This is a genomic window from Weissella sp. MSCH1, from assembly GCF_045799135.1.
Classification (GTDB): domain Bacteria; phylum Bacillota; class Bacilli; order Lactobacillales; family Lactobacillaceae; genus Weissella.
Map to the genome: position 1 here is coordinate 1 of NZ_JBJMBA010000030.1, position 57671 is coordinate 57671.

The 57671-nt window shown below is 45.3% G+C and carries 44 protein-coding genes and 4 tRNA genes (1 of these 48 running past the window's edge); 7 read left to right on the plus strand and 41 right to left on the minus strand.

From position 1 onward, the window contains the following. Positions 1 to 481: 481 nt before the first annotated feature. The 21 genes from ACJ28U_RS02340 to ACJ28U_RS02440 all read right to left on the minus strand — a co-directional run bounded on the left by ACJ28U_RS02340 (position 482) and on the right by ACJ28U_RS02440 (position 26277). Positions 482 to 1411: an exopolyphosphatase gene (locus ACJ28U_RS02340; RefSeq protein WP_407618260.1), complete on the minus strand. Its 930-nt coding sequence runs from the start codon at positions 1409 to 1411 to the stop codon at positions 482 to 484. A gap of 36 nt (positions 1412 to 1447) precedes the next feature. Beyond that, entirely contained in the window at positions 1448 to 2467 is a 1020-nt protein-coding gene (gene trpS / locus ACJ28U_RS02345) for a tryptophan--tRNA ligase (protein WP_407618261.1), read from the minus strand. 107 nt (positions 2468 to 2574) lie between these two features. Further along, positions 2575 to 4875, minus strand: coding sequence for an RNA polymerase recycling motor HelD (helD, locus tag ACJ28U_RS02350; RefSeq protein ID WP_407618262.1), 2301 nt, complete (start codon positions 4873 to 4875; stop codon positions 2575 to 2577). A 961-nt stretch (positions 4876 to 5836) separates the two neighbouring features. Beyond that, entirely contained in the window at positions 5837 to 6685 is an 849-nt protein-coding gene (locus tag ACJ28U_RS02355) for an alpha/beta hydrolase (RefSeq protein ID WP_407618263.1), read from the minus strand. Further along, a complete protein-coding gene (locus ACJ28U_RS02360) occupies positions 6669 to 7808 on the minus strand; it encodes a hypothetical protein (RefSeq protein WP_407618264.1) in 1140 nt (379 codons plus the stop codon). Before ACJ28U_RS02360 ends, ACJ28U_RS02355 begins: the two co-directional genes overlap by 17 nt. An 11-nt stretch (positions 7809 to 7819) precedes the next feature. Continuing rightward, a complete protein-coding gene (locus ACJ28U_RS02365) occupies positions 7820 to 8893 on the minus strand; it encodes a serine hydrolase domain-containing protein (RefSeq protein ID WP_407618265.1) in 1074 nt (357 codons plus the stop codon). A 50-nt stretch (positions 8894 to 8943) separates the two neighbouring features. Then, a complete protein-coding gene (gene dltD, locus ACJ28U_RS02370; RefSeq protein ID WP_407618266.1) occupies positions 8944 to 10197 on the minus strand; it encodes a D-alanyl-lipoteichoic acid biosynthesis protein DltD in 1254 nt (417 codons plus the stop codon). After that, positions 10190 to 10429, minus strand: a complete 240-nt coding sequence (gene dltC, locus ACJ28U_RS02375; RefSeq protein WP_010372019.1) for a D-alanine--poly(phosphoribitol) ligase subunit DltC — start codon at positions 10427 to 10429, stop codon at positions 10190 to 10192. Before dltC ends, dltD begins: the two co-directional genes overlap by 8 nt. A gap of 21 nt (positions 10430 to 10450) precedes the next feature. Continuing rightward, positions 10451 to 11677, minus strand: a complete 1227-nt coding sequence (gene dltB / locus ACJ28U_RS02380) for a D-alanyl-lipoteichoic acid biosynthesis protein DltB (RefSeq protein ID WP_043708560.1) — start codon at positions 11675 to 11677, stop codon at positions 10451 to 10453. After that, complete coding sequence (gene dltA / locus ACJ28U_RS02385; protein ID WP_407618267.1) at positions 11674 to 13215, minus strand: D-alanine--poly(phosphoribitol) ligase subunit DltA; 1542 nt, start codon at positions 13213 to 13215, stop codon at positions 11674 to 11676. The genes dltB and dltA overlap by 4 nt, the downstream gene beginning before the upstream one ends. Positions 13216 to 13258: 43 nt before the next feature. Further along, on the minus strand, positions 13259 to 13408 hold the full coding sequence (locus tag ACJ28U_RS02390) for a teichoic acid D-Ala incorporation-associated protein DltX (protein ID WP_010372027.1): 150 nt from the start codon (positions 13406 to 13408) through the stop codon (positions 13259 to 13261). Positions 13409 to 13729: 321 nt separating this feature from the next. Continuing rightward, on the minus strand, positions 13730 to 15058 hold the full coding sequence (locus ACJ28U_RS02395) for a dihydrolipoyl dehydrogenase family protein (protein WP_407618268.1): 1329 nt from the start codon (positions 15056 to 15058) through the stop codon (positions 13730 to 13732). 72 nt (positions 15059 to 15130) lie between these two features. Next, the gene (locus tag ACJ28U_RS02400) at positions 15131 to 15493 is read right to left on the minus strand and encodes a type II toxin-antitoxin system PemK/MazF family toxin (protein ID WP_010372032.1); all 363 of its coding nucleotides are present in this window, start codon (positions 15491 to 15493) and stop codon (positions 15131 to 15133) included. Positions 15494 to 15502: 9 nt separating this feature from the next. Then, the gene (gene alr / locus ACJ28U_RS02405) at positions 15503 to 16987 is read right to left on the minus strand and encodes an alanine racemase (protein ID WP_407618269.1); all 1485 of its coding nucleotides are present in this window, start codon (positions 16985 to 16987) and stop codon (positions 15503 to 15505) included. A 145-nt stretch (positions 16988 to 17132) separates the two neighbouring features. After that, complete coding sequence (locus tag ACJ28U_RS02410; protein WP_099088702.1) at positions 17133 to 18701, minus strand: DEAD/DEAH box helicase; 1569 nt, start codon at positions 18699 to 18701, stop codon at positions 17133 to 17135. Positions 18702 to 18979: 278 nt separating this feature from the next. Further along, positions 18980 to 20242, minus strand: a complete 1263-nt coding sequence (locus ACJ28U_RS02415; protein WP_099088701.1) for a UDP-N-acetylglucosamine 1-carboxyvinyltransferase — start codon at positions 20240 to 20242, stop codon at positions 18980 to 18982. A gap of 322 nt (positions 20243 to 20564) precedes the next feature. After that, the gene (locus ACJ28U_RS02420; RefSeq protein ID WP_099088700.1) at positions 20565 to 22175 is read right to left on the minus strand and encodes a CTP synthase; all 1611 of its coding nucleotides are present in this window, start codon (positions 22173 to 22175) and stop codon (positions 20565 to 20567) included. A 187-nt stretch (positions 22176 to 22362) separates the two neighbouring features. Beyond that, the gene (pnuC, locus tag ACJ28U_RS02425; protein WP_407618270.1) at positions 22363 to 23157 is read right to left on the minus strand and encodes a nicotinamide riboside transporter PnuC; all 795 of its coding nucleotides are present in this window, start codon (positions 23155 to 23157) and stop codon (positions 22363 to 22365) included. A gap of 205 nt (positions 23158 to 23362) precedes the next feature. Beyond that, positions 23363 to 23956, minus strand: coding sequence for a DNA-directed RNA polymerase subunit delta (gene rpoE, locus ACJ28U_RS02430; RefSeq protein WP_010372050.1), 594 nt, complete (start codon positions 23954 to 23956; stop codon positions 23363 to 23365). Between the two features lie 80 nt (positions 23957 to 24036). Further along, the gene (gene yidA, locus ACJ28U_RS02435; RefSeq protein ID WP_407618271.1) at positions 24037 to 24873 is read right to left on the minus strand and encodes a sugar-phosphatase; all 837 of its coding nucleotides are present in this window, start codon (positions 24871 to 24873) and stop codon (positions 24037 to 24039) included. Positions 24874 to 24918: 45 nt separating this feature from the next. Continuing rightward, complete coding sequence (locus ACJ28U_RS02440) at positions 24919 to 26277, minus strand: HD domain-containing protein (protein ID WP_010372056.1); 1359 nt, start codon at positions 26275 to 26277, stop codon at positions 24919 to 24921. Positions 26278 to 26382: 105 nt separating this feature from the next. Here ACJ28U_RS02440 and ACJ28U_RS02445 point away from each other — a divergent pair, with 105 nt between their 5' ends. Then, entirely contained in the window at positions 26383 to 26820 is a 438-nt protein-coding gene (locus tag ACJ28U_RS02445; protein ID WP_407618272.1) for a DUF1934 domain-containing protein, read from the plus strand. Between the two features lie 337 nt (positions 26821 to 27157). Here the strand turns inward: ACJ28U_RS02445 and ACJ28U_RS02450 are convergent, their stop codons facing one another. The 6 genes from ACJ28U_RS02450 to yycF form a co-directional block, all read right to left on the minus strand. Next, complete coding sequence (locus ACJ28U_RS02450) at positions 27158 to 28420, minus strand: S1C family serine protease (RefSeq protein ID WP_407618281.1); 1263 nt, start codon at positions 28418 to 28420, stop codon at positions 27158 to 27160. 114 nt (positions 28421 to 28534) lie between these two features. Beyond that, positions 28535 to 29344: an MBL fold metallo-hydrolase gene (locus tag ACJ28U_RS02455; RefSeq protein WP_407618273.1), complete on the minus strand. Its 810-nt coding sequence runs from the start codon at positions 29342 to 29344 to the stop codon at positions 28535 to 28537. 92 nt (positions 29345 to 29436) lie between these two features. Further along, on the minus strand, positions 29437 to 30249 hold the full coding sequence (locus tag ACJ28U_RS02460) for a two-component system regulatory protein YycI (RefSeq protein WP_099088694.1): 813 nt from the start codon (positions 30247 to 30249) through the stop codon (positions 29437 to 29439). After that, positions 30249 to 31574 carry a two-component system activity regulator YycH gene (gene yycH, locus ACJ28U_RS02465; protein ID WP_407618274.1) on the minus strand — a complete coding sequence of 442 codons (1326 nt, stop codon included), beginning with the start codon at positions 31572 to 31574 and terminating at the stop codon, positions 30249 to 30251. Before yycH ends, ACJ28U_RS02460 begins: the two co-directional genes overlap by 1 nt. Continuing rightward, positions 31567 to 33456 carry a cell wall metabolism sensor histidine kinase WalK gene (gene walK / locus ACJ28U_RS02470; protein ID WP_010372072.1) on the minus strand — a complete coding sequence of 630 codons (1890 nt, stop codon included), beginning with the start codon at positions 33454 to 33456 and terminating at the stop codon, positions 31567 to 31569. The genes yycH and walK overlap by 8 nt, the downstream gene beginning before the upstream one ends. A 115-nt stretch (positions 33457 to 33571) precedes the next feature. Continuing rightward, the gene (yycF, locus tag ACJ28U_RS02475; RefSeq protein ID WP_010372075.1) at positions 33572 to 34273 is read right to left on the minus strand and encodes a response regulator YycF; all 702 of its coding nucleotides are present in this window, start codon (positions 34271 to 34273) and stop codon (positions 33572 to 33574) included. Between the two features lie 188 nt (positions 34274 to 34461). Between yycF and ACJ28U_RS02480 the strand changes: the two genes are divergently transcribed. The 4 genes from ACJ28U_RS02480 to ACJ28U_RS02495 all read left to right on the plus strand — a co-directional run bounded on the left by ACJ28U_RS02480 (position 34462) and on the right by ACJ28U_RS02495 (position 35391). Next, a tRNA-Lys gene (locus ACJ28U_RS02480) sits at positions 34462 to 34534 on the plus strand. 202 nt (positions 34535 to 34736) lie between these two features. Then, positions 34737 to 34809: transfer RNA gene (locus tag ACJ28U_RS02485), tRNA-Lys, on the plus strand. Between the two features lie 235 nt (positions 34810 to 35044). Further along, positions 35045 to 35117 (plus strand) — tRNA-Lys (locus ACJ28U_RS02490). A gap of 201 nt (positions 35118 to 35318) precedes the next feature. Continuing rightward, positions 35319 to 35391: transfer RNA gene (locus tag ACJ28U_RS02495), tRNA-Lys, on the plus strand. 85 nt (positions 35392 to 35476) lie between these two features. On the opposite strand, the gene ACJ28U_RS02500 is transcribed toward ACJ28U_RS02495, so the two are convergent. From ACJ28U_RS02500 to rpsF, 4 genes are all read right to left on the minus strand, one after another. Next, entirely contained in the window at positions 35477 to 35959 is a 483-nt protein-coding gene (locus tag ACJ28U_RS02500; protein ID WP_407618275.1) for a hypothetical protein, read from the minus strand. Between the two features lie 231 nt (positions 35960 to 36190). Continuing rightward, positions 36191 to 36433 (minus strand): 30S ribosomal protein S18, encoded by a 243-nt coding sequence (rpsR, locus tag ACJ28U_RS02505; protein WP_003608765.1) that lies wholly within the window; start codon positions 36431 to 36433, stop codon positions 36191 to 36193. A gap of 51 nt (positions 36434 to 36484) precedes the next feature. Then, complete coding sequence (gene ssb, locus ACJ28U_RS02510; protein WP_010375108.1) at positions 36485 to 37036, minus strand: single-stranded DNA-binding protein; 552 nt, start codon at positions 37034 to 37036, stop codon at positions 36485 to 36487. A gap of 76 nt (positions 37037 to 37112) precedes the next feature. Next, a complete protein-coding gene (gene rpsF, locus ACJ28U_RS02515; protein ID WP_003608769.1) occupies positions 37113 to 37412 on the minus strand; it encodes a 30S ribosomal protein S6 in 300 nt (99 codons plus the stop codon). A gap of 473 nt (positions 37413 to 37885) precedes the next feature. Between rpsF and ACJ28U_RS02520 the strand changes: the two genes are divergently transcribed. Continuing rightward, positions 37886 to 40675, plus strand: coding sequence for a MucBP domain-containing protein (locus tag ACJ28U_RS02520; RefSeq protein ID WP_407618276.1), 2790 nt, complete (start codon positions 37886 to 37888; stop codon positions 40673 to 40675). A 63-nt stretch (positions 40676 to 40738) separates the two neighbouring features. Here ACJ28U_RS02520 and ACJ28U_RS02525 read toward each other — a convergent pair whose 3' ends face one another. The 7 genes from ACJ28U_RS02525 to glpK all read right to left on the minus strand — a co-directional run bounded on the left by ACJ28U_RS02525 (position 40739) and on the right by glpK (position 49103). After that, a complete protein-coding gene (locus tag ACJ28U_RS02525; RefSeq protein WP_099088690.1) occupies positions 40739 to 41683 on the minus strand; it encodes a nucleoside hydrolase in 945 nt (314 codons plus the stop codon). Positions 41684 to 41757: 74 nt separating this feature from the next. Further along, positions 41758 to 42744 (minus strand): ribose-phosphate diphosphokinase, encoded by a 987-nt coding sequence (locus ACJ28U_RS02530; RefSeq protein ID WP_010370699.1) that lies wholly within the window; start codon positions 42742 to 42744, stop codon positions 41758 to 41760. Positions 42745 to 42938: 194 nt separating this feature from the next. Beyond that, on the minus strand, positions 42939 to 44378 hold the full coding sequence (glmU, locus tag ACJ28U_RS02535; protein ID WP_407618277.1) for a bifunctional UDP-N-acetylglucosamine diphosphorylase/glucosamine-1-phosphate N-acetyltransferase GlmU: 1440 nt from the start codon (positions 44376 to 44378) through the stop codon (positions 42939 to 42941). A 20-nt stretch (positions 44379 to 44398) separates the two neighbouring features. Beyond that, the gene (purR, locus tag ACJ28U_RS02540) at positions 44399 to 45253 is read right to left on the minus strand and encodes a pur operon repressor (protein WP_010370704.1); all 855 of its coding nucleotides are present in this window, start codon (positions 45251 to 45253) and stop codon (positions 44399 to 44401) included. Between the two features lie 169 nt (positions 45254 to 45422). Then, positions 45423 to 45896, minus strand: a complete 474-nt coding sequence (locus ACJ28U_RS02545) for an 8-oxo-dGTP diphosphatase (protein WP_099088688.1) — start codon at positions 45894 to 45896, stop codon at positions 45423 to 45425. Positions 45897 to 45974: 78 nt separating this feature from the next. Continuing rightward, the gene (zwf, locus tag ACJ28U_RS02550; protein ID WP_043708965.1) at positions 45975 to 47438 is read right to left on the minus strand and encodes a glucose-6-phosphate dehydrogenase; all 1464 of its coding nucleotides are present in this window, start codon (positions 47436 to 47438) and stop codon (positions 45975 to 45977) included. A 150-nt stretch (positions 47439 to 47588) separates the two neighbouring features. Then, positions 47589 to 49103, minus strand: coding sequence for a glycerol kinase GlpK (gene glpK / locus ACJ28U_RS02555; protein ID WP_099088686.1), 1515 nt, complete (start codon positions 49101 to 49103; stop codon positions 47589 to 47591). Between the two features lie 204 nt (positions 49104 to 49307). Here glpK and ACJ28U_RS02560 point away from each other — a divergent pair, with 204 nt between their 5' ends. Continuing rightward, entirely contained in the window at positions 49308 to 50528 is a 1221-nt protein-coding gene (locus ACJ28U_RS02560) for an MFS transporter (protein WP_099088685.1), read from the plus strand. A 165-nt stretch (positions 50529 to 50693) separates the two neighbouring features. Here ACJ28U_RS02560 and adhP read toward each other — a convergent pair whose 3' ends face one another. From adhP to ACJ28U_RS02575, 3 genes are all read right to left on the minus strand, one after another. After that, on the minus strand, positions 50694 to 51740 hold the full coding sequence (gene adhP / locus ACJ28U_RS02565) for an alcohol dehydrogenase AdhP (protein WP_010370721.1): 1047 nt from the start codon (positions 51738 to 51740) through the stop codon (positions 50694 to 50696). Between the two features lie 182 nt (positions 51741 to 51922). Beyond that, the gene (gene addA / locus ACJ28U_RS02570; protein WP_407618278.1) at positions 51923 to 55708 is read right to left on the minus strand and encodes a helicase-exonuclease AddAB subunit AddA; all 3786 of its coding nucleotides are present in this window, start codon (positions 55706 to 55708) and stop codon (positions 51923 to 51925) included. Between the two features lie 3 nt (positions 55709 to 55711). Beyond that, positions 55712 to 57671, minus strand: partial view of a PD-(D/E)XK nuclease family protein gene (locus ACJ28U_RS02575; protein ID WP_407618279.1) — the 3' portion only. The gene runs 1589 nt beyond the window's last position; the window shows 1960 of its 3549 coding nt (coding positions 1590-3549); its start codon lies beyond the right edge, outside the window; its stop codon occupies positions 55712 to 55714.

Below are 57671 nucleotides of genomic sequence, written 5' to 3' on the forward strand. Positions count from 1 at the left end.
CTTTGTTGAAAAACTCAGCAACTGACTAACGGGGAAAACGAAGAAGACTTCAGCTGGCGTAAACTTCCGGCCTCTCTTAGTCAGAATGATCTGGTAATTCTCTAACGATTAAGGATTCAAAGCAAACCTAATTCTGTCCTGGTAAATCACATACGAATCTAACTTAAGGATGACAACCAAATCATGATAGATACATCTCGGCTGCCGGCATGGTGGTTGGGGCGTGACGTAGCGATTTGTCTGGGTGAACTCACAAGTTCGGCCGACCGCCGGTTAGATAAGGCGCTGGGAGCTAGACCCTTAGCACAATTATTTGGGTGCTAGCCGGTGCTCGTGCCGGCGGAGTTTACCCAGTCAAATCTTTGGCGAAGTCACGCCCCAACCACCATGCCTCGTGCGCTAGCACGACACGTCCTTCCCAACCACCATCCGAAAAAAGACCACCGCAATTAATACGGTGGTCTTAATTAATCATTATTGTTTAAAGCGTCATGCGATATTCTTGGAGTAACCCTTCACGAACGCCTGAAGCTGAGAAAATCACTTTGTCAGCCCCAGTGCGTGAGATTAACTCAACTAGTGGCAATAAGCCGCTGATAATAATATCTGCACGGTTAGCCTCTGTACCTAAAGCGTCTGCCCGTTCTTCATGGGTCATGTTGGCCATTTCGTCAAACGTCTTAAGCACTGATTCCGTTGTCATTTCATAGCCGTGGAAATTTGAATCGGCCGGCAAACCATGGCGCAAGCGATCCAAACGTGCCAGTGAACGATTTGCGCCACCCAACAAAATAATTGGCAATGTCGTCTCGTCCTCCAACCATGGCAAATGATCGTATTGATCAGAGACATATTGACTAGCCTTAGTAATCAACAATGGATCAACTACCCCAGCACCATTCAATTGGAACTTTTCTGACAAGTTAACCGCACCAAATGGCAAGCTAATAAAATTAGCGGCCATCCGTTCTTCAATGCCTACCAACTCAACGCTGGCACCACCAGTATCCAATAACCACGCATCACTAATATCCAAGGCTGATACTGCCCCTAAATAATCGTAATAGGCTTCTTGGTCACCGGTTAAGACACGAACTTCAACACCGACTGCTCGATAGACTTGGTCCAAGAAGTCAGCTTGGTTGGTTGCTTCGCGGACGGCCGCCGTTGCAATTCCAACGACCGTAATATCTTCATAGGTTTGGTAATCTGCTTGGAATTCAATCAAAGCATCAATCACGCGGGCCATCGCGACTTCTGTCAGTTCCCCCGCGTTATTGTCCATCCCCTCAGCTAAACGCGTGTCTAACTTACGACGCTTTAGCTCGGCGAAAGTACCATCTGCTTGTAGTTCTTCAACAACCATGCGGGTCGAATTTGAACCCAAGTCAATGACTGCTAAATAGCTCATTTCTATACCCTCCACGGTATTCGTCAGTACAACGGCTTAACCCCAGTATTGGATGCCCATTGCTTCGCGGACTTCACGCATTGTTGCTTGCGCCGTAGCCCGTGCCTTATCTGACCCTTCACGAAGCATGTTCAAGACAGCTTCAGGATCCTCGGCAAACTTCGCGCGACGCTCGCGCATTGGCGCAAGCTCAGCATTCAACACTTCAAACAAGTACTTCTTGATCTTCATGTCACCCAAACCACCGGCTTGGTATTGTGCCTTCAACTCAGCAACTTTTTCTGTATCCTTGTCAAAGATATCCAAGTACGTAAAGACCATGTTACCTTCAACGTGACCAGGATCTTCGACACGAATGTGCTCTGGGTCAGTGTACATTGACTTAACCTTCGTCCACAAGGTCTCTTCATCATCGCTCAAATAGATGGCGTTGTTCAAAGACTTTGACATCTTGGCATTACCATCCAAACCAGGGATACGTCCTTGCCCCTTAGGTGGGAACACGCCTTGTGGTTCAACTAGAATACCCTCACCGTAGTAGTTGTTGAAAGTACGTACTAGCTCACGTGTTTGCTCCAACATTGGCTCTTGGTCATCCCCAACTGGTACCACTTGTCCCTTAAACAAGGCAATATCAGCAGCTTGAGAAACTGGGTAAATGAAGAAACCAGCTGGAATGCTTTCACCAAAGCCCTTTTGTTGGATTTCAGTCTTCACCGTTGGATTACGTTGCAAACGCGCAATTGAAACCAAGTTCAAAAAGTACTCCGTCAACTCTGATAATTCAGGTACCGCTGATTGTACAAAAATTGTTGACTTAGCTGGGTCGATACCGACAGCCAAATAATCCAAAGCAACTTCCAACAATGAATTGTGAATCTTCTCAGGGTCACGCGCGTTATCAGTAAACGCTTGCTTATCTGCAATCATAATAAATGGTTCATATTCACCAGAATCTTGCATCGCAACACGATTCTTCAATGAGCCAACATAGTGTCCAATGTGCAACTTACCAGTTGGACGGTCACCTGTTAGCAAAACTTGCTTTTCTGCCATGTGTTTCTCTTCTTTCTAATAGCGGTATTGTGCCGCTAAAATCAAATTTCGTCACTGTTCATTGTAAGAGTTTTTCCTACTGATAACAAGCATTCCCGGCCATTCTCTTATTCACCAAAGGCATGAATTTCTAAGGTGTCTTGCACCTGGCGAATTAAACTCGATACTGGGCCAACGCTAATGAGCGTCAAAGCGTGCATAGCCCGGGATGCTAACGTATACAGTAAGCCTGTTGCTTCAGAATCAGGATAGTTCGTTTGTGACACATCATAACCAATCACTGCATCAAATTCTAGTCCTTTGGCTAAGTATATTGGCATCACGACTAAGTTAGACGTTCGTGTCCGATCACTGGCCTGCAATAATTGAAATTTTTCAGGATACTTGCGTAGCATCCGGTACACTGCTTCCGCTTCCGGTTGTGTCTTGGTCAAAATAGCAACGGTGTTATGCTCTTGACGTAACGCATCAACTTGACGCCACAATTCATCAGCGACGCCGGTTGTGTCGGTGATATAGAGGGCTGGTTTGCCACCAGGACGCGTAAACGCCATGATGTTGTCACCATCTGGTAAGAGTGCTTTCGCAAAATCCATAATTTCCTGCGTTGAACGATACGCCTTATTCAACGTAATTAAATTAGGCTTAGTCGCTTTAAACGCGGCCGTATACTTGGCTAACAACGCTGCTGGCGTTTCAACTTCACGGAAGAGTGCTTGTTCAGCATCCCCCAACACCGTAAATTTAGCAGCTGGGAAAGCATGCTTCAAATACAATAATTGCGCCATAGTATAGTCTTGCATTTCATCAACGAAGACGTAAAACATCGACTTATTCGTGCCACCACCCGTAATCAAATCACGCAAAAAGAGCATTGGCGCTGCATCTTCTAAATCGATTCGGTGATACTCTAGCTCACGCAAAAAGCGATCGCGCTTTGATAGCCACCACTCTGCTTCCGCCGGCCGTTGATTTGCCATGTAAGCTAAGAAATCACCATATTGGTTATAGATATCAAAAAAGTGCATATTGTACAGCGCATCATCAACCACCTGGAATTCTCGCTCAAGGTAGCGCTTCGCAGCCACATCAATTGCATCACCCATTTCTTCTTCTTCCGCAACTTGCTCGGCGAGTTCGTCCCCTAATAAGTCACGGTATTGTTGGTCATCCAAATTATTCAGCGCTTCAAGCACCCAGTCTTCATCAACCAAAGCGTCAATCCGGTTATTCAAGCGTTCCATCAAGCGCTTTTGAGTCATTTGAATCCGCTCACGTACTGAATAGTTGCTTGAGAATTCAGCAAACAACAACGTCATCGCTTCCTTACTGAAAAAGACATCATCTTCAAAATAGATATTGTCAAAACGTAGCGTTGTAGGCGTTAGTTGTTCGACAAAGGCTGTCAAGGCATCCAAAATCGTCGCATCCTCAAGTACTTCCCGAACCCGCAAACTTGCATCACTCACTGTGTTTTGACCTGCCTCATACCGTTCGAACAACGTTTGTACTTGCAGTCCTTGTAAACGCGCGCTGAAAAACTCAGCTAGCGTAACTTGTCGCATATTGCGCTCACCAAGTGATGGCAGAACATCGGCAATATAACTTGAGAACAACCGATTAGGTGAGAACAAGACGATTTGATCCGAATTAAGTTCTTCACGGGCATGGAATAACAAAAAGGCAATGCGCTGCAAAATCGCTGACGTTTTACCGGAACCCGCCACACCTTGCACCACCAGCAAGTCACTTGTTGTATCTCGAATAATTTGATTTTGCTCTTGTTGAATCGTGGCGACGATATTGCGCATCGTCAGGTCATTTTGTTGTCCCAGTGCATACTGCAACATCTCATCACCCACGGTTTCATTCGTATCAAACATATTAACAATTTTGGCATCTGCAATGGTGAATTGACGCTTCTTCAATAGTTCCGCATCCTGCTCTCCCATTGGTGTGGGATACGATACCTTCCCCAGCGTTCCGTTGTAGTAAATACCACTAATTGGAGCCCGCCAATCGTACACTAAGAAATCACCAGTTTTGTCCTGAACCGAGGCCAGGCCAATGTACAACGACTCCTGGTCACCTTCTTCATCAATATCAACGCGTCCAAAATAGGGGCTTGGTCGAAGCATTGTTAAGGTATCCACCGTCTTACGCATGATATTTTCAGTTTCCGTTACACGGGCCACAATGTTTCGTTGCTGCTGAATTTCGGCATTTGTTTCCATGGCATCATCGACTTCAAACGTGTTAATTGACGTATTGGCGACGTAGTTACCTTCAACGGCGCGTGTTTCAGAATGAGCTTGTGCGTATGCGTCCTTCGCATTTTCCAACTGCTGATCAATTTCAACAACCACTTTATCTAGTCGTTCTTGTTCTACCGGTTGATCTGCATGCATAATCGCTCACCTTACTTTCTTTCCTTATTTCAATTCAACCATTATACGCTCAATTCCCTCAGAAAAACTATTTTGAACGTGTGGTCGTCGCGTTGCGACGAGGCATGGGTGTGGGGGACTGGCTTCGACAAAGATGACAGCTAGGAAACTCCGCCGGCGCGAGCACCGGCTAGCACCCAACTAATTGTGTTAAGGGTCTGGGCCCGTTTGCCTTATCTAACCGGCGGTCGGCCGAACTTTTGAGTTCCCCAGCTGTCATCGCTACGCCAATCCCCCACACCCATGCCGGCAGCCGAGATATTCTGTTTTTATTTGATAACCATCCCTGAATGACACTTATTTTCAACTGTAAATTGCTAACTCTCCTGAAATCCCCTTACCTTTTAATAGGCTAACAAATTGAACTCGATACCGTATTACACGTTGTTTTACCCAAGCATGACAATCCAAAAAACTTGATAATATCTTGGCTGCTGCAACAGGCGTGGCTGGTATCCGGAGCGTTCAAAAATCGGCAACATGCCGCATGGCCGGCGCTATTCAGATAAGCCCATTCAGACCTTACGGGTTTAGGGACAATTATTTGCCCCGCTGAATGGCGTCCGCGCCATTCGGTTGCCGAGTTTTTGAACAAAGGCGCAGGATACCAGCCACGCCTGTTGCTCGTGCGCTAGCACGACACACACTCTCCCCCCAAAAAAATCGCACGAAAAAAGCACCAGGTCTCTCCACCTGGTGCTTTGTTCCAACCAATTCTCTTTATCCCTCTCAGCCGCTCTTACCCAGCTAAGGATCGTAGTAGTTGGCGTTTGCCACCGTCAACTACCTTTCAAAAGTTACTTACTAACTTTTCAACACTATTTATAGTAAGTGGAAATGGTGAATTAAATTGTGAATAATTGTGAAGAAATTGTGAACGACGAATTTTTAGCCATTTCAGTGTTGCAAAATCGCAACACATCTACGACTTAGGTCGGTTCAACTCACTTCCCATAGGCTTTGGCAAGACATTTTGTTGAATTAGCTGCACGATTTGATCATTCTGTGGCAAATCAGAATGCTGTGCATCATCCCCCGTCACCGTGATTTGTGTATAATGGGCAACTTGCTTTTGGAAAATATACTTACCGGCTTCGACTGATTCTTCAGGAACAATTCCATCATCATCATACGTCTCCGTGCCCAAAATCGAATACACCGTCAAATCAGTGGGGAGAGAGCTCCGGTGCTTAATAAAGTCCGCCAACATTTGCGTCTTGTTGTTAATGCTCTTCTCCGCAAAATTGTACGGTGACCCAATCGTCATCAAGACATTAACTTGTAGTTCTTCCGCTTGATAATACTGTTCTAAATACCGTGTCCAAATTAGCCCCCCATTCGAGTGACCAATGGCTTGGAAGCGACGGAAATGGTAACGCTTTTGCAGCATTAGAATTGCTTTATTAAACCACGCGGCTTGCTTTTTGATATTGGCATACCCATCATGATTGTTTTCAAAGGCAACCACCATATAAGGGGCCTGATCGCGGGCACGCAATTTACCGCTAACCGTCATCGCTCCTGTCTCTTTCACGGTCACTTTCAGCAAGCTGTGCTTATTAACCCCTTTATTTAGTTCCTTTACCAAACCATCAAAGCGATTTTGTGATGCTGATGATCCCGGAATTAAAATCGTTGGCGTCATTTTAGAATTAAAAATTGCACGGTTTGTTGAGGTTTTAACCTCACTCCATCGTAACCCCAGTATAATCATCGCCACGAGCAATATGAACATACCCGCAGTAACTACCCATTTAAGTCCATTGCGCATCTGTCACCTCTTCTAAAATCCGTTTTGCTGGTTGCCAATATAGCCAAATATCTAGCAGTAATATCGCAACCATGACAATTGCATAAGCCCCCAATTGGTGAGAGGCCAGTCCACCCAAAAGCAAGTTAGGCGTACCACTTGGTACCCAATAAACTGCGGGCGCTAAGTGGCGGAATAATAGCAGCGCCCCTAATAATAAGTTCACAATTGTGACAACGACCATCCGCCCCATCAGCCGTGGCCGCCACATAATCGGTATCATAAAGGCTAATGGCCACCACTGATCTAGTAATAATGGTATCAACACCAACAACCAAGTAATCGACACATGTTTCATGCGGCGCCGAATCATCATCGCCAAAAACAAGGCCAACAACATGCCGGCACTCCCAACTAACGCAAATGGTGCCAACGGATAAAGACTATATAGATTGGGTAAGGTTTGGTGTTGCAACATTGCGACCAAATTGGCGTTGGCCGTTGTGGTACTGATATCTGGATTCACCACCGCTGACAGACTATTTAAGCCAAGGCCATTACCAAGCACCGCCATCACATACCAGGCAATGCTCGACCACAAATGTTGCGGTCCATCACCAAACCAGCCACTGACAACTTGTTGTAAGAAAGCTGTCAAACTAAATTGCCACCAACGCTGCACCACCAAAATATAAAGCGCATAGACAGCATTCACCACAATGCCCATACCAAAGCGCCATTCGGTCTTGACACGTTGCACTGGCCAAACCAATGACATAACAAACACTGGCAAAATAAGCCAGTTAATCATTTGTGGGTTTCCTAGCAAATGCCACACAATTAGGGCAGACAAAGCAATTAAAACCCCTAGCTGTTCCGTTTTTAGGTGTGTCTTTAGCAAGGTCATCAACGTTCTGGCGACAACTAACACACCGACTAATTGGAATCCCATGGTCAGTGCCGTTGTAATCAACCCATTTAACATCACAAACTTACCCACGAATTTTGTGTAATGTAACACCGTCGGAAAAAAGCCATCCGGCAGTAACACAAGTCGTTGTCCTAACGCTAACCACGTTAAGACCAATACAACCGGCAATAACGTTGCCATACTTTGTTGCGTCGCCGCCAAATATCTTTTCATAGCATCCCTCTCTATTCAGTCGCCGCCCGGAACATCAGTTGCGCAAAGGCCACGTTTGCATGCGTTTTTTGGGTCATCCGATTACTAAACCAAATCACCATTGTGTGTCCATCCCGGGAGGTTTTAATCGTTGGTTCGTATCCCTGAATTAAACCGTGCAAATAGAGCGAGCCGTCTGCTTGATGGTAAAGTCCACTAGCATATTGCTCATTACCATTTGTTTTGGTCATATTTTGCCAAGCACTTTTAGACAATAGTTTGCCGTGTAGTTCGTCTTCTAAGAATTCATACATGTTAACAACAGACGTTGCCTTTGCCCCGGTACCAATCTCACGGTTATAAATCATGGCCGGTCCAGCATAATGTTGGCCAGTTTCTTTTTGACTTTCAGTATAGTACGGTGACTTCGTAAATGCATCATAACCTTGGAAATTATAGCCTTGGTGTTGATTGTACAGCGCATTAAATTGATCATCATACGACTTACCCTGTAATTGACGGAGAATCATCGCGATGACATCATAATTACCAGCTTCATAACGCCACTTTGGCGTTTGCTTGATTTTGATATGTTGCATGTCAAAATTCAAGTACGCCTCCTCATCCAAATCTTCCTTAGAAACCTTCGTCAAATGGTAATTAGACGTCATCGTCAATAACTGACGCATGGTAATTTTTCTAGCATTTGGTAGCGATGGCAAAAAGTGGCTAACCGTTGTGTCTAATGTCAGATGATGCTCTGCAAGTGCCCGCATCAACATGATGGCTGTTAAGTTTTTCTGAATTGAGGCCATTTCGTATTCCGACTGGACATTCAACGCTTGATTGGGCGTCGTCAGAGTGTGCCCATACGCCTGATACAAAACTGGCTTATTATCACGAACGACTAATAGACTACCTGAAAGCTTATTTTTAGCAACTGTTCGCTTTGCTAAATCAGCCATCGCTGGATCGTGACTAAATGGTTTTTTGGCCCAACTAACGTGGTGCGTCGCTGCCACAACAGGTCGCGCCGCGCCACCAACCATTGTCATGACACTAGTTGCTAAGACAACTGCACTAATCATTAATTTTCGCTGGTTCATTTCCTTACTCCTACTAAAAAAAGTGGTGACGCATCGCCACCACTTTTGGTTTAATTCACTAATGTCGCCGTCATCCAGTCATGACCATAATACTTATCCTGCATGTGATAAGTTGGCGTTGATTGTGGTGTTGTTAAGAAGTGGTTTACCCGCTTATCAAACGCTAGCCAACCGCGCCACCCCATGTGGATGGTATCTTGCATGAAATATTGCTTATCCCCTGATTGAGAAAAATCAGCAATATTCGTAAAGCCTTGTGTCTTTAACTGTGACTTAATCTTCGCAACAGTCTGGTCATACATCTTCATATCAAGTCCCGTGTATGCCGCCCACTTTTCATTAACTGGTTGGATAACAAAGAGCACATTGGTATGTGTCGCTGCAAACTGTTGTAAGGCCAATTGCAAATCACCATATTCGGGTGACTGCAAATAATTAAACTGACGCTGTGACCCGCGTAGCTTCCCCAATTGCTTGGCAACACGTTGTTGATAAAACTTATCATCAATACCAAACTGGTTCGACTTCGTGTGCTCTGCGGCATACTTGTCAGCTAAAGCGTTCAATTTTGTTTCATTGTACGTTTTTGGCAAGTTAGCTGTCTTAGGTAACACGCGCTTCGTATAATTATTTCCCAATTGCATATCAGCAAATAGTGAATCCTCATGGTTCAAGAAACGTAGCTTCATACTAATCCATCCTTGATCATTTGCGGTCAGCTTCTTGCCATCAGCAATACGTCGTAGATAACCAGTTAGTGATGAAGAGACATTCATTGCTAACAAACGCTTTGCCGCATAACGATCAGCCGTGGTCCCCTTAGCATGCTGTAACCACGTTAATGCTTGTGCTTGGTTAAAGTAATACTTAAACGCATTTGGATCTTCACCCCGCTTCACAAACCATTGTGGTGAAATCACGTACACGGCCTGCTTGTTGGTCAATTGCTTGGTGATTTGTTGCATGCCAAAGTACTGTGTCAATGACTGTGCCCCACGTTGACCCAATAAGAAAGGCCGGTATGAGCGGTGATAACCTTCCGCCAAAACGGATGGGTGGAACGTATCCATACGGCTCCACTCACTAGAACCGAAGAACGGTACAAAGCGGTGTTGCTTATCACTTAAGGCCCGTTGCTTAAGGGTTTGGTTCTTAAACACAATCGGTGTTAAGGCATTGGCAGCACGCTGCTCAGCTTGATAATCGTGCTTATTGTTGTCCTCCGGCATCAACATAATGCCGGCCACAACCGCAACGACCGCAACGATGACTGGACCAAAAATCAGGCCCAAACGCTTAAGCATTTTGCAACTCCTTGATACCTTCAATAATCTTGTTTGCTGTGTTCCAGTCATCACGACCCATCTCAGACACTGGTACCTTAATGTTAAACTTGGCTTCGATTTCAAGCACAAGTTCAACCGTTCCCATTGAGTCCAAGACACCGGCATCAAACAAATCTTCATCCATCATGTCTGATACGTCTTCCAAGAACAAATCGTTAATCATTCCCAATACTTCAGTCTTTACATCCATTTTTATATACCTCATTCATTACTAGTGATTATGGAACCAAAGTTGGTCCAAGAATCCAGAGAACAGCAAGAAGCTAACCATCACAATGTTAAACGTTAGGAAAATTGCAAACCCTTCCGTGAACTTATTGTGCGGAATCTGCTTCTTATGGCGACGCTTGTAACGCAGCCACCAATCATTAATCACCAAGGCTAGCCCGTGGAAAATACCGTAGCTGATGTAATACCAAGTTACACCGTGCCAGAATCCCATGATCGTCATGTTAAGCACATAAACCACACCAGACGTGACATTACGGTTCTTAAACACCTTGTGGCGCATGAACACCATCACTAGGCGCATAAAGATAAAATCACGGAACCAAAAACTTAGTGACATGTGCCAACGATTCCAAAAGTCCTTCAAGTTTTTCGCCATAAATGGCTTATCAAAGTTCATTGGCGTCTCAATACCCATTAGGTATGAAATGGCCACTGCGAACAATGAGTACCCGGCAAAGTCGAAGAACAGGTCGAAGCCGTACGCATACATGACACCAATCGTTGGCCAATTAATTAGTCCCCCAGCAACCAGTGCCTCATGCTCTAAGCCCGGCAAAAGTAATGTCCCAAAAATGTAAGCCAAGATGAATTTGTAAAAGAAGCCTAAAAACAAATAGTGGACCGCTTTTTCAATCATCCCCAGGTACTTATCCCGGTCAGGTACCGTCTCATAATCTTCCGTAAAGCGCCGGAACCGATCAATTGGCCCTGAAGACAAGGTTGGCATGAAGAGCATAAAGCGTAAGAATTGGCCAAAGGTGAATTCCTTCAACACACCATCACGCATCTCCATCAACATGCCGACCGAACGGAACATCAAGTAGGAAATTCCTAAAAAGCCAAGCAATGAGTTTTGCCCCATCGTAACAGCTGGTGTGATCTTCACGATTGCTAATGGCAATACATCTAAGAATACGGCACCATAGAATACCCACTTATTATCCGCCTTTTGCCGATATTTAGCATAGCCAAAGACCATCACAGCCTGCCAGATAATATATCCGATTAAGGCGATAAATTGTTGCCAGTGCGAGCCGGCGAACATCAAGACAATAAACGCTAATGATACTAAGCCTTCGTACCACTTAATGCGCTTACCAAAGAGTAACGCCACCACAACTGGAATTAACGCAACAAGCAAATAGATGAAATACTGAGGATCGCCGTATGGCTGCCAATTTGGCAGCTCTTGCAACCAGTTCATCATCGGTTATTAACCTCAGCAATCAACGCCTTAATATTAATCTTGCCATTTGGCGTAATTGGCAAGTCTTCACGATACATGAAGCGTGAAGGCATCATGTATGGCATCATATCATTTTGCAAATCTTCCTTAATTGCCTTAGTCAATTGCAAATCCTTTTCAAATTGCTCACGAACGCCAGGCTTAACCACAACATAGGCCAACAAGTTTTGCACCTTGTGTTGGTCGTTATAACGTGGCACAGCAACCGCTGATTCAACATATTGTGACAAGTTCAAGATGTGTGACACTTCTTCCAACTCGATACGGTAACCATTGAACTTGATTTGGAAGTCCAAACGACCACCATAGTGCAACATACCATCCTCATCAAAGTAACCTAAGTCACCCGTGTGGTAAGCTGGTTGACCATCTAATTCAAAGAAGGCTGCCGCCGTCTTTTCAGGATTGTTCAAGTAACCCTTTGAAACTGCTGGACCAGACACAATGATTTCACCTTGTTCACCAGCTGGCAACTTGTTACCATCTTCGTCCATGACAAAAGTTGGTGAATCTGGCTTAGGGAAGCCGATTGGCAAGCGCTCAGCCTTTTCAATCATCGCTGGTGTGATCGCAACTGCAGACAAAGCAACCGTCGCTTCAGTTGGACCATAGGCATTCACAATGCGGGCTTCTGGGAAGCGCTCGTGCAACTTGGCTGCCGTACTTACCGTCAATTCTTCACCATCAAAGTAGAAGTACTTAATGGTTGGCATCTTTTCAGCATTAAAGTCTTCTGACAACATGGCCATATCAGCGAATGATGGCGTTGACGTCCAAACTTGAATTGGCAATTCAGGCAAAGCCGCAAACAATTCCTTGAAGTTTTCAGTGACGTGCTTTGGCAAAGCGTATAACGTACCACCCATTGCCAACGTTGGGGCCCAGTACATGACTGACAAATCAAATGAGTATGGTGGTTGTGCCAACATTTGTGGTTGTGTTGGAACATCAAAATCATCCGTATTCAGCATCCAGTTTGTGTATGACAACAAGTTGTTGTGTGAAATTTGCACACCCTTAGGCAAACCCGTCGTTCCTGACGTAAAGATGATGTAGTAGTTATCGTCACCAGCAACCGCGTGCGTCATCTCATAATCAGCCTTTGAAGCAAACGCTTCGTGCACTTGATCCAGCGTCACGACGGGTACTGATGTAATATCGATTGGCAATGGATCGATAGCGATAACCAACTTAGGTTCACCAATCGTCAAAATGTTCGTTAGACGCTCGTTAGCTGAGTTCACGTCAACTGGCGCATAGGCGTGACCTGACTTGCTCAACCCAACAAAGGTCGCAAGCATCTCATATTCTTGACCACCAAATACCATCACCAATGACTTATCAGGCAAGCCCAATGAATCAACATAGGCAGCCAAGCCATCTGAATCACGCTTCAAATCAGCGTATGTGTGCGTGTCACCAAGGACGTTGTAGACAGCCATATCTGGTTGCGTCTTAGCATAGTCATCAATCGTTGCAAGCATGTTTGTAATTTGCATGATAATCTCAAAATCTTCTTTCTATAAATCAAACAATCTCAAATTAGAATTCGTTATAAATAAAGTGGCCCTGTCCCAAGCCTGAATAACCATAAAGGTAAATCAAAGCCAGGATAACCAATGCATAAAATACGGTCTGTCCAATAAACTTCATCACAGGCTTTGTCTTGCGAACATCCTGTTCTTCCTTCATGTCTATCTCCTTGTGTAACTTTTTTAAATTTACTTATCGTCAATATGACAAATATTTCGTACCTTAAAATAAACCCGCAACCTTAAACACATATTAAAAATACGTATTATCGGTTAACAAATATTTTTATATTTTTTTAGCTGGCCGAAAATAATATAAAACTATTTTATTTGACAGCAAAATTCAATAACAATATGAGAAAACGACTCACCGTTCTCATTGTAATGTTATTTTAAGGTGATGCGATGCAAGAAATACCATAAAACGAAAAAGCCATCGACAACTTTTAAAGTCATCAATGGCTTTTCATTATTTATATGATTAGGCAAAGAAGCCCATATCTGATGCAATAGATGGGTATGAGTACAAGTTGTGCTTAATCGCCCACTTGTCTTGCTTTTGGTTGATAGCCACTGTGAAGTAGTTCAACAACTCATCCGCCTCAGCACTCAAAACAGTCGCACCGATAATGACACCCTTTTCGTTCAAGACAACCTTTGCTTTCGCAATCGGTTCCTTGTGACGCCAGTATGCTAGCCAAGGCGTCATGTCAATTGAGTTAACACGCATGCCCTTTGCTTCAGCCTCAACAGCTGACATACCAACTTGACCCAACTTTGGTGATCCGTAGACCATCGTTGGAATAGCAGGGTATGAAATTTCTTCTGGCTCGGTACCAGTCAACAAGCCAGCTACATAACGTGCCTCATAGGCACCAGTTGGGGTCAACTTTGGTACAGGTGATTCAGCAACGTCGCCTACCGCAAAAATGTTGGGGTTCGTCGTACGCAAATCAGCCATAACCTTGATACCGTTACCGGCCACTTCAACACCGGCTGCATCCAAGTTCAAGTCTTCTGTATTACCTGCACGACCAGCTGCAATAAATGGCATATCGCTTGTTACACGACGACCATCTGCCGCAACGATATCGAAGCGACCGTCCGCCGTTTCTTCTACGGCAGCGGTATCAAAGTTCCAGTGGAACGTAATTCCCTTGCTCTCCATTTGCGCAATCAAATCTTGCGTCAAATCTTGATCAAACTCACGTAGAATAACATCGTGCTTCGCAACAACGTGTACCTTAGCACCCGCCGCTGCTGCAATACCGGCAAATTCGATGGCAATGAAGCCAGCACCGATGAAGGCCACTTCTTCTGGCATCTTAGGCAAGTTCAAGAAGTCCTCATTGTCGTGCAATAACTCATCACCAGGCACTGACAAACGTGCAGGACGCGCACCCGTTGCGATAATCCACTTATCAGCCGTGAACGTTTCCGTTCCCGTTGAGACAGTGTGCTCATCGACAAAGTAGGCGTGTCCGTACTTGTGTGTAATACCCGCATCATCCAAGCCCGCAATCTTACGAGCAGGCACAGGATCCGTGTATGCCATCTTGTGTTCCATCAAGGCAGGCCAGTCAATCTCATTGTGACCAATCAAGCCTGTGTGTTGCATCCATTCTGCTTGTTCCTTAGCTTCAACAGCCGCCAACAAGACCTTCTTAGGATCGCAACCATAATTAGGGCAGGTACCACCCCAGAGATACTCTTCGACAATCACAACTGATTGACCAGCTGCTTGCAATGGAAAGGCCGCTGACAAACCAGCAGGGCCTGAACCAATAACACCCACATTAAAGTGTTCCATGAGCACCACTCCTCCTTTTATTTATTGCTATTATTTTAACAGCTATTTGCAACTATTCCGAAAAATAAGGGGCTAAACTAAGCCTAAACTAATGACCAACGCTTGATCTAATTTTGCCACCAGGTGACCTGGGACAAGGCCAATTTTATCTTGCAATCGGCGCTTATCAATCGTTCGAATCTGTTCCAGCAAAATTACCGAATCCCGAGCGATCCCTGTATCCTCTAATTCAGCCGGTAACCCCACATGGGTCGGCATCTTAGGCTTTGCAATTTGCGCAGTAATCGGTGCAACAATCACAGTTGGCGCGTGTTGATTACCCACATCATTCTGAATAATCACTACCGGCCGTTGCCCGCCTTGTTCCGATCCCACAACAGGTGACAAATCCGCAAAGAAAATGTCACCGCGTTTGATATCATGTCGACTTGCCATACGCTCTCTCTACTTCACTAAATGACGTGGTAATCTTGGTGACAATCCGGTTGCGATTTCATAAGGAATCGTATCCATCTTGTTCGCCAAATCAACTAACGTAATTTCTTCATCGCCAACCCGACCAATCAACGTGACAACCGTTCCAACCGGCATCTCTTCTGGCAGTCGAATCATAAATTGATCCATTGCAATTCGGCCAACTAATTCGGCTCGACGGCCATCTGGTAGCAACACATCCATGCCTTGCAGGGCCCGTGGATAGCCATCCGCGTACCCAACTGGCACTGTCCCAATCCATTCTGGTTCCGTCGTTGTATAAGTTGCCCCGTACGAAATTGACGTCCCAGCTGGCACCCGCTTAACGTGCACCAACTCGGCCTTCAATGACAAAACTGGTTGTAAATCACGATTTGGCAAGGCTCCCTGTGAGGCATCGAATCCATACATGGCCGCCCCAACGCGAACTGCATCCGTGCTTGGTTGCTCATGCCACAATGACGTACCCGAGTTGGCCAAATGGCGCCAAATATCGGCTGGCAAATCCAATTCATCTGTCAACTCATGCCACTTGGCTAATTGCTTTTCAAAATAGACCGTATCATTCCCATCAGCTGTTGCAAAGTGCATACCAATCCCTTGGAACACAACGTTATCAGTCGCATTCAACTTTGCAACCACCCGCTCAAGTTCCTCGCGATTACGAATACCGATTCGGCCCATGCCAGTATCCACTGCAACCGATACTGTTAAGGTTGCCTCAGGCTTAAGTTGACTTAAGGCTTCATCCAGCCATGCCTCGCTGGCTACAACGGGAATTAAATCATACTTTGCTAAGTCAGCCACATACGACGCTGGCGTCACACCCAAAATCAAAATGGGTAACTTCACACCAAATTGGCGCAACCAAACCCCTTCATCAATCGTCGCCACTGCAAATCCATCCACACCAGCACGTTTAGCTGCCGTCACAATTTGTGGCAGCCCATGCCCATATGCGTTTGCTTTAACAACCGCAAAGAACCGGTTGGTTTCGGTCAGTTCGCGCACGTAGGCCACGTTATGTGCCAAAGCCTCGGCTGAAATTTCCAACCAAGAGGGGCGACGTTCACTGACCGGTTGGTGTAAAGACGCCAACGATTCCAAAATTACTGAACTATGTACGGTATCACCTGTGTGTGAAATTGAAATATGTGCCACCGCCTCGTCTTGCTTGGGGTGCTTGACCATGACTGGTTGTCCAGCTTCATTTGGTAATACTTCCATGTCGTGCCAGTGGGCTTCAGACCCAATGCCCGTACCAATGGCTTTACTATACGCTTCTTTAATAGAAAAACGGCCAGCTAAAAATTCCATTTGGTGCTTGCCCTTGCGCACGTCAAACACCTCACGCTCTGCTGGTGTCAACACGACATCAATAAACTCAGGGCGACGTTCTGCCAAACGCGTGACATCGCTAATCACTTGTGCATCGATGCCTTGTCCGATAATCATTATAATCGACCTCCCAGTCCGTAAATCATTGTCTCATTATACCCCGATTACCGTGCATAAAAAAGAGAACTTGTGCTGAGAAGTCTGGTTTGCTATTCAAAATTTTTGCGCAAAAAAAGGCCGGTCATACAACCAGCCTTCTTTATTAATCGTTATTCTTAATGACAAAGTCACGTGATTGACGACGTGGTGCACCTGAGCGACCGCGTTGTGAACGATCACCTGAACCTGTACGGGCACCGCGGTCGAATGAACGACGTTCGCGTTGTCCGCGTTCACCATCGCGACCACCTTCACGACGACCACGGTAACCACCGCCACGACGATCGCCATCACGACGACCACGGTAGCCACCACCATTGCGTGAACCACCACCGAAGCCTGAACGCTTACGTGGCAATGGACGCTCACGTGACAACGTGAATTCAGCATCCATGTCTGAAACGTTTGCAACAGCTCCCAACAAAGCCGTAGCCAAAGTCTTTGCATCGTACTTTTCAACCAAAGTATCGATAACTTCTGAATCAACTGATCCTGAAGTTGCTGCAATAACTGCTTCAACTGAATCAGCTGCAACTGACATACGACCAGCCAACGCCTCTTCACGAGTAGGTGGCTTCAATGGCAACATACGCTTCTTCGTCAACTTTTCAATGTCCTTCAAGTAGTCCATTTCAGCATTTGAGATGAACGTTACAGAAGTTCCGTGCGCACCGGCACGACCAGTACGGCCGATACGGTGAACGTATGATTCTGAATCTTGCGGAATGTCAAAGTTGTAAACGTAGTCAACACCTGAAACGTCCAATCCACGCGCAGCAACGTCAGTGGCAACCAAAATCTTGATTTCACCATTCTTAAATTGCTTCAAAACTTGTGAACGCTTTTGTTGCGTCAAGTCACCGTGGATACCGGCAGCGTTAAAGCCGCGCAATTCCAAACCACGTGTCAATTCGTCAACACGGCGCTTTGTACGACCAAACATAATGGCCAACTTAGGTTGTTGTACATCCAAGATGTGCGTCAACGTGTCAAACTTTTCAAAGTCACGCACGCGAACGTAGTATTGCTCAACCAAATCAGTTGTCAATTCCTTGGCAGCGATTTGAATGTGCTCTGGTTCCGTCATAAATTGCACACCAATACGCTTGATAGCAGGTGGCATCGTTGCTGAGAACAACAACGTTTGACGTTGATCAGGAACGGCCTTCAAGATAGACTCGATGTCTTCCAAGAATCCCATGTTCAACATTTCGTCCGCTTCGTCCAAGACCAAAGTCTTAACGTTTGACAAGTTGATCGTGCCACGGTTGATGTGGTCGATCAAACGACCAGGCGTTCCAACAACGATGTGAGCACCATGGCTCAAACCGTTGATTTGGCGGCGAATATCAGCACCACCAAAGACAGCTTGTACCTTAACACGCTTATCGCGTCCCAACTTGAATAGCTCATCTTGTGTTTGAATAGCCAATTCACGTGTTGGTGAGACAACAAGTGCTTGTACTTGGTTGCTGTCAGTGTCAATCATGTTCAAGATTGGCAATCCGAAAGCGGCCGTCTTACCGGTTCCCGTTTGGGCTTGACCGATAACGTCCTTACCAGCCAAAGTCAAAGGAATCGTTTGTTCCTGGATTGGCGTGGCCTCTACATAGCCATGCTTCTCAATGGCCGTCAATAGGTCTTGTGATAGACCCAACTCTGAAAACTTCAAAATATTTCCTCCAGTTGCGATTGCGGAGTCAATCGCGCTCTATATATCGCGAACTACGAACAAAATTCAAACTAGACACAATCCGGCATCCATACTGCGTTTGATTTTGGCAACAGTCCTTTTTGTAACTTATCTATCTTATCCTGTTAACAAGTAATTAGCAAGTAACACGGTAGCAGAAAATTCATAGAATCATAACAAAACCGTCTTCACGACGCGTCACTCCGGTCGTGAAGACGGTTTAAATTTTTAAAATTAAACGCTGTGATTAACGTAAATTAATCTTCCGCAATTTGAATATCGGCATTCAACATCGTTAACTTGTGGATGATGTGATCGTAACCACGCAAAACGTGCTCAGCGTTGGTTACTTCTGTAATGCCATCTGCCATTAGACCAGCAGTAACCAGTGAAGCACCCGCACGAATTTCAGCAGCAGCCACACTAGCGCCATGGAAGTTATTACTCTTAGTAACCGTGATTTGACCATATTCAGGGTTTTCAATTGCCACACCTAACTTTTGTAGTTCAGGAATGTGACGTGTGCGCTCTGGGTAAATCGTTTCCGTAATCACGCTTTCACCATCAGCTAATGTTAGCAACGGCGTAATCGGTTGTTGCAAGTCAGTGGCAAAACCAGGGAATGGTGCTGTCTTAATGTGAATTGGCGTCAGGTTTTCTGACTTTGGTACGTAAATACTATCTTCACGTACATCCAATTGCACACCCATCTCAATCATTTTAGCCGTAAACGATTCCAAGTGTTCTGGAATAACATTCTTAACCAAAACCCCATCACCTTGTGCCGCAGCCAACGCCAAATAAGTTCCCGCTTCAATACGATCAGGAATAATCGTGTGCGTATTCTTTGACTCTAGCTTAGGCACACCAGTAATGCGAATGACATCCGTTCCAGCCCCACGAATTTGTGCCCCCATGTTGTTCAAGAACGTTGCCAAATCGATAATTTCAGGCTCACGGGCTGCATTTTCCAGAATCGTTGTTCCTTCAGCGTGTACAGCAGCCAAGATGATGTTCATGGTTGCACCTACTGACACCATATCCAAGAAAATACGAGCACCCTTTAGTCCATCATCGGCTGTGATGTAGACCGTATCATTTTCTTCGCGAACCTTCGCACCAAGCGCTTCAAACCCTTTAATGTGTTGGTCAATTGGTCGTGGCCCAATGTTATCACCACCGGGGAATGTTACCGTTGCGCGACCAAAACGGCCAAGCAAAGAACCCATAAAGTAATATGAGGCGCGCAAAGACTTAATTGCCGTCGAAGGCAACTCTGCTTCGACAATTTCAGTTGGGTCAATCATCAATTCGCCACCCTTAAATGTTGACGTGACGTTCATTGATTCCAAAATTACTTGCAAGTTGTATACATCTAAAATATCAGGCACACTATCAAACTTCACTGGCGTCTCTGCCAAAATAGCCGCTGGAATCAATGCTACTGTTGAATTCTTTGCGCCACCGATAGTCACTTCGCCACTCAGGCGACGACCACCATGGATAACCAATTTCTTCATTATTTTCACCCTTTTTATTAACAGGGGTTGCCCCCTACGCCTGTTCAGGCCCATTCATTTCATTAATTATTGTCTGTTATCACCGTTACCAATCGACTATCGCCGATTAGGATGTTTTCTCATCACCTGGATAACATTCTTTGTCAATTTTACAGTACAGATACACCAATAACAAGGAAACTTGCCATTCCGGCGCAAGGCGTAAACATTACTTTAAAATTATCAATTTGGTTAGTTTTATGGCGAAATATTGAGAAATTCAGGCACCGTAAAAAAAGAACCCGTTTCCCATCGTTGGAAACGAGCTCTCGCATTGACTAAATTAAGCTTCCTTCTTATCCAAAGCAGCCTTAACAAAGGCACCGTACAAAGGTTCTGGACGGTATGGACGTGACAAGAATTCTGGGTGGTATTGGGCCGCCACAAAGAAGTCGTTTTCTGGCAATTCAATAATTTCCATCAAGCGATCATCAGGTGACGTTCCAGCAAAGACCATACCAGCATCTTCAAATTCCTTACGGTAATCGATGTTGAATTCGTAACGGTGACGGTGACGCTCTTGGATCTCATCTTGACCCTCGTAGATTGCCTTCGTCAACGTACCATCCTTCAAGTCGGCTGGGTACAAACCAAGACGCAAAGTACCACCACGATCCGTAACTTCCTTTTGGTCGTTCATCAATGCGATAACTGGCGCATCTGTGTCTGGGTTCAACTCAATTGAGTTGGCGTCCGTGTAACCAAGGACGTGACGAGCAAATTCAACTGAAGCCAATTGCATTCCCAAGCATACGCCCAAGAATGGCACATTGTTCTCACGAGCAAATTGGATTGCTGAAATCTTACCTTCAGTACCACGAGCACCGAATCCACCAGGTACAATCACACCATCAGCATCAGCCAACAATTCTGAAACGTTCTCATCGTTAACCTTTTCTGAGTTGATGGCGTTGATTTCTACATCAGCATCAACCGCGTAACCACCGGCACGCAAGGCCTCGTTAACTGAAATGTAGGCATCTTGCAAATCAGCATACTTTCCAACCAATGTAATCTTCAACTTCTTCTTCAAGTTGCGGATCTTTTCAATCATGGCTGTCCATTCAGTCATGTCAGCTGGTTCAGCCGTCAAGCCCAAACGCTTCAAGATAACATCATCCATGCCTTGCTTTTGCATGTTCAAAGCAATCTCGTACAAAATGTCAACGTCCAAAGACTCAATAACCGCTTCAGGCGCAACGTCCGTGAACAATGCCAACTTCTCACGCATCTCTTGCGTAATTGGTTGCTCAGTACGAACAACCAACATGTCAGGTTGAATTCCCAATGAGCGCAACTCAGCAACTGAGTGTTGCGTTGGCTTCGTCTTCATTTCTCCTGCAGCGCGCAAGTATGGAATCAATGACGTGTGGATGTATGCGACGTTTTCAGCACCAACTTCGCGCTTCATTTGACGCAATGCTTCGATGAATGGCAATGATTCAATATCACCAACCGTTCCACCAACTTCAGTAATCACGATGTCAGCATCCGTTGTTTCAGCGGCGCGCATCATCTTTTCCTTCAATGCATTCGTGATGTGTGGAATAACTTGTACAGTTGCACCATCATAATCACCACGACGTTCCTTGGCCAAAACTTCAGAGTACACACGACCTGACGTCACGTTTGAATACTTGTTCAAGTTAATGTCGATGAAACGCTCATAGTGTCCCAAGTCCAAGTCAGTTTCCAAACCATCATCAGTGACAAAAGTTTCACCGTGTTGATATGGTGACATCGTTCCTGGGTCGACGTTAATGTATGGATCAAACTTTTGTACGGCAATCTTGAAACCACGGTTCTTCAACAAGCGGCCCAATGATGCTGCGACGATACCTTTACCCAATGATGAAACCACACCACCGGTAACAAAGACGTACTTAGCTGTCATAAAAATAATCCTCCGAGTTCTTTGTGCAGGAGCAATAAAAAATAAAAAAGCTCCCAATGCTAATTATAGCGTTGGGAGCGTTAATCAACTTTGATTACGTCTCGTATTAAACAAATACAAGAGCCCGGAACTTAATAATACACACCTTTTCAAAGTAAGTCAATATTAAGTGCCAACATTATTTATTTTAATCCTTATCTGCCACACGCAAACTCTTCTTAAACCATGGTGAGGCAAAGAAGGCGATGACATCGTTTCCCATGTACAACATGTACGTGAAGAACAAGACCAATGAGGCATCCCCTTGTGCGGCGGTCATCCCCCACAAGACAACTTGTGCGATTCCTTGCAGGAACCACATGTAGTAAGCCTCTGAAAAGCGGAGCGTCGTTAACACTGCCCCGGTAATTCCGATAGCAGCTGCACCCGCGTCAATTAATGGACGTGGTGAATGTGTGATGTAAATTTCGAAAAAGTACAAGGCCACAAATGACAAGACAAAGACCAAGACGAAGAACGTCCGCGTCTTAGCAAAAGTCATCTTTTCGCCACGATCTTTTACTTCACTAATCTTGCGGACATTCATGGCCACATCCTTTGACCATGATGGCATTAAAATAACCGGCAAATCCAACAAAATAATATAAACGAATTGCAAAACTGCATCCGCTGGATTGTGCGCTTCAATAGCCAACCCGATGTATACCAGGGCCGAAACTAACCCTAAGATACCGTTCACAGGTCGGGCATTCGTAATTGCCAAGGTTGTCGTAAACCCTAGCAAAGCGGCAATCAGCGTCCAAACAGCCATCCCCGTAACAGGGTTAGCAATCGTTTGACTAATCAGAAAACCAAAACCGAACATCAACAACATGTATGAAGCTGTTGCCCAGCCCTTCATTTGTTCGACGTACCATGATGGTTTAAAAATTTTAGCGACGTGTTCCCAAGAAAACTTTGGGGACGTTTGTGGTGCATTCATAATGAATACCTCTCTTCCGGTTCTTGATTAACGTGCGGTTTACCGCGCACGCTTTACTTTATTACGCGAGGACTTTCTCGCGGTTACCTCTTAAAAAGCAACTTTACCAGTTTACGGGAATTCTTAAGAAAATGCAAAAACGTTTTAACAATCACAAAAAAACGCATAGCCATCACAGCCATGCGTTTTTATTGTTAATTAAAAATTAACGCTCGATGTCACCTGAACCATAGTCGTCGTCGACTGGGGCGATGCCACCGATTTCTTCGCCGATTCCGCCAGCAACTTCGTCATTACCGAAGTTGTCATCTGAATCGTCGTCATCGTCGTCATCCGCATCGTCGTCATCATCTGATGCAGCTGCCGTCTCGTCTTCTTCTTCAACGTCACCGAAGTCATCGTCTTCAGGATCATCGTCGTTGTAGTCGATAACATCGTCATCATCTGCAACGTCTGCCAAGAAGGCATTGATCTTCTTACGCTTCTTCTTCTTTGGTTGACCTTCTTCTTCTTCAAGATCCAAGTGAACGGCTTCATCGATTGAGTCGATTGGGTACCATGAACGAAGCCCCCAAACGTTATCACCCAAAGAAATGAATGAACCGTCAATATTCAAATCAGTGTAAAATTGTGCCAAGCGCGCACGAATCTCTTCGTCCGTCTTACCAGTGAATGATTGTACTTCATTCAACAAATCACTAAACGCCATGGTGTCATGACGGTCAGACAAAATCGCACGAGCAACTTCAATCATTGAAAGCTCAGCCTTATTTTGGCCGTCAAATTGTGTTAATGCCAAATCACTGCACGTCCTTTCGCGGTCTTACTCAATGTCTTATCTTACAATATTTCAGGCATTTCGGCAAATATTATTCTCGGTTAATCCGCCAATTCCGGCACATCCCGACCAAGAACCCATTTTTCGACTGCCACACCAACGCCATCTTCATTTTGCGTCGTGGTTTCAACGTCCGCAATTGCCTTCACTTCAGGTACTGCATTTCCCATGGCAACGCCTAAGCCAGCCGCCTCAATCATTGTCAAATCGTTTTGTTGGTCGCCCAATGCCATCGTCTCTGATCGGTCGATGCCCAGCAATTCTGCCAGTGCCAACAACCCGCTCCCCTTCGTAGCATCCTTGTGCATAAACTCCAAGTGCTGGGGCGTTGACTTGACAATATAGTACTTATCACGAATGGCCTGTGGCAGTGCTTCACGCCAGCGATCCACATCCGCTTCGTCACCGATAAACATGAACTTAACATAATGGTCATTTGGATCCATCTCAGCCATATCCGTCACATGCAATGGCATCTTAATCAAGAAGTTTTCACGACTTGCCCAATAGTTGATTGTGTCATCCGTTGTATACGCAGCATCCAACGTTTCAACTTGCAGGTACGCACCCAAGTCATTGGCCACTTCACGCAACGTCAAATAATCATCGTACGACAACTCTTGACCGCCCAGCGCCTTACCTGAGGTAGTTTGCACAACGCCACCGTTATACGTCACTGCATACTGGTCGTCACGATTGTTCAATCCCAGTTCATCCAAGTATTCTTGCACGCCTGGCAATGGACGTCCCGTCGTCAGAACAACTTTAACACCTTGCGCTGTTGCTTCGTTCAAAGCAGCCTTAACACGTGGCGTAACTTGCTTGTCTGTATTCACCAATGTGTCATCAATATCGATTGTAATTAGCTTAATCGTCATGTTTATCCCCCATAAACGGTTTCGTCTGGCAGCGCTCGGCCTACCTTATTTAGTTACTGGTGCAATTAGTGTTTCGTTATGCACATAACGCTGGAATTCATTGTAAAGCGGCGCCATGACATCACCCACAGCATGTTCACTCATCATCTCACGTGGGAAGAAGAAGCGGGCATTACCAAAGATGCGGCCTGTCATCGCTTCAACCAGCGCACTTTGCGTTGACAATTCAACCAACTCACCAGCTGGTTGAATTAATTCAATTTGGGTTCGTGGCTTTTTATCACGCGGATTATAAGCATCATACGGTAAGTCATAACTATCGTTCTCTGCGGTGTAATAACGCTCATCAAACCCAGCCGAAGAAATCAATTTCGTAATCGCTGGTAGCAAACTACGTGCATCATCTTCAATCAAAATCGACTTCAGTGGTTTACGATCCAAGAAACGTGTAGCCAAATCAGCTAAAATCGCATCATCCGCCAAACGCCATTCGCTAATATTAGCCAGCATGACCGAGTCATCCAACATCAAGTATTGTTGGAGTGTCACCTCACCAGCGAAGAGCGGTTGCAAGGCCGGCGAAATGAAATCCGCTGAAATACGTGGATCTGCCTGACTCTCATCGTACAAGAACTTCGCACGTTCTAGTAGATGTTGTAGTAACACCTCAAACGAACGTGAAACCGGGTGGAAATACACCTGCACATACATTTGGTAGCGTGAGACCACATAGTCTTCAATGGCATACATGCCCTTTTGATCGAAGGCGATACCGCCCTCATAAGGACGCATCACGTGAATAATGCGTGACAAATCAAATTCACCGTAAGTGGCACCCGAATAATAAGCATCTCGTAACAGATAATCCATCCGGTCGGCATCGATTTGACTTGAAATCAACTGCACGACTTGCGGGTTCGGATAGGTCTTGGCAATCACACTCGCCACCTTGGCCGGGAAATCAGGTGCCACCTCAGCCAACACTTGGTGGATTTCTGTTTCTGGTGACAAAATAATTTGTTGCGTATAAGCTTCGTGATCAGTATTAAAAATATGTTCGAACGTATGTGAGTATGGGCCGTGGCCTAAATCATGTAGCAACGCCGCGCTTAACAACACCAATCGTTCGTTTGCATCCCACAAGCCATCCCCAGGTTCCTTAGAAGGGAAAAACTTCTCAAGGTGATCAGCAAATTGCCGTGCAATTTCGTAGACCCCTAATGAATGTGAAAATCGTGAGTGTTCCGCACCGTGGAAAACGGCACTGGCAACGCCCAACTGCTTGATGCGTCGCAACCGTTGAAACTCAGTGGTGCCGATCAAGTCAAGAATCACCTGATCTTGGACACGAATAAAGTTATGCACTGGGTCGCGGAAAACTTTCTCTTTTACTGTTGTCATCATGATTGCCACAACGCCTTTCTGATTTATCAGATCAATTGTTTCTTACATTATAACGTACAAAAGCCTGTATAATAGGTGCAATAGGATTTTATAAGGAGATTTTATATGTCTGCCACTAACAACGAACGACCCGTATCAGTAAAATTACAAACAACTATCCAACAAGATGGTGATAAAGAGACCTTTACTTTTACAGAAACCGGCACCATTGTCGAAATGAACGGCACAGCCTACTTACGCTATACCGAACACCAAGCAGGGTTTGAGACCCCCGTCACGTTCAAAGTGCGTCCTGATGGTGAAGTGTCGCTAAAGCGATCTGGCGAAAGTGCCACTCATTTGCGATTTATGGCCGAACAAACCATCCCCACTCGTTACACCACAGCCCAAGGTTCAATGATACTTGATGTTCAAACAACAACTTTATCAGCAAACGTGGCTGATTCTTTCGACAATGGTATTGTTGAAATCGCTTATTCTTTGTTAACTGGTGAAACGATTCTTGGTGACTATACGTTACGTTTAGAATTCAGCGTTAATTAACACTAACGAAAAAGGTTCGACAGCTTATGCTATCGAACCTTATTTTTTGTACAAAAAAAGACCATCGTGCAAGAGGGGGAACGCAACGATGGTCCGCCGCCGGCTACTATCGCAACCAGCGAGGGGGGTGTCACGCAGTTTGGGGAACTGCGTGACGCTTCATGTACTTTGGGGAGTAATGAAATCCACTAGGAACAGTGGATGAATATATAATAGCCAATTCGTATGAATTTTATGTAAATAGAATGTTTCAATTGATTAACAAAACTAACTTTCAGTAAGAAATTAGTTGCAAAAACAGGACACATCGCAAAATGTGCCCTGTTTTTCACGTTTTTTAGTTTTGATTTGCTTCTGACTTCGTTGATAATGAGCTCGTTGTCTTCGTCAATTTCACGTCAGTCGTCTTTTGCTTACCATCGCGGTAGTAGGTTACCTTAATTGTGTCACCAACCTTGTGCTTATACAAAGCATCTCGCAAGTCACCCGAACCAGTAACCTCAGTATCGTCAATCTTGGTAATCACATCGTACTTCTTCAAGCCCGCAGTCGCTGCTGCTGACCCATCTTCAGTACTAATAACCACAACACCACCTGAAACGCTGGTTGGCAACTTCAAGATTGTTGATTGATCCGTCGTTGAAACATTACTCAAATCAACCATTGAAACGCCCAAAGCTGGTCGTTCAACCTTTCCATTCTTCTCCAACTCATTAATGATGTTAACTACCGTGTTAGCCGGAATCGCAAATCCCATTCCTTCAACCGACGTACCGTCAGTTGATGACGCCAACTTCATTGAGTTGATACCAACCACTTGACCGGCCAAGTTCACCAATGGGCCACCTGAGTTTCCGGGATTGATTGCTGCGTCCGTTTGGATAACCGTGGCCTTACCGAGCGAATCACCGTTCTCATTCGTGGCATCGACTTCGCGCTTCGTTGCTGAAATGATTCCTTCCGTCACCGACGTCGCATACTCCGATCCCAATGGTGAACCGATGGCCAAAACTGATTGTCCCGGCTCAATCTTACTTGAGTTAGCAAAGTCAGCTACTTCTGATACCTTACTTGCATTAATCTTCAACACAGCCAAATCAGTTTGCTCATCAGTACCAACCAACGTCGCCGTCAACTTAGTGCCATCGCTCAACAAGACTTGCAACGCGTTTGACCCTGAAACCACGTGGTTGTTCGTGACGATATAAGCCGTGTTACCATCCTTCTTGTAAACCACTCCTGATCCCTCAGAAGCCGTCTGCAAGTCTGACGAATCCGTCGACTTGCTATCACTTGATGATGAATCACTACCACCAAACAAACCGCCGAATAATGAGTCGCTGTCTGAAAGGGATTGTTGCTTTTGCAAGTTAATCACTGACACAACTGCACCCGACACCTTGTTAAAGGCCTTCGTTGCATCAGATTCACCCTTCACGTTCGAGTTACTTACCTTCACCGGTGTCGTCTTACCAGTTGTAACTGTTGAAAAAGTGCCGGCGTTATTCAGGTAAGTTACGCCACCAGCAGCGGCACCACCGCCAACTAGCCCGGCAACAATCCCGATAATTGCTATTTTTGTGGTTGATGTCTTCTTCATGCTTTTCTCTCGCTTATCTCCGTTGTCCATGGTTATTCCCCTCCATGTCTATTTTCCGATTATTGTACCGTAATTATAGAAATAAACCCTTTAAGACGGCTTAAGGTCGCTATTTTAAACCTCAAACAATTTCGTCGCTACCGCTGGATCCGTATCAAATAAATTAAAATCATGGTTAACACCAAAGTCATGTTCTTCCAATACTTGTTGGACCGTCAAATGCGCCAATGGCTTTTGATTGTTCTCTTGACTCAAGTGCCCCAAATAGACATTCTTTGTTCGATCGCCCAAAATTTCGGTCAATGCCAAAGCGCCATCTTCATTTGATAAGTGTCCTTGATCACTCAAAATACGTTGCTTCAATGACCAAGCATAACCACCCATCCGCAACATTTCATAATCATGATTTGCTTCCATCAAAATGGCGTCGGCATTACGGATTGTCCCAGCGATGCGATCATTCACATAACCCGTATCAGTTAACATAGCGAACGTTTTATTATTGTGATGAAACGCATAGAACTGCGGATCAGCCGCATCGTGCGACACACTGAAACTCTCGACGTCTAAATCACCAAACAACTTCGTATCCCCCGCTTCAAACAGGTTCATTTGTTCTGGCTTTACCTTACCAATCTTGCCAGCCATCGCATCCCAAGTTTTGGCATTCGCATAAACATCAAACCCATATTTACGCGCTAAAACACCAACCCCCGCAATGTGATCGCTATGTTCGTGTGTCACAAACAAGGCATCAACATCCTGTAACGAGCGTCCAATTTGGGACATTAAGCCATCAATCTTTTTACCTGACAACCCCGCATCTACTAACACTTTATGCGTGGGGGTTTCAATATAGGTCACATTTCCTTGACTACCCGAAGCCAACATCGACACACTAAATTCACTTGCCACTTTGTGCATCCCCTATCTTAATCATATTTATCACCTGTTAAAAAACGCCACACGACAAAAATGTCATGTGGCGTTTCGTCATTAACTATTCTAACACGTGATTATTTCATCAATGAGCCATTTAGCGCATTGACCCGTAAAATTGTCGTTTCATCAGAAGGATCTGTTACTGAAAAAATCCAAGCTGGTACAAAAATGATATCACCATGCACCGTCGTCAATGGCGAATACCCCAGCTCACTCCAGTTAACCGTGCCATTATTAGGAATCTCATTATACTGATATGCCCCAATCAACGCTTTCTCTTCTGAAATCAAACTCGTTGAGTCACGCAACACCTGTGGATTTTCAACATAACTTTGCGTATAGCTCTTTAATTCATGATTTGCGGTGAGCACAAATCTAATTTGCGCCCGTTGCGACATGAACGACCGTGAATCGGAAATCTTCTGGGCATAAACCACAACGTCCGACTCTGTCGAGGTTTTGTTAGCATACTCCGTCAATTTCTCATCATAACGATACTGCGACCCGGCAACAACCTTGCGTGGATCGTTAACAATCTTATCAATTGCTTTGCGCACATCCGCACGTGACTTGCCTAGATTAATCGTGCGACTAGGCGTAACGGTTAACTGATCGTTCGTCAACTTCGCATCCCACGCCTTGCTTAGCGTCGATAACCGATCTCGCAAAAACGTCTCGCCACTCTTACCCGCAAGATAGACCCCCGTCTTCTCCGCTTGACTGAGTTTACCAACTTTTATCCCATCATTTCGCATTTCAGTGAGAATGCTTTCTGATGACGTTGGATTTGAAGCAGGCTGATGTAATTGAAACCATTGCACAGCTAAAAAAATATCAATCACCACAAACACAGCCAGAAAAGTCGCTAATATCTTTTTAAAATCCATTAGTCATCACCCTCCTGTCGCGCATCAGCAATCGCATCCTTCACCGCTTGCCATTTGTCGCCGACCTCAAAGTACCACTCAGGCTGCAAAGTCACGACATTTTCAGTCGTATCAGATACCCAACGATAACCATATGCTAAATCAACAACTTGTTTCTTACTAATACCAATATCCGCCAATTGTTTGTAAACCGCAGCAGAGTCAGAAAGCGTGGCCCGTGAATCGTTGTCCGCCGGTAGTGGCACCTGAAGCGAGTACTGTGAAAAATCAATCTCTTCGTGCCGCTCATCATGCTGTTTAATTTGAACCGTTCCATACGTCGTTTGGTTATAAATCGGTAACCCGTTCACGTATAAGCGGTACGTCAAATTACGCCCCATATCGTGGCTCTCAAAGAAATAAATGTTATCCGGAATCTGATGAATCCGGACTAGCCAATCGTAGCCCATCCGCATGCGTTCATTAAAGTCATTACCGACATTATCAACGTCATAGGCATCAAAATGTACCACACCACTGTTCGTATTCAATGTCATTTGTCGTGATGATCCATCGTTATACGTTAAGATATCTCCCTTGCGTGTTGCACTTGGTGTGGTCGTGCCAGCAAATAATGAAGACAAATAATTATTTGTCCCATTCGTCTCCATCAGATAACTATACGACCGTAGTGACACATCTGATAACGTATCTGTCAAAAGATGCTTGCCGTTTAACCGGTACGCTACTGGCACTGTTTCAGAACTCATTTTAAATGAGGACATCGTCTTAGCAGCTGATGTCACCTTGTAGCGATAAACCGTGCGTTTTTTATCGTCAAAAAACGCGACCGTTGTGGCGTCCTTCATAGGCACACGAATACGGCTAATCTCGGCATTAGTCGGCAAGTCTAAATCACCACTCAGCATATCATCCACAATGTCACCTGCCACCCCATCTGGGAAGGCCATCACCATTGTGTTTGTTTGTGCCAAAGCTTTCAGATAACCTTTATTCGATAAGCGTTCCTTCTTATCAAACGTCATCTGCCAGTTCGCTAAGCGTTTAATCATCTTAGTCGTTGTTGGTCGGTAATCCACGACCATGTATTGTCCATCTTTTCGGTTATAGACCAGCTGATCTAAATCATACAATCCGGTCACCGACTTTGCTGCCACAACCTGCTTAGTAGCGTCCGCATCCGACGCGTTTTTCAAATCGCGCCCCGGACTCCGCCACAAACCAACCGACAAAATTAAGCTTACTAAAATCGCAAGTATCAACGCCGTGACAAGGCCGAAACGGCGCATCAACACCTTCAGACGAAAATGCAGACGATTAATCATCCCATTCTCCGTCGTCCCACTCATCATCAGTAGGATCGTATGGTTCATATGGCAATGAAATTGAGAACGTTGAGCCCTGTCCCTCAGCCGATTCTACCCAAATTCGGCCGCCAAAACGTTCAATAATTTCCTTTGAAATTGCCAATCCCAGTCCCGTACCACCTTGAGCACGCGAACGTGCTTTATCCACACGGAAGAAACGATCAAAAATGTGACCCAGGTCTTTTTTAGGAATTCCCAAACCTTGGTCTGTGATGCTCAAGACAACTTCCTTCTGATTATCAATCATCCGAGCCGTTACCACACCACCATCCGGCGAGTACTTAATTGCATTATTCATAATGTTATCAATCACCTGGGTGAACTTAGACGTATCTAGCTCAACCCAAATTTGTACCTTTGGAATTTCACGTTTAATCGTGTAGTACTTTTCAGGTTTATCATCGTTCGCAATAATCATATCGAATCGATTCAAAATATAATTAAACAACTCACCTACGTTAACGTATTCCGTTTCAAGCTTCATAGTGCCTGAATCCATCCGTGATAACTCAAGCAAATCATTAATCATATGAATCATACGAGTCGTTTCATCTTGTGCAACTGCCAAGAAATTGCGCGCCACTTCAGGATCATCAATAGCACCTTCTTGTAACGCATCAACGTATGACTTCACGGACGTCAACGGGGTCCGCAATTCGTGCGAGACATTCGAAACGAATTGGCGACGTTCCAATTCAATTCGCTGCTGTTCCGTAACGTCGTGTAACACAATGACCAAACCTGAAATAAAGCCTGATGCACGCTGTATCAAACTAAAGTACGCTCGAATAATCAATTGACGCTCATCCGTACTGAAATCAAGCAATAATTCTTCTTGATTATCAAGCAATTCACGCAAATTGTAACGGTCTGATATTTGTAGGACTTCCAGAATTGATTGCCCCATCGCAACCGTGCTGTCATCAATCCCTGTCATCTGCAACGCCGCTGTATTAATGATATTGATGCTACCACGACGATCAGTTGCAATAACCCCATCCGTCATGTGTTCCAACACCGAATCCAATCGACGACGTTCAAACTCTGTCGAATTCGTTGTCTCTTCAATTCGAACAGCCAAGGCGTTAACATTTTCAGCCAGTTGACCAATCTCATCATTTGAACGAACTAAAATACCACCTGAATAATCACCTTGTGCAATACGGGTTGTTCGGTCATTAATTTCCGCAATCGGCTTCGTTAAGCTGCGCGAAATAATAACCGCCATCACGACACCTAACATCACGGCCAGCAACGACGCAGAGAAGTAAATCAGCGAAATATGATTCAGATTGTCATAAACCGTCTCTAAACTAGCCCGAACCTCGACGACCCCAACGATGTTACTTTCGCCAGCTGATGAACTAACCAGCGGCTTCACCATCACTTGATACCGTGTGCCTGAGCGCTGCTCAACTGGATTTTTGGTATATTTACCGCCAGCCAACGCGGCTTTCACATTGGCATCCGTTGTTTTTTGACCCACTTCGTCTTGATTATTAATATCACTTGTACCACGTACAATCCCTGAGGAATCAACAACTGTAATCTCAGAAATTGACGCATTATTCACCGATGTCAAAATCGTGTGAATATCCGCATTCACTTTTGTCTGGTCACTACTTGTTAATTGTTGCGTTAATGAATCATTAACATACGCCGGTAAAGCAATTTGGGTTCGGAAACTCGCCAGGTTTTGTTGTTCCAAACGCTTTACGAAAAAGGCACCAACTAATTCAAGTGTCACCAACAGCGTGAGTGTAAATACTAATGCAATCTTAAAATGGATCGACGAGAAAAAACGTCGCCATTTCTTCGGCTCTTGCATATCTTCAGCCATTAAAATCTCCCACTTTGACTAAAAAAAGGCTAATGCCATGCCAACCGGCAGGGCATTAGCCTGTTACGTACGTTATTTATAGTAGCTAATAGCCACGTCATCAAATATTTGGTTATTATTCTTCAGAAGCCTTCAAATAGTAACCAACACCACGTCGGGTCATCAAAATTTGTGGGTGACTTGGTGTTTCTTCAATCTTTTCACGGATTCGACGAACCGTAACGTCAACCGTGCGCACGTCCCCAAAGTAATCGTAGCCCCAAACCGTTTGCAACAAATCATCACGCGTCATCACTTGACCAATGTGCTTGGCCAAGTGGTGCAACAATTCAAATTCACGGTGCGTTAATTCGATATCTTGACCATTCTTAGATACCATGTATGCATCTGGGTGAATCGTCAAAGCACCAATCTTAATATCACCACTGTCATCCATCACATTTTGACCGACAACTGGCGTCTGACGACGTAGGTTTGCTTTAATGCGCGCCAATAACTCACGATTTGAGAATGGCTTCGTCACGTAATCGTCCGCTCCCATCTCCAAACCAAGCACTTTGTCGATTTCTGAGTCCTTAGCAGTCACCATAATAACCGGCGTCTGTGACTTCGTACGAATTTGACGCAACACTTCGGTTCCTTCAAGTTCAGGCAACATCTGATCCAGCAACACTAAATCAGGATCTTCACTTTCAAATAGATCTAACGCTTCACGACCATCCATGGCCACGACAACGTCATATCCTTCTTTTGTCAAATTAAACTTAATAATATCTGAAATTGGTTTTTCGTCATCAACGACTAAAATTTTACTCATTAGTTTTCATCCTCCCAGTGGCGGGTCTCTGACAGTAATTATATCATGTTACAGCGTTTTCGTAACTTTTCAGACGATTTTCGTAACTTTCTAGTCACACAATTCATTCTTTGCGCAAAAAGGGGTTGCAAAACATTCATAGTCTTGGTATGATAGTTTCTGTTGTTGAGGCAACGGTATAGAAATATGGGCAGATAGCTCAGTTGGTAGAGCAACGGACTCTTAATCCGTGGGTCCAGGGTTCGAGCCCCTGTCTGCCCATCCCATAAACCACTAGGTCATTCGATCTAGTGGTTTTCTTTTTGCAATAATTATTCCCATAGTTAGATAAGCAGCTCGTTTACCATTACCTTCATCAATCGGCTACAAACCGATAACCAAAACATTTTAAACAAAACACTTGCGCAACTCATTTTATTCTGGTAATATATATTTTGTTGTTGAGGCAACGGCATAGAAATATGGGCAGATAGCTCAGTTGGTAGAGCAACGGACTCTTAATCCGTGGGTCCAGGGTTCGAGCCCCTGTCTGCCCATCCCATAAACCATCAGGTCATTCGATCTGGTGGTTTTCTTTTTGTATCAAAAGTCTTTACGAAACTGATGCATCTCTTGTGCCCTTTTTTCAACAAACGCCCCACACCACGATGCAGTACCAACCTTCCACACCATTCGCAAACACCCAATTGATTAATTTAAATAAAACACTTGCACAACTTGTTTTATTCTGGTATTATATATTTTGTTGTTGAGGCAACGACATAGAAATATGGGCAGATAGCTCAGTTGGTAGAGCAACGGACTCTTAATCCGTGGGTCCAGGGTTCGAGCCCCTGTCTGCCCATCCTATAAACCGCCAGGTCATTCGATCTGGCGGTTTTCTTTTTTGCAATTTTCCCACGGTTAGATAAACAAACAACACTTGCGCCATTACTCTCATTAATCACCTACACGACAATCAAAAACATTTTTAACAAAACACTTGCGCAACCCGTTTTATTCTGGTAACATATATTTTGTTGTTGAGGCAACGGCAGAGAAATATGGGCAGATAGCTCAGTTGGTAGAGCAACGGACTCTTAATCCGTGGGTCCAGGGTTCGAGCCCCTGTCTGCCCATCCCATAAACCATCAGGTCGTTTGATCTGATGGTTTTTTATTTATCAAAAAACGAGGTCGAAAGTTCTCCCCCGCACGTGATAATTCATTTAACTGCAGCAATCCGACCATCAAAATTCAGCGCTAGCAATCCGCGATCAATCATCCCTTCAACAATGTCTTCGTTTCGTTCCCCTGGGTGTTGCGCCTCTAACTCATCTTGGTACGTATCCACGTAGGTATCTTCAAACGCATCACGTATATCCTCTTTAGAACCAGTTTGAATGATGCCATCCTTTTGATCCGCAATAAACTTGTCCAAATCCTCACTCAGACGCGTTTCTACCGCAGTTTGCGATGGCAAACTCGTGGCACTGCTCGTGGCCGTCGAATCACTCGTAGCGCTTGCAGATGACGAACTTGTTGACTCGCTGGCTAACTTAGCTGATTCTGAATAACTCTTAGCTAAGCTCGCTTCATATCGACGTTCAAATTGCTCTTCCTTATGATCGTTGTAAGCTGCCATCCCCACCGCACCAACAATTAAAGCAACAGCCACACTCCCGACACTAATTATCCACTTCTTCATCAGCAGACACCCCCTTCTTCATTATCACTAACGTTACCATGCAGATATGTACAAACAAACGACCCACAATTGAAAACATTATGGCTTAAAATCGGTCAGTATCAGCATACTCAGCTAAACAGCCATGTTCATCTGCCAAAAGGTAAAAACACACTTGCTGCGAATAAAAAAAGAGCGACTCAGCAAAAGCTGAGTCGCTCTTTTAAGGTTGTTACTAAAAGCGTTACGCTATTAGTCTTCTGCAACGAATGGCAAAAGACCCATAACACGTGCACGCTTGATAGCAGTCGTCACCTTACGTTGGTTCTTAGCAGACGTACCCGTCACACGACGAGGCAAGATCTTACCGCGTTCTGAGATGAAACGCTCCAACAATTCAGTGTCCTTGTAATCCACGTATTCGATGTGGTTGGCTGCGATAAAGTCAACCTTACGACGACGGCGAGGGCCGCCACCACGACGTTGTTGTGCCATGATTAATTCCTCCTGATAGACTTATGTCGTTAGACAATTAGATATATCAACTTAGAATGGTAGATCATCGTCAGAGATATCAACCTCTTGACCACCACCGAAAGGATCATTAGATGATTGTGCAGGTGTTGACGCACCACCAAACACATTACCATTTGATGCAGGTGCACCGAATGGGTTTTGTGCTGGCGCGGCATTGAAGCCGCCTTGGTTGCCACCCTGTTGACCACCGCCGAAGTTATTGTTTGCTGAACCGCTTTGTGCACGGCGTTGCTCACTTTCAGCGCGACTCTCCAACAATGAGAAGTTGTCAACGACAACTTCTGTGACATATACACGTTGACCTTGTTGGTTCTCGTAGTTACGAGTTTGCAAACGGCCTTCAACCGCAACCAATGACCCCTTAGAGGTAAAGTTCGCAAAGTTTTCAGCCGACTTACGCCAGATAACGGCGTTAATAAAGTCGGTCTCACGCTCACCATTAGCGTTAGTAAACTGACGGTTAACAGCAAGTGAGAAAGTTCCGACAGCAGCACCTGAAGTCGTGTAACGTAATTCAACGTCACGCGTCAAGCGACCAACCAGAACAACACGATTAATCATATGGAAAGTCTCCTTTCAATGGTCCATCGACCAATAAAACTAAGTCAATAAAAATGTTAGACAATTAAGCTAACAATTACTCAGCTGATGCAAAGTCGCGCTTTACAACCATGTGACGCAAGATATCTTGTGAGATCTTTGCCAAACGATCAAATTCGTTGATGGCTGCGTCATCTTCTGCAGTAAAGTTAACGATGTGGTAAGTACCCTCACGGTAACCTGCAATTTCGTATGCAAAACGACGTGATGACCAGTCCTTAGACTCTGCCACCGTTGCACCGTTGTCCGCCAAGATCTTGTCGAAACGCTCAACCAATGCCTTCTTAGCATCAGCGTCCATGTCAGGGCGAATGATGTACGTCAATTCGTATGCCATAATAACTTCCTCCTTTTGGTCTATGGCCGACTTCCTGCCGGCAAGGAGAGCTGTTGAAACAAATTTCAACATAACTCACAAGAACTAAGTTTACACGCCCCACCAACGTTTTGCAAGTAGAATGGATACGCCTTTTTCAACATGATTTTTTTATGCACACAGCTAAGATTCCTAAATTTAGCGGTTAATCATTATGGCATTTCTCACGAGAGCGACGAGAATAGTCCCGCATATGAGACACATTATTCAAATGAACCAACACCACTCTAAAACAATGGGAAACAACTAAAAAATAGTATACAAAAACAATCTAAAAGTATTTTTAATGTCTAATTTTGTAAAAATTTAAAAATTCATCAAAAAATTCAAACGCCATTTTTGTTGTTTACGCACTCAAAACTAACGATAATATACAAAGGTTATTGCTTATTATTAGTAATTACAAAAGAGAAAGAAAGAGTTCGTAACATATTATGGATACATATAAAGTTTCACGACGTTCGGCAACACGTCGTTTGCTATTTAGTGTCGCACTATTAGGGACCGTGGCACTGTCTGCCCCAATTTCTGTTGTCGCTGCAACAGATGGGTTTTCTGTTTCAACACCATCATCTACTTACGATGTGGCAAACGGATTCCTCACCTTTGATTCCCAAACCTCAAAAGATCAAAGCTGGCTAGTTCCAAGTGGTAATTGGTACTTCTCAGTTAATACTGCAGACATTAACGCCGGTTTAGCCAACCCCGAAGTGCACGCAATTTACATCAGTGCCTACGGTCAACGCACCCAATTAACCTTCAATGGCGACGGTACGCAAACACTAACTGGCGATCGTGGCGTCTCATATCGTGTGCAAGTTAAGAATGGTGAAGTTAATTTGTATAACGGCGGTTCAAATGCTTCAATGGATATCCCCGTTCGCACAACCCAAACAACGTACTTCAAGGACGTTAACGGCAAGGATATCGCACCTGCCGTGGCACAAAGTAACGCAATCGTAGGGCAAGACTACACCACAACGTCTAAAGCAATTCCTGGTTATACCTTAACCGAGACACCCGTTAACGCGACCGGTACCGTTTCAAACCAAAAGACGACTTATGTTGTTGGCACAACAACAACAGAGCCCCTTTACGATGACAACGGCCGCCAATGGGCCATCGCAACTAAGACGATTACCGATCCAGCTGGCTCAATTACCGAAACATTGCAAGTCACGGATCGCAACGGGAACCCAATCAGTGGCGTCTTACGTCCGTCAGAAGGCGGATCAATTGCGCCCGGTAGTTACGGTACCTTTGCTGGCTTGTCACGTTACGGTGCCCCATACGGCACGCTGTACTTAACAAACCACAACATTGAACCTGACACGGTTACCTACGTGTATAAGAAGAATCAAGAAACTGCCAACATCGTGTTAAAGACACCAGATGGTACAGTTCTTGGGAAGACGACCGTCACTGGTGACTACGGTGACACGCCTTCATATACGCCACCAACCATACCTGGTTATACGTTGACAAAGACACCAACAATCAATCCTTTGAATGATGATGACACGCCAACTTACGAGTACGAATACACGCCAAAGACCGAAACCGCAACGGTTAAGGCCGAAGTTATCGATGCTAACGGTAATCCAACTGGTAAGTATCTACAAATTGATTCATCATACAAGTACCCAATTGAGCAGAGCGGTCCTTTTAACTCATCATATAAGTTCGGTATCCCCGTCTTGAGCGGTACCGATGCCGACGAGTATATGTATGCCGGTTCGGGTCAAGCTTCTGATTCTGAAAAGGATTACTACGATCCGGAATCGGGTATCGTGACCGGCGTCTACATGGATGACACAAATACAGTGACGTATTACTTCCGTGAGAAGCCAAAGCCAATTACACCAACTGTTCCTGTTACACCTTCAACGCCCGATGACGGCAAGAACGGTAACAACGGCGACAAGACCAACACAGGTAATGGCGGTGATACGACAACTCCTACGACACCGTCTACACCCGAGACACCTGATGCGCCAACAAAGAACCCAACCATCACGCCCGACCCTAACTTTGTCATGGGTTCGGCAACGATTGAGTACGTTTACGCAGACGGTTCACAAGCTGCAGAACCTGGGGCACAATCTGGTCGCGTCGGTACCGACTATAGCTTCGACGCACCTGACAAGCCAGGTTATACCAAGACAGTTACCGGTGCCGATTTGTCAGGCGTTCTAAGCGATCAACCTAAGCACATCATCGTAACCTACACGCCAATTGAGCAAACGATTAAGGTACACCACGTAGACGAACAAGGTAACAAGCTCGCTGACGACACAACCATGACTGGTGTGACTGGCGATACGGCAACTGCTGAAGCTTATGACACAATTAAGGGTTACAAGGTTAAGGGCGCTAGCGAACAATCCGTTACCTTTGGCAAAGACGGCGACGTCACGTTCGTTTATACAAAGAACACCAAGAAGGTCACTGTTGTGCCATTCACCCGCGATAAGGACGGTAATCGTGTGCCAATCCCTGGTCAAACCCAAGTTGTTGAAGTTCCTTGGGAAGAGAACCAAACAAAGGTACCGGTTTCTGACTTGCCAAACATCCCTTATTACACGCGTGGTGATATTGCCGTTGACGGCGGTTATGCAACTGTCGATGGCGATTACATCAAAGTTGATACCTCAACTAACCCACCTACTTTATGGGTCGAGTACAAGCCTGACACTAACAACCCAGTTGTCGGTGAAGATGTTGGTACAAACACAGACTATCCTGGTAAGGTTGTCCCAGTTGATCCTGACGGCAAAACATTGAAGCCTGATGGTGACGCCTCATACAATGACAAGCCTGGAACAAAGATTAAGACACCAACTGTGCCTGGTTATACAGCCGAAGTGCCTAATGTTGAAGTACCTGTTGGTGGTGGTGATATCAAGGTCACTTACCACAAAAAGCCTGTCAGTGACGTGGACACAAAGAGTAACACACCAATCGCCAAGGCAGTTAAAGACGTGCACGAAGCCACACCAACGCCTACCACGGCTACTCCTGCTACGACACCAGCCGATAACACAACCACAGCATCATCAGATAACACACCTGTTAAATCTGATGACAAGCCAGCACTAGCACAACTATTGCCAGAAACTGGTCAAGACTTGCAAGTCGGCGTGTCAATTATTGGTCTTGTGATGCTTGCATTCGCTGCGATTTACGCCTTTGTAATTCGCCCAGTGCGTCGTCGCAATAAATAATTTACGTTAGTTAAAAAAGCGATGGGAAATCGATATGATTTCCCATCGCTTTTTACATGTTAATTAACGAAACAATGCTGTCGTGTAATTCATGAAACGTTCCAAGTAGAATGGTTCATCAACTGCCACAGCTGCAAAGTTATTCTTATGTGGATCACGCAAGCGGGTTGGATCACCAATTGTACGTCCATCTTCATGCGTCACCATCATATTCAATGGCAACAACGTTACCAAGTTGGGGTCAACTGCCACACCAACAGCCAATGGGTCGTGCAAAGCTGCCCCAGCTTTGTTGATGTCCAAGTCGTAGTAAGCATCAATGTAGTAATCAAAGATGTCTGCAAAGACACGGCCCTTTTCAGTACCCAAATCACGCCAAACTTGTGTTTCTTTCTTTGTTAACAGCGTTTGCAAAGTAACATCAAGACCAACCATCACTAGGTGCTTAGCATGCTTGAACACATAATCAGCTGCTTCAGGATCTTGATTAATGTTAGCTTCGGTATAAGGCGTCACATTTCCAGGCACGACCAAAGCACCACCCATTAGCGTTACGTTGCCAATCAAGTTTTCGATTTCAGGGTCCTTTTGATAAGCTTCAGCTAAGTTGGTCAATGGACCAGTTGGTACAATTACCAAGTCATCAGCGTACTTGTGTGCTGATTCAATAATAAAATCGACCGCCGTTTGCGATGACAAAGCTGTCGTCGGTGCAGGCAACGTCACATCCCCGATACCATTCTTACCGTGAATATCCATCGACACTTGCATTGTCTCAAAGTTATCCGTTGTCGATGAATGCGCCGCCCCGATAAAGACTGGAACATCCGTACGACCCAATAGCTCAAGTAGCTTCAGTGTATTTTCACCTGCCGTCGTCACTTGTGTATTTCCAAATGAAGAAACCACACCAATCAAATCTGAATCCGGCGTGGCCAACGCATACGCCAAAGCCAAGGCGTCATCTACACCAGTATCCAAATCCAAAATCATCTTTTTCTTTGCCATCATATAACCCCTTTATAAAATAAAAGCACTGCTCTAAATCATTATTAGAACAATGCTGTTACTGTCAAAATATATTAGTCGACCGTACGGTGGAAACGGTTCTTGAACAATGGAGAAACCGCTTGGTTCTCATTGATTCGCTTAATCGCTTCACCAATCAATTCAGCAGTCGTAACTTGTACCAACTTAGGGAACTTCTTCTCTTCTGGCAAGTTAATTGAGTCCGTTACAATAACCTTCTCAAAGACTGAGTTTTGCAATGTATCGACGGCCTTACCAGAGAAGACAGCGTGCGTTGCCACAACATAGACTTCAGCAGCCCCTTCGTCCTTCAACTTTTGGGCACCTTGTGAAATCGTACCACCGGTATCAATCATGTCATCAATCATGATGGCACGCTTCCCCTTAACATCACCAATGATGTTCATGATTTGCGCAACGTTCGCCTTTGGACGACGCTTATCAATAATGGCAATTGGTTCTTGTGAACCTAGCAATTCAGCCAAAGCACGTGCACGCGTCACACCACCGTGGTCTGGTGACACAACGACAGTATTATCATCGGCAATCCCTGATGTAATCAAGTAATCAGCCAACAATGGTGCACCCATCATGTGGTCAACAGGAATGTCGAAGAAACCTTGGATTTGCGCAGCGTGCAAATCCAAAACCAAGACACGCGTTGCACCAACCATCTCAAGCATGTTGGCAACCAACTTCGCTGAGATTGGCTCACGTGAACGAGCCTTACGATCTTGTCGTGCATAACCATAGTATGGCATAACAACGTTGATTGACTTTGCGCTTGCACGACGCAATGCATCAATCATAATCATTAATTCCATCAAGCTATCATTAACGGGCGCTGACGTTGGTTGGATAACGTATACGTTATCGCCACGTACTGACTCTTCAATGTTAATTTGAATTTCTCCGTCACTAAATCGTGCAATGTTGATTTGTGACAATTCCACGCCAATTGAAGCGGCAATCTTTTCCGCCAAAGGCTGATTGCTGCTCAATGAAAAAATCTTCAAATGCGGATCCGCATAGGTCGCCATGTTGCCCTCCATAGACACATCACTGTGTTCCTCAAGTGTTCAATAGTTACATTGTACAGTTTTTTTCAGTATTCTTCAACGAATATCCCATCACAGTTCCCGAAGGTTTTCACATATTCTTCTAATTTCGTTAGCAATGTGTACAAAAAAGCCGAATCAGAATGTCTCTGACCCGGCCTATTTATTATCATCAATTACTTATCGGCTAAGAAAGCATCAAACGCTGCTTTTGCTGCCCGCTTTGCTGATTCCGTATCATCAAACTTCTCATGCAATGGTGTGCGGTTCCAGAAATCAAACTTCGTAATTTGACGTGAACGCGCAATACCCATTGCGTGCGTTGGCACATCATCAGTAATCGTTGATCCAGCCGCAATAAAGGCTTCCGCACCGATATTAACCGGTCCAACAATCTTTGAGTTTGAGCCAATAAAGGCACGATCACCAACATTTGAGTGCCACTTGTGCAAACCATCATAGTTAACGAAGATTGAACCGGCACCGATATTAACGTCCTCACCAACCGTCGCATCACCAAGATATGACAAGTGGCCCATCTTTGATCCCTTACCCAAATGCGCCTTCTTAACTTCTGTGAAGTTTCCAGCGTGGGCTTCAACATCCAAGAATGCCGCCGGACGCAAGTGTGCAAATGGCCCAACTGAAGCGCGTTCGCGAACTTCCGCTTCCTCAAAGTGCGAGGCATCAATTTGGGCACCATCTGCCACAATTGAATCAACCAAGCGTGATCCTGATGTAATCAAGACATTAGAACCAATAACTGTCTTCCCCTTCAAGTAGACATTCGGTTCAATAATCGTATCGTGACCAATCGTTACATCAACGTCAATGTACGTATTGGCTGGGTCGATCAACGTGACCCCGTTACGCATATGCATCTCATTAGTTCGATCACGCAATACCTTGTTTGCCCGAGCCAAAGCGACACGGTCATTAACACCCATCGATTCATCAAAATCATCCATAACAAAGGCACCAACTGTGTGGCCAGCGTTACGCAAAATTTCTAACGTATCAGGCAAGTAGTACTCACCTTGGGCGTTATCATTTGTCACTTGCTTCAAACTCGCAAACAACAATTGATTATCAAACACGTAGACCCCAGTGTTGATTTCATCAACAGCTGCCTCTTCAGGCGTGGCATCTTTTTGTTCAACAATGCGAACCACGTTGCCGTTTTCATCACGAATAATACGACCATAGCCTGTTGGGTTAGGTGCCTTCGCCGTCAAAACAGTTACGGCATTACTAGATTGCTCATGGAAATCAAACAACTTGTTAAACGTATCCACCGTAAATAAAGGCGCATCCCCTGAACCAATCAACGTCATACCATCTGCATCACCCAATTGTGGCTCAGCCATTTGAATGGCATGACCAGTACCAAGTTGTTCTGCTTGCAAAGCAAATTCTGATCGTCCAGCCAACGTTGCTTCAACTTGTTCAGCCCCGTGACCAACAACCGTCACAATTTTTTCTACGCCAGCCTTTTGAGCAGTTTCCAGAACCAACTCAACCATTGGCTTGCCACCAACTTCGTGCAAAACCTTTGGCAAGTCTGACTTCATGCGAGTTCCCTTACCAGCGGCCAAAATAATAACAAAGCGTTGCATGTTTTTTACTTCCTACCTCATTAATCTGCAGATGAAATTTCAGCAGGTGAGCCTTCACCGTAAATTTCTTCAGCATAGTTTCCAGCTTTAACTTTGATGATGCCGTCATCCTTGTTGGTATCAACATGTACCAATGACGTGTACTTATCAATCACACGGTGCTCAACGCGACCTTCCGCAACAACAGCGACACCAACAACTTGGCCTTCGAATTCCTTAACCAAAGATGCCATACCACGAATTGTACCACCAGCCTTCATAAAATCGTCGACAATAAGGACACGTGATCCCATTGGTAATGAGCGTCGTGACAATTCCATCTTTTCAAGCCGTTGTGATTGTCCAGTCACATAGTTAACAGACATCGTGGGACCTTCCGTCACCTTAGTATCATTACGGACAATTACAAATGGCACATTCAATTGTTCAGCAACGGCTTGCGCAACCGGCACACCCTTTGTAGCTGCTGTCATCACGGCATCAATTGGTTCACGCAAATATTGTGTCGCAATCAAACGACCAATGCGTTGTAAGAACCAAGGTTGTCCCAACAAGTCAGACAGGTAGACATAGCCACCTGGCAAGACACGGGTCTCATCGTCAATTGCGTTAACTAATGAGGCAACGAAATCAGCAGCTTCAGATTCAACCATGTATGGCGTAAAGCGTGCCCCACCAGCTGCCCCAGGAATTGTTTCTAGCAAACCAATGCCACGCTCGTGAAAGGTACGCTTCAAAATCGTCAAGTCTTCTGAAATTGATGACTTGGCACTTTCATATAATTCTGCAAATTGCGTCAATGAGACCAAAGTGCGTGGTCGTTCTAACAAGTAACGGGTCATATCGACCAATCGATCACTACGACGTGTTTTCATATTTCTAAACCTCGAACGTTCGGTAATTTTTATAATTATAGGTTTAGTATAACACGTCCGTTCATATAAAAAATCAAAAACAGCTTTAAAACCGAAGACAAACAAAAAAAGCCGACTCTTCAGCCAGCGTTTTTCGGACGTTCGGCTTTTACAAGTTAAACGTTTTAACCTATTGCCATGAAATTGTGCGCTCTTCACCATCGACACGAGCGCCTAATGCTAGCTCATTAATAGCTGGCTCATCAAATACCGGCAGCATCTCTGCGAATGTATTTGGCAGCACATAGGTCCCGTCAAGCAGTTTTTCACGCGTTGTCCAGAAAATTTCACCTTCCCGCCCCGAATGAATGGCACCACTATACGACGTTGTTTTGTACAAGAAGACAATATAACGCGCGCCATTTTCTAGTGGCCATTCCTTAATGCCCATTAATTGAGGCGCTTCAATTTCTAGCCCTGTTTCCTCACGCGCTTCACGAAAAACCGATTGCGTCACCGTTTCACCTACTTCGACGTGCCCGCCGGGAAAAGTCACCCCTGGCCACTTTGGATTTTGACGGTCTTCAACCAAGACTTCATGCGTCATCGGGTTTTCAATCATAATCATGTTCGTTAGTTCAATCGGGGTATACCGTTCTGCCATTTAACTGTCTCCTTATCGCAAAAAGGCACACACCGTTAATAGTGTGTACCTTTTTTAACTCTATTTAGTCCTAACGAATTAGCCCTTGAAGACCCATTCGTTGCCATCCTTGGCCAACAATTCATCTGACGCAACTGGTCCCATTGAACCTGAAACGTAATTAGGGAATTGTTCACGGGTTGCATCCCATGCTTCTTGAATAGCATCAACGAACTTCCAAGCAATTGCCACACCGTTCCAGTCGGCAAAGTTAGATCCGTTACCGTCCATTGCATCGTGAATCATACGTTCGTATGGCTCCGGCGTCAACTTCTTGTCTTCGTCTGAAACCGTCCAGTTCAAGTTAACAACACGCGTCAAGAATTCTGACGTCACGTCCTTGGCGTTAATCTTAAATTCGATACCACCCTTAGGATCGATCAAAATAGTCAAAACTGGGTTTGCCAATTCAACGTCACCACCGAAGATGTTCAAGCCCTTCTTGAAGACAACATCCACACGTGTTGACTTAGCAGCCAAACGCTTTCCTGAACGGATGTAGAATGGCACACCTTCCCAGCGAGGCATCTCAAATTGCAACTTACCAGCCACAAATGTGTTGTTTTGTGAATCAGCTGGCACGTCCATTTCATCCAAGTACTTCTTTTGCGTACCATCAGCAGACTCGCCGTATTGACCACGCACAAAGTTTTCAGCAACTTCTTCACGGTTGTAAATCTTCAATGAATTGAAGGCAGCGTTCTTAGCGGCACGAATATCCGTATCCTTAAATGACGCTGGCTTCTCCATTGCCAACCAACCAATGATTTGCATCGTGTGGTTTTGGATCATATCACGCAAAGCACCAGCTGTATCGTAGTAGCCGGCACGCTCTTCAACACCCAAAACTTCTGACAAAGTCACTTGCACGTTTTCGATGTAATCCTTGTTCCAAGCTGCATCAAACAATGGGTTTCCAAAACGGACAGCCGCAATGTTTTGAACCATTTCCTTACCAAGGTAGTGGTCGATACGGAAGATTTGGGCATCATCAAAGGCTTCTGACAACTCATTTTGCAAGTCTTCAGCAGTGCCAAATGATGTTCCGAATGGCTTTTCAATCATCAAACGGTTGTACTCACCGTTCTCAGTGATCAAACCTTCTGACTTCAAGTACTTGGCAACTGTTCCAAAGAAACGTGGGGCAACTGACATGTAGAAAATGCGGTTACCCTTCAAACCGTACTTAGCATCCAATTCGTTGTTCAACGTCAACATATCTGCATAAGCAGCTGAATCCGTAATATCTTGTTGGATGTAGTAGAAGTGTGAAATAAACTCTTCAGCATTCGCTTGGTCTTCGACGAAGTCAGCAATTGATTCGCGAACCATCTCGTGGAACTCTTCTGTCGTCAATTCTTGACGGGCCGTTCCGATAACGGCGAAGTGTTCTTGCAAGAAGCCCTTCTTGAACAAGTTGTATGTTGATGGGTACAACTTACGCTTAGCCAAATCTCCAGTTCCACCGAAGAATGTCAACAATGTTGTAATTTCTGCAGGCACGATGAATGCTCCTTTACTCTCAAAAAATCAGTTTCATTTCGTATTTCATAATACCAGCATCTCACTACCGGTACCTTTTACAAACATTATAAACTTTTTTACACAAATATGCTACAAAAATGTAAAACGCTTACATTGTAATTTTTCTGATTATTCGGACTCAGATGAAAAGAATTGCGTTGCCCTGACTGCATTTCGCCAGCCAGTTAACAACGTTGCCCGACGTTCTGCCGTCAAACTTGCTGTAAATTGACGTCCTTGTGGCACGTACTGTTCTAAGTCTGACAAATCTTGCCAATAACCAACTGTTAGGCCGGCTAAGAATGCGGCGCCAAGTGGTGTCGTATCTTCATCAATTGCCCGTTCTACTTGAATATCAGCCACATCCGCCTGGAATTGCATCAAGTATGGATTACGCGAAACCGTGCCATCAGCCTTCATTTTAATGACATCATATTTCGACTCAGCTTTCATAATCGCCAAAATGTCCGCCGTCTGATACGCAATGGATTGCAACGTTGCTTTGATAAAATCATTTTTACCCGTGCCTCGCGTCATACCGAAGACTGCCCCACGTACTTGGGGATCCCAGTACGGTGCCCCTAACCCGTTAAAGGCCGGGACAACATATACTTCATCAGCGTTTTCTGATGCTTCTGCCGCTTGCCAGGCATCCAACTGCGTCTCAATCAACCCTAATCGGTCATGAAGCCATTGCACAGCCGAACCAGCTGAGAAAATTGACCCTTCCAACGCATAGGTGGGACGATCCCCCACTTGATAGGCAATGGTTGTGACCAATTGATTGTCGGACATCACCGGTTCATACCCAGTATTCATCAATAAAAAGGCACCTGCGCCATAAGTATTCTTAATCGTGCCAGGCTCTAGCGCCAATTGACCAACTAATGAGGCATTTTGGTCCCCGATTACACTGGCAATCGGCACCCGACCACCGAAAAATTGCATCGGATTCGTGTGCGCAATCACATCGCTACTCGTGTGAACCTGTGGCAACATGGCTGCTGGAATATTGAACAGCGCTAACAATTCAGCATCCCACGCTTGCGTATGAATGTTATATAGCATTGTTCGAGCTGCATTGGACGCATCAGTTGCATGAACTTCCCCGTCCGTAAGCTGCCACACCAACCAAGTATCAACTGTTCCAAAAACTAGGTCGCCAGCTTCAGCTTGCGCCTGGGCACCCGGAACATGATCCAATATCCAACGAATTTTGGTTGCTGAGAAGTACGCACTAACCGGCAGGCCTGTCTTGGCACGGATTAACTCATCGTGACCAGCATTGTGCCACGCATCTGCAATGCTCTGCGACTGTGTTGATGACCAACCAATCGCGTTATAAATCGGTTGGCCGGTGTGGCGGTTCCAAATTAATGTCGTCTCGCGCTGATTGGCAATGCCGATTGCTTTAATTTCATCCCCACGAATACCCGCATTAATTAGTGCATCCGCAATCGCAGTTTGTGCCGTCCGCCAAATATCAAGCGGACGTTGTTCCAACCACCCCGTATGCGGGACGATCGATGTCATCGGAATTGCAGTTGACGTCACGCGTCGTGCATTATGATTAAAAATCACTGCACGTGTCCCCGTTGTTCCCTGATCAATTGCCAAAATATATTCTGGTCGTGTAATAGCCATAATGCGTTCCCCGATTTATTTCGTTTAAAATTTTTTCACTCCCTATTAGTATATCAAGATGTGAGAATGTGCTACACTTTTCTGCATAGAATAAACGGACAGGCACGGTTGCAGTACCGTGCGCGACGTTATATATAGTGGTTACCTACTATGGAATAACGTTAATTACAATTAGTTGTGTCAGCTGACACAATGGAGGATTTTATGGCAATCCAGTCATCACAACAAGATGGCGAAGCGCTCAAACCGCAACACGTTGAGATTAAAGCGCCAATACTCTATATCACCACATTATTCCAATCAACCGGTGCCTCACTCATTTGGCCCATCGCAACATTGTACATGCACAATGTCTTACATGAGACCATGACCATGGCTGGCATGGTCGTGATGGGACTCTCGATTATGATGATGATTGGTAGTTGGGTTGGTGGTCATCTATTTGATCGTTGGAGCCCTTACAAATCAATCTTAGGTGCTGTCGCCTTAGCAACGGCTATGTTGGCGGCCCTGACTTTTTGGCATTCCTGGCCAGTCTTTGCAATTTTCATGCTAATTCTAGGGTTTGCAGATGGAATTATCTACACGCTCTTAAATTCATATGCGGCCACGATTCAGTCGATTGATTCCCGTAAGGTTTTCAATTTGCAATATCTGTTCATGAACGTCGGTGTCGTCGTCGGAACCGCTATTGTCGGTTTTCTATTCAATCACGGCGTACAATTCGTTTTCGGTGGCGCAACAATCATGTATCTTATTTTCTCAATCATGGTTTTCCGCTACTTCAACGTAAAGGGACTCGCCGCCCAAGCGACTAAAGACGCCGCTAAGGCTGCCAAGAGCAATTTCAGGACGCCTGTGCTGATTTATGCCTTGCTCGGTTTGGCCTTCTCCCTTTATATGGGTTATATTCTATGGGAAACCGTCGTTGCAACGCACATGACTGATTTGGGGATGACAACCCAAGATTACTCATTCCTATGGACGATTAACGGTATCGTGATTATCGTCGGGCAAGGTCTGCTAGACCGCATCATCGAAAAGCTGCCATTCCGACTCACTGTCTTAGGCGGAACCGCCTTGTTCGCGGTATCATTCCTATTCCTAATGAACGCGAAGACCTATCCAATGTTCATCTTCACCTTCATGATTTTGACGATTGGTGAAATGTTTGCTAGCCCACAAATGCCCGCTTGGATCGATCACATCAGTGACCCCAACGCCAAAGGTCGGGCGCAAGGCTTCATGACGATGGCCATCTCACTTGGTCGTGCGGTTGGCCCACTATACGGTGGCTTAATGATTGATGGCGGCTCATACAAAGCCTTGTTTGCCTCAATGTTTGGCATCATGATGCTCTTCGTAGTCGTCACCTTTATTCTCGACCGCGCCTCAAGACGTCGCCAACGTCGCCTGGCTAATTAATTGATAACACAAAACAACCCCTGCAGCGTATCCGCTGTCAGGGGTTGTTTTTTATCGTCATCGGAAGATTCGTTATTTTAGGAGTTGTTAATTGCGCGATGACCTTTTGAATGTTCCCTCTCACGTGGAACCCATTATTCAGATCACATCACACAATTTAACTTTTTAGAGACTCTTGAAATCAAAGACCATGCGACCAGTAATCTTGTTGTTGTGCATCGCATCAATCACATCATTAATATCACGGATATCAGCCCGCGTCACGATTGGCTTAACCTTACCTTCTGCACCAAATTGGAAGGCTTCCTTCAAGTCTTCACGTGTTCCAACAAGTGAGCCCTTCACTTCAATACCATCCAAGACCGTCTTCACAACATTCAACTGCATGTCACCCTTTGGCAATGCCACGGCAACCAACTTACCCATTGGTCGCAATGACGCAATTGATTGATCAAACGCTTGTGTGTTAACAGCCGTTACCTGTGCGTTGTGTACCCCGCCAACCTTTTCTTGGATAATAGCAGGCACGTCTTCTGTCTTACGGTTGATGAGCAATTCGGCTCCCATTTGACGAGCTGCTTCCAACTTGTCTGGGTTACCATCGACTGCTACCACGTGGGCACCAAACACATTGTGCGCGTACTGGATGGCCAAGTTACCCAAACCACCGGCCCCAACTACCGAGACCCATTGACCTGGCTTTGTTTCGCCGACCTTAAGCGACTTATACATTGTCACACCGGCACATGTAATTGATGATGCTTCCATCGGATCAAGACCTTCTGGCACCTTAACCGCATATTTAGCGTTGACGACTACTTGTTGCGCCATCGCCCCATCAACTGAGAAACCAGCATTACGCACCTTACGGCAGAACGTTTCATTTCCCGTGTTGCAGTACTCACAGTTTCCACAAGCATCATAGAACCAAGCAATTGAAACGCGATCACCTAACTTCAAGTAATCCGATGCGCCTTCACCAAGCTTCGTCACGATTCCAACTCCTTCGTGCCCAATAACACGACGGAATTCGCGTGGATTAATCTCATTCGGATTACCGAAATCACCATTGGCGACGTGCAAATCAGTGTGGCAAAGACCACTGTATTCTACATCAACCAGCGCCTCACCAAATCCCAAGGCGCGGGGTTGCCAATCATCAATCAAGTCTACAAATCCATCTGGCGTTTCACGAACAACTGCTGCTTTCATGTCTAATCTCCTCGTGTTAACAATGACTATTTGTTCTTTTCTTCACAAACATTATTATAAACGAGTTGTTTTCTTTTGCAAGCGCTTTCTTGGAATCTAATCAAGAATTTTTTGTGTGTTTTTATAAATCGGAACCTGAAAAAAGCGCCCTCCCAAATGGCGGACGCTTCACTTCTTTTAAGTTAGTCTAATGCGATGATTTTCTCTGCACTAAAGGCATAAATAAACCGACGTGGCATCGGCTTTCCCATCGCTATTAGCGCCTGTGCATAAACGTTCAATTGACCTGAATAACGTTGCGTGAGTGTTTCAGTCGCTGTTTCAGGTGTTACCCGATCAGTCTTATAATCAAACAACCACACCTCATTATCAACTTGGAAATAACCATCAATAATACCGTGAATCAAAACTTTTTCTGATCCCTGGAAGTCTTTGTACAGACGATCTGCATCCAGCAAAAGCGAGAACTGCACTTCACGTTGCAAAGAGTCAGCATGCGCCACCATTTGCTTGCCCAAAGGCGAATTCGTGAAGAAACGTTCAATCTTAGACAACGAAATCAGATGGGCCACCTTAACTTCGATTAACTCTTGGTCAACCAAATCGGCCACCAGCGCGCGCAAGTCAGCCTGAGTCGGTGCTCCTGTCGATAGATCAACGCGTTGCATAACTAAGTGCGTTGCAGTTCCAATCGCAGCTGATGAAATACGCGTTTCTGCTTCTTGCATAAAGGTTGGCTCCGGTAATGTTTCATCCGTAAAACGCAATCCTGCAAATTCATCTGCTTGGATACGCCCATCGACTAAGCCGCGACCAGCTGCCAAATCTGGATCTTCAAATAAGCGTTTAATTTCTGAAACTGACTGGTACGCCGTGGCGCGGGTCGCCTCATCAAATTGATAATCAAATTGCAATACCGAACGCCAATCATTGATGATGCCGTCCTGCGTGGCACCGGTCTTTTCTGATGTCGACTCAGACATTGGCATCGCTTGATAGGCATCAACTAGTGCGCGTAAATCAGCCCCATTCACGATTTCTAAGCCAAAGTTAAACGGTTGCTTTGGTGCTTTCGTCCGAATTTCACCGAAATCAACAACATCCTTATCATCGTAAGCTGTCAGCACGTTAGCCAATTCTGGTGCCTTTGGATGGCGCATCAAGGCCATCCCCATCAAATCCATGAACGACTTTCCTTCAAGGCGGGCCCACTCTGGCAACATCCACTCCGTGCCCGCTTCAGCTAACGACCACTTATCCCATAGGGCTTTCACACTGTCATACGCCCCCACCATAAACAAGTGTTGTTCAGCACGCGTTAGCGCAACATAGAGCACCCGTAATTGTTCGGCGAAAGCGCCACGAACGCGCGCTTGTTTAACGAATTCGCGTTGTGGCGTCGGTAGCTTGAGGTGGTGATCCAAATCAATGTAATCCATCCCGGCCCCAGCTTCAGCATCAAGCAGAATGTCACCCATTGTTTCGCGCTGACTAATCATGCGACGGGTACTATTCAGGACAAACACAATCGGAAACTCCAGCCCCTTCGAGTGGTGAATCGTCATCAATGAGACACTGTCGCTCGCCACGTTTGCATCCGCTTCACCGAGGTCTTTGTCCTGACTTTGTAGCTGCGTCACATAATTAATAAATTGATACAAGCCGACGAAGCTACTCTTTTGGTAAGCGGCAGCCCGTTCATACAATGCATGCAGATTAGCTTGACGCTGCGGACCAGATGGTAACCCACCGACATAATCCAGCCACCCCGTTGTGTTATAAATCTGCCATAGCAAATCCACAATTTGGTTTTGGACAGCCAACGTCCGGAAGCTCTCCAAATCCGCTAGGAAACGTTGCACCGCCGCAATCGTCTCATTAACCTGGGTCTCAGAAACGCCGGCAACGGCAATTGTCAACGCATTATTTGCTAACGCTTGCACCGCTGTATAGAAATCTTCCGTCATCGCTTGCGTTCGAATTAACGCTAAGCCGTTTTCATCAATGTTATATAGTGGTGAACGCAATACTGCTGCCAACGGTATATCTTGGTGTGGGTTATCAATCACCTGCAACAAGCTCATCATGACTGAAATTTCAGTCGTTTGGAAATAACTCTCTGCCCCATTAACGACGATGGGAATGTCCATTTCACGGAACACATCCAAGACATCCAAATTTTGATTCTTAGTTGGCACCAAAACCGTCATATCACTATACGTCACCGGTCGCTTTTCGCCGGCTTTACGATCAAATATTTCAAACTTGGTGTCGATTAACTCCCTAATTTTCAACGCCATCATCCGAATTTGACCCGTTGCTTTCGTAAAGCCATACTCATTGGCAACCTCCGGACCGTCATCAGCATCGTCTGTTGTTGTCCCATCATCTAGGTACACCATCATTTCCGCTTCTTTGGGCAAGTCAGCTGGATAATAATCGGCCCCGGCGACCAATTCTGCTTCGCCAGTGTATTCAACATCACCCAACCCGTCGCTCATGATTTGCGCAAAAATAAAGTTGATGAAATTCGTGACGTTTGGTTGTGAGCGGAAGTTTTCCTGCAGTGTAATCAACGTATTGCCCGGCGTTTGTGGGTACGTCGCGAGTTTATGACCAAACAAAGTTGGATCCGCCTGACGGAATTTATAAATCGACTGTTTAATATCACCCACTTGGAACGTATTATCACCGCTCGCAATAAAACTTAAAATCGCTTCTTGCAGCTGATTCGTATCTTGATACTCATCAACCATCACTTCGTTATAACGTGATTGCAACTCAGCCTGCACTGTCGGTTGGCTGACAATTTGAAGCGCAAAGTGTTCCAAATCATTAAAATCTAGGACCTTACGACGTAACTTTTCTGCTAAAAAGGCCTCACGAAAGTTTTGCGTAAATGCGACTAATTCGGTAATGACTTCACCAGCCCCACGCACAGCTAGTTGCATGGCCGCTTCATCCAAGGCAAAAAAGCCCTTTTGTAATGCCTCCAATCGTTCCTTAATACGTTCACGCTGGGTCTTCACCAGTTCCCAGGCGGCTTTTAGTTCAGGATCATGCTTTGCAGTAAAATTCTTGCGCTTGCCGTCTGCGCCAGTCCCCCAGCCCATCACATCGGCTGACAAAAAGGCTTGGCGCATATCGTCCCAACTAACCGTCGCATCCTGGACGACTTGCAATAACCGTTGGTAGGTGTCGGTATCCGTCTGCAAATTTAATAAACGGTTCAAAGCAGGCGCTTCATCCATCGTATCGGGCGCTTGATTCAGTAATTGCTCAGCCTGTGTCACTAGCGTCTGCAATTCAGACGTCATAATTGGCAACATCTGATTCTGATAGAACGGCGTCTCAGTCAACGAACCGGCAATTTCATATTGTGCAGCCAACCCTTCTAACCACGCTGTCGTATCTGGTCGCGCCATGGCAAAGTTGAACAGCGTAAAAACGGCTTCCTGCAACGTCCGATCGTCCGTCGACCCTGAAGCGAATTGCGAAGCAAAACGGGCAAACGCTTGGCCCTTGTCATCAGCGTAACGCGCCTCTAATAGATCGCCATACACTTCCATCATCAACAACGTCCGTTCGGCATCATCAGATAGACGGAACTGGGGGTCCAAATCGATAGTGTAGTGATATTGTTCAATCAACCGCAGAGCAAACGCGTGCAACGTTGAAATGTTGGCGACGTTTAACAATCGCAATTGCTTCAACAGGTGTTGGCGTTGTGCACCCTCAGACTCGGCTAAGGCGCTACGAATCGCACCTTCAAGTCGCTCTTTCATTTCCGCAGCAGCGGCTTCTGTAAACGTCACAATCAAAAACTCATTTACATTTTCCCCCGCTAACAAGCGACGGGTCACACGTTCAACCAACACACGAGTCTTACCCGATCCCGCTGAGGCAGACACCAAAATATTTTCACCGCGTGCCGTAATGGCGGCTTCTTGTGATGCTGTAAAATTCATGGTCTAGTCGTCCTCCTCGTCTGTAATAACTGATTGCATCGCTGCCAAAGCATCCTTAGCATCTAGCTTTTTAATATTGCGATACTGATTCCCCATCATGGCATCAAACATCATGACTGGCTTAAACGGCGTATACATCATCCCAGTTTTGTTTGGGCCATCGCGGAATGGTAACAACGGAAACTGCCCGGCCAAAATTTGGCTCGCAATCTGGCGGATTTTGACTTCATTAAAGGCCAACAGAATATCCAAATCGGCTTCATCGACGACGTCTGCCGCCTTCGCAAACGATCCGTTTTTATTACGTTTGATGGCAAATGGTGCCTTCACACCATCGACGCCCTCAAGTCGCTCAATATAGGCCTCATCATTGCGCAAAACCCCGCGATAGGTACCTTGGTTTGCCGCTGCCACATCAGCTTGCGTCTGTAAATCAGCCAATGTATCACCTGCGATATCCTTGACCTTAATCCACGGATTTTGGAGTGACCAGAAGACGGCCCCGCCCATCTCACTTGGTGGTAACACCGTCGCATTCGCCAGCATAGCCGTCCAATAAGTCATTAATTGCAACTCCAACCCGGCGAAGGCCTGGGTGTAATCAAATGTCCGCTTGCCTGACTTATAATCAACAATCGTCAAAAAGTTGCCAGTCGGAGTTTCAACCAAATCATACCGATCAACCTTACCGCGGACCGTCACCTTACCTAAGGGTAATTCGTACTGGACTGGCTTGAGCTTACTATGTGGTAAGCCAAAGCCGGCCTCAACACCTAATGTGTGAACACCACCATCGACCAACTGCCCACGTTTCATATTCAGCACTGTATCATGAACTTGAGCGGCCAAACGTTGCGTCAAAAACGTCATTCGCGCAGAACTGCTGAAGATATCAAACGTGGCATCCCCACTGCGTAGCAAGCCGTTCAAGATATTGCGTTCCAGGTTTTCTAGCTCACTATCTGTTAATTCGCTTAACGTTTTGTCTTGGCGAATCAATTCAGCGAACAACTGCTCTAGAATTGTGTGCATCAACGTCCCCTTTTCAGCCGGCGTTAGTTGCAAAACTTGTCGCTCCTTGAGACGCAAGCCGTACTGCAGGAAGAACTCAAAGGGGTTCTTGGCATAATTTTCTAAACGTGAAATCGACACCTTCAAATCATTACTAAATAACTGACTCATCAGTGATGCCAAGATTTGTTGCGGCTCATTACGATACGTCAGGCCACCCATCAACCGTGCCGTCTTATCCGGTGCTATTTGGCTAACTTGTTGTTGCAAGGTTTGCCAAGCGCTACTCAATGTGCCGGCGGGTTGCTGATTAGCCGCTTGGCGATTCACGCTAACCAAATGCGCTAATGTACTATCAACCGTGCCGACATAATCGCTAATGCGCATCGTATTCGGATCTGGCAACGCTGCAAAATGGCGGACCGGCACGTTAAATTGTTTTGCTAAGCGGGTAACATACGTTGATGGTTGTTGGCTACCTTCGCCATCACTAGTTGCATAGAGCCAAATCAAACGATCAGCAGCCGTCATCATCGCACTATACATCAGCAATGATTCTTGTGCCATTTGCTGTTCAGATGTTTCCCGCAAGAACGCGTGCTCTGGTAACCGATCCTGCAAGATTTCTCGGTCACCGTCATGCAACAATGCTTTTGTACGTGTCGTTGCTGGTAAATTCACACTGGTGGCACCAAAAACAATCACCGTATGGTAACCCTGGCGTTGCACAATGCCACTTTCCGACACGCGGACTTGATCCATCGTAGCTGGAATACCCGTGTACTTAGCACTATCAAAGGCCGCCTTCAGCAATTCTTGCAGCTCCGCAATCGTCATTGGCGTATGATCAAAGACCGCGACAAAATCATCTAGCACACCAATAAACGTGCGCCAAACTTGTTCTGGCTGCTGAGCCGTCCACAAGTCTCCCTGTGCAATCGCCGCATCACGC

Bases quoted from the DNA above. Each gene is read 5' to 3' on its own strand.
- ACJ28U_RS02340 (WP_407618260.1), bottom strand. From the start codon at position 1,411: ATGAGCTATTTAGCAGTCATTGACTTGGGTTCAAATTCGACCCGCATG.
- trpS (WP_407618261.1), bottom strand. From the start codon at position 2,467: ATGGCAGAAAAGCAAGTTTTGCTAACAGGTGACCGTCCAACTGGTAAG.
- helD (WP_407618262.1), bottom strand. From the start codon at position 4,875: ATGCATGCAGATCAACCGGTAGAACAAGAACGACTAGATAAAGTGGTT.
- ACJ28U_RS02355 (WP_407618263.1), bottom strand. From the start codon at position 6,685: ATGCGCAATGGACTTAAATGGGTAGTTACTGCGGGTATGTTCATATTG.
- ACJ28U_RS02360 (WP_407618264.1), bottom strand. From the start codon at position 7,808: ATGAAAAGATATTTGGCGGCGACGCAACAAAGTATGGCAACGTTATTG.
- ACJ28U_RS02365 (WP_407618265.1), bottom strand. From the start codon at position 8,893: ATGAACCAGCGAAAATTAATGATTAGTGCAGTTGTCTTAGCAACTAGT.
- dltD (WP_407618266.1), bottom strand. From the start codon at position 10,197: ATGCTTAAGCGTTTGGGCCTGATTTTTGGTCCAGTCATCGTTGCGGTC.
- dltC (WP_010372019.1), bottom strand. From the start codon at position 10,429: ATGGATGTAAAGACTGAAGTATTGGGAATGATTAACGATTTGTTCTTG.
- dltB (WP_043708560.1), bottom strand. From the start codon at position 11,677: ATGATGAACTGGTTGCAAGAGCTGCCAAATTGGCAGCCATACGGCGAT.
- dltA (WP_407618267.1), bottom strand. From the start codon at position 13,215: ATGCAAATTACAAACATGCTTGCAACGATTGATGACTATGCTAAGACG.
- ACJ28U_RS02390 (WP_010372027.1), bottom strand. From the start codon at position 13,408: ATGAAGGAAGAACAGGATGTTCGCAAGACAAAGCCTGTGATGAAGTTT.
- ACJ28U_RS02395 (WP_407618268.1), bottom strand. From the start codon at position 15,058: ATGGAACACTTTAATGTGGGTGTTATTGGTTCAGGCCCTGCTGGTTTG.
- ACJ28U_RS02400 (WP_010372032.1), bottom strand. From the start codon at position 15,493: ATGGCAAGTCGACATGATATCAAACGCGGTGACATTTTCTTTGCGGAT.
- alr (WP_407618269.1), bottom strand. From the start codon at position 16,987: ATGATTATCGGACAAGGCATCGATGCACAAGTGATTAGCGATGTCACG.
- ACJ28U_RS02415 (WP_099088701.1), bottom strand. From the start codon at position 20,242: ATGAAGAAATTGGTTATCCATGGTGGTCGTCGCCTGAGTGGCGAAGTG.
- ACJ28U_RS02420 (WP_099088700.1), bottom strand. From the start codon at position 22,175: ATGACAGCTAAGTACGTCTTTGTTACCGGTGGTGTGGTTTCATCATTG.
- pnuC (WP_407618270.1), bottom strand. From the start codon at position 23,157: ATGAATGCACCACAAACGTCCCCAAAGTTTTCTTGGGAACACGTCGCT.
- yidA (WP_407618271.1), bottom strand. From the start codon at position 24,873: ATGACGATTAAGCTAATTACAATCGATATTGATGACACATTGGTGAAT.
- ACJ28U_RS02440 (WP_010372056.1), bottom strand. From the start codon at position 26,277: ATGATGACAACAGTAAAAGAGAAAGTTTTCCGCGACCCAGTGCATAAC.
- ACJ28U_RS02445 (WP_407618272.1), top strand. From the start codon at position 26,383: ATGTCTGCCACTAACAACGAACGACCCGTATCAGTAAAATTACAAACA.
- ACJ28U_RS02450 (WP_407618281.1), bottom strand. From the start codon at position 28,420: ATGAAGAAGACATCAACCACAAAAATAGCAATTATCGGGATTGTTGCC.
- ACJ28U_RS02455 (WP_407618273.1), bottom strand. From the start codon at position 29,344: ATGCACAAAGTGGCAAGTGAATTTAGTGTGTCGATGTTGGCTTCGGGT.
- ACJ28U_RS02460 (WP_099088694.1), bottom strand. From the start codon at position 30,249: ATGGATTTTAAAAAGATATTAGCGACTTTTCTGGCTGTGTTTGTGGTG.
- yycH (WP_407618274.1), bottom strand. From the start codon at position 31,574: ATGATTAATCGTCTGCATTTTCGTCTGAAGGTGTTGATGCGCCGTTTC.
- walK (WP_010372072.1), bottom strand. From the start codon at position 33,456: ATGGCTGAAGATATGCAAGAGCCGAAGAAATGGCGACGTTTTTTCTCG.
- yycF (WP_010372075.1), bottom strand. From the start codon at position 34,273: ATGAGTAAAATTTTAGTCGTTGATGACGAAAAACCAATTTCAGATATT.
- ACJ28U_RS02500 (WP_407618275.1), bottom strand. From the start codon at position 35,959: ATGAAGAAGTGGATAATTAGTGTCGGGAGTGTGGCTGTTGCTTTAATT.
- rpsR (WP_003608765.1), bottom strand. From the start codon at position 36,433: ATGGCACAACAACGTCGTGGTGGCGGCCCTCGCCGTCGTCGTAAGGTT.
- ssb (WP_010375108.1), bottom strand. From the start codon at position 37,036: ATGATTAATCGTGTTGTTCTGGTTGGTCGCTTGACGCGTGACGTTGAA.
- rpsF (WP_003608769.1), bottom strand. From the start codon at position 37,412: ATGGCATACGAATTGACGTACATCATTCGCCCTGACATGGACGCTGAT.
- ACJ28U_RS02520 (WP_407618276.1), top strand. From the start codon at position 37,886: ATGGATACATATAAAGTTTCACGACGTTCGGCAACACGTCGTTTGCTA.
- ACJ28U_RS02525 (WP_099088690.1), bottom strand. From the start codon at position 41,683: ATGGCAAAGAAAAAGATGATTTTGGATTTGGATACTGGTGTAGATGAC.
- ACJ28U_RS02530 (WP_010370699.1), bottom strand. From the start codon at position 42,744: ATGGCGACCTATGCGGATCCGCATTTGAAGATTTTTTCATTGAGCAGC.
- glmU (WP_407618277.1), bottom strand. From the start codon at position 44,378: ATGCAACGCTTTGTTATTATTTTGGCCGCTGGTAAGGGAACTCGCATG.
- purR (WP_010370704.1), bottom strand. From the start codon at position 45,253: ATGAAAACACGTCGTAGTGATCGATTGGTCGATATGACCCGTTACTTG.
- ACJ28U_RS02545 (WP_099088688.1), bottom strand. From the start codon at position 45,896: ATGGCAGAACGGTATACCCCGATTGAACTAACGAACATGATTATGATT.
- glpK (WP_099088686.1), bottom strand. From the start codon at position 49,103: ATGGCTATTACACGACCAGAATATATTTTGGCAATTGATCAGGGAACA.
- ACJ28U_RS02560 (WP_099088685.1), top strand. From the start codon at position 49,308: ATGGCAATCCAGTCATCACAACAAGATGGCGAAGCGCTCAAACCGCAA.
- adhP (WP_010370721.1), bottom strand. From the start codon at position 51,740: ATGAAAGCAGCAGTTGTTCGTGAAACGCCAGATGGATTTGTAGACTTG.
- addA (WP_407618278.1), bottom strand. From the start codon at position 55,708: ATGAATTTTACAGCATCACAAGAAGCCGCCATTACGGCACGCGGTGAA.